This window comes from Saccharothrix tamanrassetensis (assembly GCF_014203665.1).
Taxonomy (GTDB): Bacteria; Actinomycetota; Actinomycetes; order Mycobacteriales; family Pseudonocardiaceae; genus Actinosynnema; species Actinosynnema tamanrassetense.
The window spans coordinates 230,116-271,987 of the sequence record NZ_JACHJN010000012.1 but is presented as its reverse complement, the minus strand read 5'-3'; the positions used below and the strand labels follow the sequence as shown (position 1 = coordinate 271,987).

35 protein-coding genes (1 of these 35 cut by a window edge) are annotated in these 41,872 nt (G+C 70.6%); 18 read left to right on the top strand and 17 right to left on the bottom strand.

Features of this window, described 5'->3' with window-relative positions; all coding sequences use genetic code 11:
* Positions 1 to 268 precede the first annotated feature (268 nt).
* On the bottom strand, positions 269 to 2,536 hold the full coding sequence (locus FHS29_RS31705) for a DUF8189 domain-containing protein (protein ID WP_184697149.1): 2,268 nt from the start codon (positions 2,534 to 2,536) through the stop codon (positions 269 to 271).
* A gap of 348 nt (positions 2,537 to 2,884) precedes the next feature.
* On the opposite strand from FHS29_RS31705, the gene FHS29_RS31700 reads away from it, so the two are divergent.
* Together FHS29_RS31700 and FHS29_RS31695 are read left to right on the top strand one after the other, a co-directional pair.
* The gene (locus FHS29_RS31700) at positions 2,885 to 3,481 is read left to right on the top strand and encodes an SMI1/KNR4 family protein (RefSeq protein ID WP_221456925.1); all 597 of its coding nucleotides are present in this window, start codon (positions 2,885 to 2,887) and stop codon (positions 3,479 to 3,481) included.
* 10 nt (positions 3,482 to 3,491) lie between these two features.
* Positions 3,492 to 4,097, top strand: a complete 606-nt coding sequence (locus tag FHS29_RS31695) for a hypothetical protein (protein WP_184697143.1) — start codon at positions 3,492 to 3,494, stop codon at positions 4,095 to 4,097.
* 127 nt (positions 4,098 to 4,224) lie between these two features.
* Here the strand turns inward: FHS29_RS31695 and FHS29_RS31690 are convergent, their stop codons facing one another.
* Positions 4,225 to 5,409: an MFS transporter gene (locus tag FHS29_RS31690; RefSeq protein WP_184697140.1), complete on the bottom strand. Its 1,185-nt coding sequence runs from the start codon at positions 5,407 to 5,409 to the stop codon at positions 4,225 to 4,227.
* Between the two features lie 160 nt (positions 5,410 to 5,569).
* Positions 5,570 to 6,355 (bottom strand): nucleoside phosphorylase, encoded by a 786-nt coding sequence (locus tag FHS29_RS31685; protein ID WP_184697137.1) that lies wholly within the window; start codon positions 6,353 to 6,355, stop codon positions 5,570 to 5,572.
* A 127-nt stretch (positions 6,356 to 6,482) separates the two neighbouring features.
* Between FHS29_RS31685 and FHS29_RS31680 the strand changes: the two genes are divergently transcribed.
* The 6 genes from FHS29_RS31680 (at position 6,483) to FHS29_RS31655 (ending at position 13,525) form a co-directional block, all read left to right on the top strand.
* Entirely contained in the window at positions 6,483 to 7,229 is a 747-nt protein-coding gene (locus FHS29_RS31680; RefSeq protein WP_184697134.1) for an FCD domain-containing protein, read from the top strand.
* Between the two features lie 54 nt (positions 7,230 to 7,283).
* The gene (locus tag FHS29_RS31675; RefSeq protein ID WP_184697131.1) at positions 7,284 to 8,318 is read left to right on the top strand and encodes an ABC transporter substrate-binding protein; all 1,035 of its coding nucleotides are present in this window, start codon (positions 7,284 to 7,286) and stop codon (positions 8,316 to 8,318) included.
* A 25-nt stretch (positions 8,319 to 8,343) separates the two neighbouring features.
* The gene (locus FHS29_RS31670; protein ID WP_184697128.1) at positions 8,344 to 9,171 is read left to right on the top strand and encodes an ABC transporter ATP-binding protein; all 828 of its coding nucleotides are present in this window, start codon (positions 8,344 to 8,346) and stop codon (positions 9,169 to 9,171) included.
* Positions 9,168 to 10,775 carry an ABC transporter permease gene (locus FHS29_RS31665; protein ID WP_184697124.1) on the top strand — a complete coding sequence of 536 codons (1,608 nt, stop codon included), beginning with the start codon at positions 9,168 to 9,170 and terminating at the stop codon, positions 10,773 to 10,775. Before FHS29_RS31670 ends, FHS29_RS31665 begins: the two co-directional genes overlap by 4 nt.
* Before the next feature lie 82 nt (positions 10,776 to 10,857).
* Positions 10,858 to 12,063, top strand: a complete 1,206-nt coding sequence (locus FHS29_RS31660) for an amidohydrolase (RefSeq protein WP_184697121.1) — start codon at positions 10,858 to 10,860, stop codon at positions 12,061 to 12,063.
* A gap of 310 nt (positions 12,064 to 12,373) precedes the next feature.
* Positions 12,374 to 13,525 carry a S8 family peptidase gene (locus tag FHS29_RS31655; RefSeq protein ID WP_184697118.1) on the top strand — a complete coding sequence of 384 codons (1,152 nt, stop codon included), beginning with the start codon at positions 12,374 to 12,376 and terminating at the stop codon, positions 13,523 to 13,525.
* A 116-nt stretch (positions 13,526 to 13,641) separates the two neighbouring features.
* Here FHS29_RS31655 and FHS29_RS31650 read toward each other — a convergent pair whose 3' ends face one another.
* Both FHS29_RS31650 and FHS29_RS31645 read right to left on the bottom strand, forming a co-directional pair.
* On the bottom strand, positions 13,642 to 14,304 hold the full coding sequence (locus FHS29_RS31650; RefSeq protein WP_184697115.1) for a response regulator: 663 nt from the start codon (positions 14,302 to 14,304) through the stop codon (positions 13,642 to 13,644).
* Complete coding sequence (locus FHS29_RS31645; protein ID WP_184697112.1) at positions 14,301 to 15,425, bottom strand: sensor histidine kinase; 1,125 nt, start codon at positions 15,423 to 15,425, stop codon at positions 14,301 to 14,303. Before FHS29_RS31645 ends, FHS29_RS31650 begins: the two co-directional genes overlap by 4 nt.
* A 215-nt stretch (positions 15,426 to 15,640) precedes the next feature.
* Between FHS29_RS31645 and FHS29_RS31640 the strand changes: the two genes are divergently transcribed.
* The gene (locus tag FHS29_RS31640; protein ID WP_184697109.1) at positions 15,641 to 16,099 is read left to right on the top strand and encodes a DUF6223 family protein; all 459 of its coding nucleotides are present in this window, start codon (positions 15,641 to 15,643) and stop codon (positions 16,097 to 16,099) included.
* Between the two features lie 268 nt (positions 16,100 to 16,367).
* Here the strand turns inward: FHS29_RS31640 and FHS29_RS31635 are convergent, their stop codons facing one another.
* From FHS29_RS31635 to FHS29_RS31620, 4 genes are read right to left on the bottom strand one after another with little or no spacing between them, the layout of a single operon-like run.
* Positions 16,368 to 18,143 (bottom strand): dipeptide ABC transporter ATP-binding protein, encoded by a 1,776-nt coding sequence (locus FHS29_RS31635; protein ID WP_184697106.1) that lies wholly within the window; start codon positions 18,141 to 18,143, stop codon positions 16,368 to 16,370.
* A gap of 1 nt (position 18,144) precedes the next feature.
* A complete protein-coding gene (locus tag FHS29_RS31630; RefSeq protein ID WP_312865188.1) occupies positions 18,145 to 19,095 on the bottom strand; it encodes an ABC transporter permease in 951 nt (316 codons plus the stop codon).
* A gap of 11 nt (positions 19,096 to 19,106) precedes the next feature.
* On the bottom strand, positions 19,107 to 20,108 hold the full coding sequence (locus FHS29_RS31625) for an ABC transporter permease (protein WP_184697101.1): 1,002 nt from the start codon (positions 20,106 to 20,108) through the stop codon (positions 19,107 to 19,109).
* A 5-nt stretch (positions 20,109 to 20,113) separates the two neighbouring features.
* Positions 20,114 to 21,646, bottom strand: coding sequence for an ABC transporter substrate-binding protein (locus FHS29_RS31620; RefSeq protein WP_184697098.1), 1,533 nt, complete (start codon positions 21,644 to 21,646; stop codon positions 20,114 to 20,116).
* Positions 21,647 to 21,888: 242 nt separating this feature from the next.
* On the opposite strand from FHS29_RS31620, the gene FHS29_RS31615 reads away from it, so the two are divergent.
* Complete coding sequence (locus FHS29_RS31615) at positions 21,889 to 22,353, top strand: cupin domain-containing protein (RefSeq protein WP_184697095.1); 465 nt, start codon at positions 21,889 to 21,891, stop codon at positions 22,351 to 22,353.
* 160 nt (positions 22,354 to 22,513) lie between these two features.
* On the opposite strand, the gene FHS29_RS31610 is transcribed toward FHS29_RS31615, so the two are convergent.
* Positions 22,514 to 23,518, bottom strand: a complete 1,005-nt coding sequence (locus tag FHS29_RS31610; protein ID WP_312865187.1) for a LacI family DNA-binding transcriptional regulator — start codon at positions 23,516 to 23,518, stop codon at positions 22,514 to 22,516.
* Positions 23,519 to 24,131: 613 nt separating this feature from the next.
* Here FHS29_RS31610 and FHS29_RS37900 point away from each other — a divergent pair.
* Positions 24,132 to 24,512, top strand: a complete 381-nt coding sequence (locus FHS29_RS37900) for an RNHCP domain-containing protein (protein ID WP_184697089.1) — start codon at positions 24,132 to 24,134, stop codon at positions 24,510 to 24,512.
* Between the two features lie 24 nt (positions 24,513 to 24,536).
* Entirely contained in the window at positions 24,537 to 24,953 is a 417-nt protein-coding gene (locus FHS29_RS31600; protein ID WP_184697086.1) for an RNHCP domain-containing protein, read from the top strand.
* A 97-nt stretch (positions 24,954 to 25,050) separates the two neighbouring features.
* On the opposite strand, the gene FHS29_RS31595 is transcribed toward FHS29_RS31600, so the two are convergent.
* Positions 25,051 to 26,232 (bottom strand): PucR family transcriptional regulator, encoded by a 1,182-nt coding sequence (locus tag FHS29_RS31595; protein ID WP_184697083.1) that lies wholly within the window; start codon positions 26,230 to 26,232, stop codon positions 25,051 to 25,053.
* A gap of 257 nt (positions 26,233 to 26,489) precedes the next feature.
* On the opposite strand from FHS29_RS31595, the gene FHS29_RS37895 reads away from it, so the two are divergent.
* A complete protein-coding gene (locus FHS29_RS37895; protein WP_184697080.1) occupies positions 26,490 to 26,999 on the top strand; it encodes a calcium-binding protein in 510 nt (169 codons plus the stop codon).
* Positions 27,000 to 27,061: 62 nt separating this feature from the next.
* On the opposite strand, the gene FHS29_RS31585 is transcribed toward FHS29_RS37895, so the two are convergent.
* The gene (locus tag FHS29_RS31585; protein ID WP_184697077.1) at positions 27,062 to 28,435 is read right to left on the bottom strand and encodes a permease prefix domain 1-containing protein; all 1,374 of its coding nucleotides are present in this window, start codon (positions 28,433 to 28,435) and stop codon (positions 27,062 to 27,064) included.
* Complete coding sequence (locus FHS29_RS31580; RefSeq protein ID WP_184697072.1) at positions 28,432 to 28,800, bottom strand: PadR family transcriptional regulator; 369 nt, start codon at positions 28,798 to 28,800, stop codon at positions 28,432 to 28,434. Before FHS29_RS31580 ends, FHS29_RS31585 begins: the two co-directional genes overlap by 4 nt.
* Positions 28,801 to 28,990: 190 nt before the next feature.
* Here FHS29_RS31580 and FHS29_RS31575 point away from each other — a divergent pair, with 190 nt between their 5' ends.
* The gene (locus FHS29_RS31575) at positions 28,991 to 29,866 is read left to right on the top strand and encodes a class I SAM-dependent methyltransferase (RefSeq protein WP_184697068.1); all 876 of its coding nucleotides are present in this window, start codon (positions 28,991 to 28,993) and stop codon (positions 29,864 to 29,866) included.
* A 69-nt stretch (positions 29,867 to 29,935) separates the two neighbouring features.
* On the opposite strand, the gene FHS29_RS31570 is transcribed toward FHS29_RS31575, so the two are convergent.
* Genes FHS29_RS31570 through FHS29_RS31560 form a run of 3 tightly spaced genes read right to left on the bottom strand, consistent with a single transcriptional unit; the run spans position 29,936 to position 34,407 of the window.
* Complete coding sequence (locus FHS29_RS31570; RefSeq protein WP_246441038.1) at positions 29,936 to 31,591, bottom strand: ABC transporter ATP-binding protein; 1,656 nt, start codon at positions 31,589 to 31,591, stop codon at positions 29,936 to 29,938.
* Positions 31,592 to 31,635: 44 nt separating this feature from the next.
* Positions 31,636 to 33,471: an ABC transporter ATP-binding protein gene (locus tag FHS29_RS31565; protein ID WP_184697062.1), complete on the bottom strand. Its 1,836-nt coding sequence runs from the start codon at positions 33,469 to 33,471 to the stop codon at positions 31,636 to 31,638.
* Positions 33,472 to 33,510: 39 nt separating this feature from the next.
* Entirely contained in the window at positions 33,511 to 34,407 is an 897-nt protein-coding gene (locus tag FHS29_RS31560) for an alpha/beta hydrolase (RefSeq protein ID WP_184697059.1), read from the bottom strand.
* Between the two features lie 95 nt (positions 34,408 to 34,502).
* On the opposite strand from FHS29_RS31560, the gene FHS29_RS31555 reads away from it, so the two are divergent.
* Positions 34,503 to 35,537 (top strand): PucR family transcriptional regulator, encoded by a 1,035-nt coding sequence (locus FHS29_RS31555; RefSeq protein ID WP_184697056.1) that lies wholly within the window; start codon positions 34,503 to 34,505, stop codon positions 35,535 to 35,537.
* Positions 35,538 to 35,576: 39 nt separating this feature from the next.
* Here the strand turns inward: FHS29_RS31555 and FHS29_RS31550 are convergent, their stop codons facing one another.
* The gene (locus FHS29_RS31550; protein WP_184697053.1) at positions 35,577 to 36,596 is read right to left on the bottom strand and encodes an aldo/keto reductase; all 1,020 of its coding nucleotides are present in this window, start codon (positions 36,594 to 36,596) and stop codon (positions 35,577 to 35,579) included.
* Between the two features lie 155 nt (positions 36,597 to 36,751).
* On the opposite strand from FHS29_RS31550, the gene FHS29_RS31545 reads away from it, so the two are divergent.
* From FHS29_RS31545 to FHS29_RS31535, 3 genes are all read left to right on the top strand, one after another.
* The gene (locus tag FHS29_RS31545) at positions 36,752 to 37,342 is read left to right on the top strand and encodes a TetR/AcrR family transcriptional regulator (protein ID WP_184697050.1); all 591 of its coding nucleotides are present in this window, start codon (positions 36,752 to 36,754) and stop codon (positions 37,340 to 37,342) included.
* 289 nt (positions 37,343 to 37,631) lie between these two features.
* The gene (locus FHS29_RS31540; RefSeq protein ID WP_312865186.1) at positions 37,632 to 40,439 is read left to right on the top strand and encodes an AfsR/SARP family transcriptional regulator; all 2,808 of its coding nucleotides are present in this window, start codon (positions 37,632 to 37,634) and stop codon (positions 40,437 to 40,439) included.
* Between the two features lie 945 nt (positions 40,440 to 41,384).
* On the top strand, positions 41,385 to 41,872 hold the 5' portion of the coding sequence (locus FHS29_RS31535; RefSeq protein WP_184697047.1) for a hypothetical protein. Its footprint extends 175 nt past the window's final position; 488 of the gene's 663 nt are visible here — the first part of the coding sequence; it begins with the start codon at positions 41,385 to 41,387; the stop codon falls past the right edge of the window.

Sequence of the window (41,872 nt, the reverse complement as noted above, 5' to 3'; positions counted from 1 at the left end):
CCGCCCACAACTCATCCGGCACCAACCGCAACGCCAACCGATCGACCACAGCACAGATCATGACAGCAACACGATCACCACGTGAGACCAGCTCTTACTGCGGTCGTCCCTACACATAGGGAAGGCACGTTGCGCGGTGGCGGTCGGGCGACATGCCAGCGGTGGTGGGTTCGGCACGAAGCTGCGGAAGGTGATGAACGCCGGGTGTGACGAGATTTCGCCACACCCGGCGAAGCGGGGGTTCGGTCGGTAAGGCCGTGTACGGGTGTTACTCGATCACACGCACGTAGAATTGGTCGCCATCGATGATACGGTCGTACGAATACCAAGTACCGATCCAGATCCCCGACGCGCTGTTGTCGTCCGCTGGGATCGACTTGACGGAGAAGTTCCGTAGCGGGTTGTACGTGCGGGAGGCCCCTTCACGCGTGCTAGCGAAGGGGTACTCATCACACTGGTACCCGTCCTTCGGGTATTCGCCCGGCGGCATGTCACTGCTCTTACAGGTGCGCACTGCTTCGTCGCGGTTCTCCTTGCGCCATTCGTCATCGTGTTTCAGCCGGTGCAGGGGCGTTCCGCCGATGGCACCGGGGATGGACTTGCCGGCCACAGCAGGGATCGTCTGTTCCGGATGTTCCATGGCCTGCTTGTAGTGCAGACCGGATTGCTTCATGGCAACGAACTCCGGGGTGTTGATCGGGAAGTTCATCACCGGATTGACATCCGGGAAGACCGTTCCACTGCTGCCATTGACCGACATGTACCCGGCCGAGTCGAACCGGAGGCGTACTCCCGGCGAGTCGACCTGTCTGACGCTTCCGTCCTGCCGCTGCACCCGTACTCGCACCCAGGCCTTGCCGTAGCCGAGCTTCTCCGGGTTCACTGCAGGGTTGGGTTGGGGTTCGGCGCCGATTACGTCACCCCTAGCGTCTTTGTTGTTCATCCACTCGGCGATCGTGCGCTGCGCCGGCGGCGTGTCGCGGTCCGGTTCGCAATCGGTGGTTTCGGCCAGAGGGAGGCACCTTGCCTCGACGCTGACCTTGATCCCCTCATCGACGGGAAGGACGTGCTGGAACCGTGAAACGGAGATGGCGAACCGCCCCTGCCGGTAGTAGTCCGACCCAAGCCCGATCACTGTCACCGTAAAAGTGATGCGGCGCCCGAAGCACACATCTTCACCCCGCAAGCGCTGACAGACCATCTTGATATGGACAGTGTTGTCCGCAGCCCAGCAGGAAGAGTAGCGATTCTTTATCGAGAAGTCCTCGCGGACCACGTCCGCCGTTTTGGTGCACTCGTCGTATGTGAAGTGCTCATAGTGGAAGGCTGGCGGCGACCACCCGGCCGCGCCGACCGGCCGTACCCCATAGACCCCCTGGGCATACTGTCCGCTGCGGCCGTCATCCGCACGTACCGACGCCAGGTCTCGCAAGGCCGGCTGTACGGGTTCGGGCTGGTCCTGCGCCGACTCGGAGTAGTTGCCGACGATCTCTGCGAAATTCTCGGTGCCGTCGTTGTAGGCGGCGACCCAAGAACCATCCGACCGTCCCGTTCCCGAAAGGGCCTGGTCTGCCAACACGCGCGGCGCACCGTGGTCGGCGAGGTCCTCCCACTGTTCCGCCACGGTGCGCCCAACGGTCGGGTCGAACCCGAACCGACCGGAGAACAGGCGGCCATCCGCCGAGCCGGCTACGATGGTAAGCCGCCCATCCGGGCGAAGGATCACCGCAGGTTTCCCGGTCCCGACTGGGCCGGTGAGCGTCGACCAAGGCGCCCACGAACCGCCGGGAGAGGTCTGGCGCTTGGTGGCCACCTGCCCACCCTGTGTGCGCACCACGAGTTCCATGCTTCGGTCCGCGTGGGTGATCAGTTGCGAATGCCGGTGGAAACCGGGGTCGCTGAACTGCTGCCATGTCGAGAACGGACCGTCAGCGACGGCCTGTGATGCCTTCCAGACGGTTTTGGTCTTCCACGAGGTGGCGATGACTTCAAAGGCGTCGCCGACGCCCCGGCCCACCGTAACCGGGTTGGCCAAACCGCTGCCGCCCAGCGATTTCCAAGTTCCCCACGGGCCGTCTTTCGTTTGCTGGCGCAGCGTCCAAACCGCGCCGTCGGCGGCTGCGACAAACACCGAGATCGCGTCACTCCTACCGCGGATGATCGTTGCCGCGTCGGTCTGTACTCGAGGACCGCCCAGATTCGTCCAGTTTGCCCATGGTCCGTTACGTCCTTGCTGTGCGGTGGTCCACAGCGAGCCGTTGTTTCCCGTGGCGACGATACGCAGGGAACCGTCATGGGCTTCGACCGGCACGCTTGTGGAGAACAACACATTGTTATTGGGCGGCAACTGCTGCCGGAAGCCCTGGCCGTTCGGCGCGTCGAGCGCGATGTGCTCTCCACGGTCCCACCACAGGCCGAGGTAGTGCACGCGACCGTCCGAAGTGGCCAGTACCTGTGGTGGCTGGGATGGTGCCGGAGGAACCTTCGGGTCCGCCGACGAGTTGCCGGTCATGCCAGCCGTGAGCAGGAGGAGCACAGTGAGAGTACCGATGGACCGCCTTCGCCATCGGAGGCCGCAGAACGGCATCGAGGCTTTTCTGGCATGGGAAAACAAAACAACCCCCCTCGGGTTGTGGATCAAACCCCCATCAGCATCATTTCGTTGGCACACAAGCCTGTCTAGGCCTACTCGGATCAACCCCGATTGCACCCGCACCTACCGCGGCAGCAAGCTGGAGCCGACACAGTCGGCTCAACCGCTGCAATACACCGGCATGAGGACCACGACACACGCCGGTCCGGAGTAGTGCAGAATGGTGCCGTGGACAAATTAGTAGTGGACTCCTGGCGTGGAATCACGTCCTGGTTGGAGATCCACGCCCCCTTGACGTTCGCGGCGCTCGCGCCACCCGCCGGTGACGAAGACCTGCGTGCGGTGCGGGACGACGTCGGGCAGGACCTTCCGGACGACCTGGTCACGTGGTGGCGGCTGTGCAACGGCACAGGACTGCCCGACGGCAACGGGCTGCTGTTGCCCCCGTTCTTCGAACCCTGCTCCCTGCGCGACGTTCTGGTCCAGAGGTCGATCTGGGTCGGCTCCGGCGCGCCCACCGCCATCCGCAACGCCACAGTCGGTGAGGCCGGCAGCCCTGCGGGGGCGTTCCTCACCTCGTTCATCCCCATCGCTGCCGACGGCGGCGGCGATATGCTGTTCGTCGACCTCCGCTCCGGACCCCGACACGGGTGCGTCCAACACTGGAGCGGCGAGGACGGCACCTATAACGGTCCGTGGTGGACCGGTGTCGCCGACATGCTCGCCGATGTCGCCAACGCCCTGCACACCGGCTCCGAAGCCCGCCGTCGGTACGTGGATGCCGCGCGCGAGCGGCACATCCACACCTCCACGGACCAGGCAGTCGTCAGTGACGGGCGCCTGTTCTGGGAATCCGCGCCCGATGATCTCCCACGCTGCGACCGGTGAGGTGGCAACCTTGTCCCACAACGAGGACGGCTCAGTCTTCGCAACCAGCTCGCGTCCGGTGCGCGCGCGGTGGCATCTCGTTGCGGTTGTGGCTGGGCTCGTCGCACTCGGGCTGGTCGCAACGATCCTGTTGACCGGTCCGCCTGACGGCTCCGGCACTGCCGGAGGGCACCTCTGCTCGATATGGGGCACACAAGCGGAGGTCTCTCGTGACTTTTGCGATCGCGTGTCGGCCGACGCCGGTCGGCGCGGCAGGATCACCGAGGCTCAACGCGCCGACGCCGAAGCCGCGTTCACGCGGATCGAACACGTGCCCATGCTGCTCGGCAGCTGCTTCACCGAGCGAGGCATGCCCTGCGCACGCGAACACGAGCGACGGCCGCCTACTCAGGCCGATGTCGACCGCTTGAGCCAAGACACGGCCAGAGAAGGCTTCAGCCGCAGCAGCGCTCGCATCGCGGACGACGATGACCCTGCCCCGGAGGGAAGCCTGCTGTACGCGATCCAGGTCGACGACCAGACCTGCGTTATCGGCTACCTGCGGCAGGTGCCCTCGGGCCTGAGTGGACACGACGTCGTGGGAACTCTGCCCCACGGCGGCTGCCTCGACAGCTGAACCCAGATGACCGCAGCGCGTACGCCCCTGGGAACGCGTCAGGCCGGACTGCACCACCGGCGCGGCCGAACAGGAGTCGCGGCGGTGACCTCGCTGTCCACCCCGATTCGCATCACCGGTGGTGGGATCACGGTGGTTCTGCTGTTGTCGTGAACCGCCGCTTCCCGGCAGCGAAGGAAAGCCCCACCTGGAGAAGGCAGATCACGATCATGAACAGGATCGGGACCGACCAGGAGCCGGTCGCGTCCCGCAGCACACCCACCAGGAACGGGCCGCCGGCCGCGACGAGGTAGCCGCCGCTCTGGGCCAGTGCCGACAGCGCGGCGGTACCGGCGGTGGAGCGGGTCCGCAGGCTGAACAGCGCCAGAGTCAGCGGGAACACGCCGCCGCCCACGCCGATCAGCAGCGCCCACAGCCACGGCACCGTCGCGGGGCTGGCCAGGAGTCCGGTGAGGCCGACGAGCTGGCACGCGGTCAGGCCCGCGCCGAGGCAGCCCTGCGTCCGGAGCCGGGACGCGAGGACGGGGACCACGAAGTACACCGGCACACCGGCGAGGACGCTGACCGAGAGCAGCGCACCGGCCTCGCTGAACGAGAAGCCCGCATCGTGGTACACCGTGGGCAGCCAGGCCATCACGGCGAACGCGAGCAAGGACTGGGTCGCGAACAGCAGAGTGACCACCCACGCGACCGGACTGCGCATCAAGACCCGCACCGACATCGCGGCCTCGGCAGGGGCGGTGCGCCGACGTGCCAGGGGCAGCCAGGCGAGCAGGGCTGCGGCGGCGAGCACCGACCAGGCGGCGAGGCCACCCCGCCAGCCACCGGTGATCGTGCCGACGGGCACCGTCGCCACAGCGCCGACCGCCGCACCGAGGGACAGTACGGCGCTGTACGCGCCCGTGACCTCGCCGACGCGGTGCGGGAACTCCGCCTTGACGACCACCGGGACGAGAACGTTCGCGGTGGCGATGCCCGCGCAGGCGAGGAACGTCCCGACGAGCAGCGTGCCTTCGCCACCGGAGACGCGGACCAGCAGCCCGACCAGCAGGGCGGCGATCGCGATCCCCAACCCGGCCGGGGCACCGACACGTCGCACCACCCAGGGCGTCGCGGCGGCCACGACGCCGAAGCACAGCACGGGCAGCGTCGCGGCGGTCGACACGGTCACGGTGGACATCCCCAGGTCGTCGCGCACCTGGTCGAGCACGGCGCCCAGGCTCGTGACCGCCACCCGGAGGTTCGCCGCGATCAGCACGACGCCGGCCAGGACGGCCAAGCCCCGGGCCGGTGGGCGGCGCGGCAACCTCATCGCCCACCCTGTCGCCCGCCCACTGCTGCGGCTGTGCCAGGCGATGACGGCTTGCCGGCGGGTCGGCGCGTAGGCAGCTCATCGGCCGTTCCGGGCGGTGGCGGCTCGTCGACTGTTCCGGGCGATGGCGGCTCGCCGGCGGGTCGGTGCGGAGGCGCCGTCAAGCCACACCGACCGATCGCCCGGCGACCCCGGCTGCACCGCGAGCGGACACCAGGTGCCGCATGGCCTCCACCGCGGTGGCGAACAGCGGCTCCACGGCCGGTGCGGGCCCACCGTCGCGGACGGCGTCCCCGCTCCACATCATCACCACGCTGCCGGTCCGCACGTTCAGCACGGACCCGACGATGAACACCGCGGCCGTCTCCATCTCGGAGCAGACGGCCCCGCCCCTGCGCCAGATGTCGAGGCGCTCCACCAACGCCGAGGCGAGTGGCATCCGTTCGGGCTCCGTCTCGCCGTAGTACGAGTCCTTGGTGTGCGCGAGCCCGCACCGGTACGGCACTCCCCCGGCGTCCGCCGCCTCCTGGAGCGCCCGCACCACCTCGATCGTCGCCACGGCGGGGAACTCCACGGGCAGGTACTGCTTCGTCGTCCCCTCGTCCCTGATGGCCCCGGTGACGATGGCGAGCTCGCCGTTGCGGGTGTCGGGCTGCATCGAGCCGGACACCCCTACGCGGATCATCGTGTCGACGCCGAGGGCGGCCAGCTCCTCCACCGCCAGCGCCGTCGACGGTCCGCCGACGCCGGTCGACGTGACGACGACTGTTTCCCCGGCCAGCGACCCGCGCCAGGTCTCGAACTCGCGGTTGCGGGCCACGAACACCGGTTCGTCGAGGAGCGCGGCGATGTCGGCCACGTGGTCGGGGTTGCCGGGCAGCAGCGCGTAGCCGCCGACGTCCGACTCGTCCAGGTGGAGGTGGTGGGCGCGTCCGTTCGCGGTCATGCCGGTCTCCTCGGTTCGTCACGATCAACAGGGGAAGGTCAGAAATCACGCACGTCCGTCACTATTGACGGACACAGTAAGCGGCTATTACCTTCCCCACAACAACTTGACGAAGAGGAGACGGAGCGTGCTCCACACGCCACCGATCGAGTCCGCCCTGCTCGCGGCCATGAGTTCGCAGGCAGGCCCGATGGGAGCGCGCGCCGCGCTGGTCCACCTCCGGGAACAGGGTTTCGCGGTCAGCGAGTCGACGGTCAGCCGGCTGCTGCGGGAACTGGACGAGCGGGCGCTGACCCAGTCGGTCGGCAAGAAGGGCAGGGTGCTCACCGAGGAGGGGCGCCGGGCCGCCGCCAACCTGCTGCTGGACAGCCGGCGGGCGTCCAACTTCGCCGACGCCCTCAACCTGCGGGACGTCCACGACCTGGTGGACCACCTCGTGGGCCGGCGCGGGATCGAGCGGGAAGCCGCCCGGGCCGCCGCGCTGCGGGCCCGGCCCGAGGAACTGGCCCAGCTCCGGAAGATGGTCGAGACCACCGGCTCGGGGCGCTGGCAGGAACGGCTCGGCTTCCACCGGACGATCGGCCAGGCGTCGCACAACAGGCAGATCCAGGCCATCACCACCACGCTGTTCGACGAACGCCTCGACCCGCTGGAACACCTGCTGGTGCTGATCGGCATCAAGCAGGAAGCGCTGGTGCGGTGGGACGAGGAGCACCGCGGCATCGTGGCGGGCATCTCGGACCGGGATCCGGAGCGCGCCGAGCGCCTGATGGTCGTGCACCTCGACGGGATGATCCGGGAGACCGAGCAGTTCGCGAACAGCGGCAACGCCCACGTCATCCACGCGGTGCTGGCAGAGATCGAGTCCAAGTGAAAACTCCGTCCTGCGCACGCGAGTGACCAGGATGCACATCGTTCGGGAGCGCGAATGACCCAGATCCTTTTGCAGCAGCGCGGGATGAGCCGCCGCTCGTTCCTGCGGACCACCGGGCGGGGCGCGTCCGTCGCGGCCGCCGGGCTGTGGCTGGCGGGCTGCGGTGCCACCGGCGACGGGGCCGCCGGCGAGGGTCGGGTGTCGGTGAAGCTCGGCTGGATCCCGAACGTGGAGTACTCCGGCATCTTCGTCGGCGTCGCGGACGGGTTCTACGCCAAGCAGGGCTTGGAGGTCGAAGTCGTCCCGGGTGGACCCAACTCACCGGTCACCCCGCTGGTCACCACGAACCGGGTCAACGCCGGCATCGAGGCGATCCCGGAGAACGTCGCCACCGCCGTCGCCGGCGGCGCGAAGCTGAAGATCGTCGGTGCCGGGTTGCAGAAGAGCCCGGAGTGTTGGATCTCCCTGGCGGACAACCCGGTGCGGACGCCGAAGGACATCGAGGGCAGGAAGCTCGGCATCACGTTGGCGGGCAAGAACACCGCGCTGGTGTTCATGAAGAAGAACGGCGTCGACCCGGACAAGGTGACGCTCGTGCCCATCCAGTTCGACCCGGCACCGCTGGCGGCCCGCGAGGTCGACGCGATCTGGGGGTTCGCGTCCAACCAGCCCGTGGCGCTGGGCCTGCGCGGCATCCAGACCCACGTGATGCCGATGGCCGACTACGGCTTCAACCGGATGCAGAGCGTGTTCTTCGTGTCACAGGCCACTCTGGACGATCCGACCGCGCGGGAGAACGCGCGGAAGTTCCTGGCGGGCAGCAGGCAGGGCTGGGACGCCGCGCTGGCGAGCCACCAGCGCGCGGCCGAGGTGACGATCCAGAAGTACGGCAAGGACCTCGGCCTCAAGCTCGACGAACAGGTCAAGACGCTGTCCGCGATGGCCCCCTACGTCAGCGGCGCGGACGCCGCCTCGAAGGGACTGCTCTGGATGCCCGACACGTTGATCGAGGAGACCATCGCCAGCCTGGGCAGCATCGGCATCACCGCCGACAGGTCCTTGTTCACCAACGAACTGCTCGAAGGCTGACGCGGTGCCGGATCGGAGGAAAGCGATGCTCGAAGCCGCTGCACGGACCGGTGCCGAACCGGCAGGTGGCCCACCACCCGGCGACGGGATCGCCATCCACGGCCTGAGCAAGACCTTTCTCGGTGGCGGCTCGGCGATCGAAGCGCTGCGCGAGTTCTCCTACGAGTCCCGCCGCGGCGAGTTCGTGGGGCTGCTCGGCCCCTCGGGCTGCGGCAAGTCCACGGTGCTGCGCGTGCTGGCCGACCTGGAGACACCGACCGGCGGCACGGTCTCCGTCCACGGGCACACCCCGAGGCAGCTGCGCGAGCGCCACGGCATCGGGGTCGCCTTCCAGGACGCCGGCCTGCTGCCGTGGCGCACGGTGGAGGCGAACATCCGCCTCCCCCTCGAAGTCGCCGGCCGCCGCGACGACCCGGAGGTGGCCGACCTCATCCGGCTGGTCGGCCTCACCGGTTTCGAGAAAGCCCGCCCGTCGCAGCTGTCCGGCGGGATGCGGCAGCGGGTCTCGCTGGCGCGGTCCCTGGTCACCCGGCCGGAACTGCTGCTGCTCGACGAACCGTTCGGGGCGCTGGACGACCTGACCCGCCAGCGCCTCAACTTCGAACTCCAGCGGATCTGGTCCGAGCGCGGCACCACCACCGTGCTCGTCACGCACGGCATCGCCGAGGCGGTGCTGCTGTCCGACACGGTCATCCTGATGTCGCCGCGCCCCGGCACCGTGGTCGAGGTCGTCCCCATCGACCTGCCCAGGCCGCGGACCGCGGAGATCCTGCTGGACAGCGCGTTCCACGCGCTGTGCGACGAGTTGGCCCGGAAGCTGTTCGCCGGTGGCGAAGACGGGAGTCCCCGGTGAACGGCCCGCCGCCCCTCGGCCGACTGCGCCGCGCGGTCGCGCCCGGCCTGACCGTCCTGGCGCTGCTCCTGATCTGGCAGGCGGCCTCGTCGTTCGGCGACCTCGGGGCCGTGGTGCCGTCACCGCTGGACGTGCTGCGGCAGATGGGCAGCGACGCGCACTACTACCCGCAGAACGCAGCCGCCACGATGTCCTCGGCGGGGCAGGGGTACCTGTGGGGCAACGGCATCGCGATCGTGCTGGCGTTGGGCACGCTGCCCTTCCCACGGGTCCAGGCGCTGCTGGAGCGGCTCGCGGTCGGGGCCATCGCCCTGCCGCTCATCGCCATCGCCCCGCTGCTCGCGATCGCGTTCCCCGGTGACACGCCCAGCGTCATCCTGGCCGCGCAGGCGGTGGTCTTCACGACGCTCGTCGCGACCGTCCTCGGCCTCAACAGCGTGGACAAGACGTCGGTCGAGGTGATCCGCGCGTGCGGCGGTTCGGAGTGGACGGTCATCCGCAAGGTGCGGCTCCCGGCGGCGATCCCGAGCTGCGTGGCCGGCCTCCAGGTCGCCGCGCCGAGCGCCATCCTCGGGGCGATCATCGGTGAGTACATGGGCGGCACGCGGGGGCTCGGGGTCGCGATGGTCCAGGCGCAGGGCGCTTTCGACGTGCCCAGGGCGTGGGGGTTGGCGATCGTCACCTCGCTGCTCGCGGCCGTGGCCTTCCTCGTGCTGCCGGCGGCGACCAGGCTGGCCTTCCCGTGGACCCGTTCGACGGACACCGTCCTGGGCGCCCGCGCGGAACGGCGCAGGCCCCGGGGCGGCGGAGGTCTCGCCGGCCTGCGACGTGCCGTCCTGGCCGTGGTGTCCACCGTGGTCGGGGTCGTGCTGGGCTGGTGGCTGCTCGTCCTCGTCGTTCCCGGCGGCGATGCCGTCGCGCGGGGTCCGGTGCAGGTCCTGTCCTACTTCGCCGACGGCGACACGCAGCTGGTCACCTCCGACGGTGAGACCCAGGACGCCCTGTCGTACCTGCTGTCGTCCCTGGGACGAACCCTCGTGGACGCCGGCGTCGGGTTCGCCGCCGGCCTCGTCCTGGCCGTGCTGACGGCCGTGCTCGCGCACGAGTTCGCGGTCGTCGAGCGCATCCTGATGCCGATCTCGATCGCCCTCCGGTCGGTCCCGATCGTCGCGGCGATGCCCCTGCTGGCGCTCGTGTTCGGCCGCGGCGTGGTCGCCGTCACCGTCCTCATCGCGGTGATGACGTTCTTCCCCGTGCTCGTCAACCTCCTGCTCGCCATGAAGGCCGTGCCCCGCAGCGCCACGGACCTCTTCAGCGCGGTCGGGGCCGGCCGCCGGCAGCGGATCACCAAGCTGCTGATGCCGTACTCGCTGCAGGCCCTGCTGGCCTCCGTGAAGGTCGCGCTGCCGCTGTCGGTGGGCGCGGCCATGGTGGCCGAATGGCTCGCCACCGGGCACGGCCTGGGCGCGTCGATGACCGTCGCCGCCACGCTGTCCGACTACAACTTCGTGTGGGGCGGGGTCGCCGCCGTCCTGCTCGCCTCCCTTGCGGCGTACCACATCGCCAACGCGCTGGAGGACTCCGCGCTGCGCCGACTCGAATGACGGCGCCAGATCGAATGACGGCGCCGACCACACCCGACCACACGACCGTGACCCGACGACGGAGAAGAGTGAGAGACAGCCCATGAGCAGAACCATCCTGTCCAACGGACGCATCAACGGTGTCGGCGACCCACGGACCATCACCGTCGCGGACGGGAAGATCACCTCCATCGGTCCCGGTGCCCCGGCCGACCTCGGACCGGCCGACCACGTCGAGGAGTTGAACGGTCAGATCGTCCTGCCGGGCTTCGTCGACGGCCACGCGCACGCCGACAAGAGCCTCTGGGGTGAGCCGTGGGTCCGGCGTGATTCCGAGCCCATCACCATGGACCAGATGTTCGACGACACGGTGCGGCAGTGGGCGGAGACCACCACACCGGTCGCCCGGCGGGCGGGTGCCTTCCTCAGGAACTGCGTCTCGTACGGGTCGACGTCCATCAGGACGTTCGTGGACGTCGCCCCGGAGGTGGGGCTGGACGGGATCCACGGGCTGTTCGAGGTGCGCGAGGAACTGGCCGAGCTGACCGACCTGAAGATCGTGGCGTTCCCCCAGCTCGGGCTGCTGCGCAAGCCGGGCACCGCCGAACTGCTCGAACAGGCCCTGCGCGAAGGGGCGGACGCCGTCGGAGGCCTGGACCCGGCGGGGGTGGACGGTGACGCGGCACGCCAGCTGGACACCGTTTTCGGGCTGGCGGAGAAGTACCAGGTCCCGGTGGACTTCCACCTGCACGAGTCCGGCGAACTCGGCATCTGGCTCATCGGGCAGATCTCCGCGCGCGTCAAGGCACTCGGTATGCAGGGCAAGGTCAGCCTCTGCGACGTGTTCAGCCTCGCCGAGCCCACCCCGGCGCAGCTGGAGCACCTCGGCACCCTGCTCTCCGACGCCGGGATCGCGGTCGCCGTCGGTGTGCACGGACTCCTCCCGGTGCCGGACGTGAAGACGTTGCACGCCATGGGTGTCCGCATGTGCCTCGGGTCCGACTCGTCGCGGAGCCTGTGGTCGCCGTGGGGCGAGGGCGACATCCTGTCCCGGGCGATGTTCATGGCCTACAAGTGCTACTGGCGCCGCGACGAGGACCTGGAGTTCGCGGTGACCATGGCCACCCGGCTGGGTCGCGACGCACTCGGCTTCGAACGGTGCGACCTCGACGTCGGCGACCCGGCGGACCTGGTGGTGCTCCCCGGTGACGCGATCGGGGAGATCGTCGTGGCGCCGCCCCAGCGGACCCTGGTCATGAAGCGAGGGAAGATCGTGGCCCGCGCCGGGAAGATCACCCTCCCGGCCTGACGAGCACCACGACAGCCACCCTGTCCGCACTGTCCACATCGGACTGACCCGCTGCCGCTCGACCGGATCGCCCGCTCCCACGGGGCGCGGGAAGGCCGTCGCGGACCCGGTGACGGGATTGCGGTGACGAGGACCGCGTCGTGCCTGTCCGAGGGCACGGGTCCGCCATTCGACCCGATCACCGAACGATGGTAGCGCGACCGTTCAGGGTCTTTTCCGGTCGGCACGGAGCAATTGTCGCGTCGGCCCGGTCACGGTGCGACCGATCCGCCCTAGCCTGCCGATGTGCGGAGGACGCACAGGAGGTGCGATGAGGACAGGATCCTGGTTGGCCGCCACGGCGGTGATAGCCGGTGGGCTGGTGGGTGTCACACCGGTCGCCGTGGCCGATGTGCTGGGCGCGGGCACGCCCGGCGCCATCGAGGGCAGTTATGTGGTGGTGCTCAAGGGAGAACGCGCGCCGGATGACCTGGCTGCCCGGTACTCGGGTACGGTCGTCCACGAGTTCTCCCATGTGTTCCAAGGGTTCTCGGTGCGCATGACGGCACGCGACGCACGGCGGCTCGCCGCCGATCCGGCGGTGTCCTACGTGCAGCAGAACCAGCGGGTGAGAGTCGCCGGCGAACAACCCGACCCGCCGTCGTGGGGACTGGACCGGGTCGACCAGCGGCGCCTGCCGTTGGACGACTACTACCGGTACCCCAACACGGCGTCGAACGTCACCGTGTACGTGGTCGACACCGGAGTCCGGGTCAGCCACCGCGACTTCGGCGGACGTGCGGTGTGGGGCACGAACACCGTGGACGACCAGAACGAGGACTGCCACGGGCACGGCACGCACGTCGCCGGCACCGTCGGCGGGTCGACCTACGGCGTGGCGAAAGGCGTCCGGCTGGTCTCGGCGAAGGTGTTCGACTGCTACGGCAACGGCAGCAGCGAGGACGTCGCGGAGGCGTTGGACTGGGTGGTGGCGAACCACGCGTCCGGTCCGGCCGTGGCGAACATGAGCCTCGGCGGCGACGCCCCGGACCGGGTGATCGAGGACGCCGTGCGGCGGACCATCGCCGATGGCGTGGTGGCGGTGGTGGCGGCGGGCAACGAGTCCGACGACTCGTGCCGGCACTCGCCGTCACGGGTGCGGGAGGCGTTGACCATCGCGTCGTCCGACTGGACCGACCGGCGGTCGTACTTCTCCAACTACGGCAGCTGTGTCGACCTGTTCGCACCGGGTGAGAGCATCGCCTCGGCGTACAACGGCAGCGACACGGACTGGGGCGAGCTGTCCGGGACGTCCATGGCGACGCCGCACGTGGCCGGCGCGGCGGCGCTGCTGCTGTCCGGGAACCCCGCGCTGACGCCCGCTCAGGTGGCGACCACGTTGGTGAACAACTCCACCAAGAGCGTGGTGTCCGACCCGAGGGGCTCGCCGAACCGGCTCCTGACGGTCAACCCCGCGTACTGATCGACCCGCATCACCCCGCCCGCCTCCTCCGGACCCGCCATCGGCCGCGGTCACGCCCGCGTCCCGGTCGACCGGCCGGTCATCGTGTCGGAGGAGGCGGGCGGGGTTCGTCGATGTCACCGGCCGCGCGGGGTGACCAGCCCGGACTCGTAGGCGAGGACCACGAGCTGGGCGCGGTCACGGGCGTGGAGTTTCGTCATGGCGCGGTTGATGTGGGTCTTGGCGGTCAGTGGGCTGATCACCATGCGGTCGGCGATCTGGTCGTTGGACAGGCCGTGGGCGACCAGGGCGACGGCCTCCCGCTCGCGGTTGGTCAGCCCGTTCAGGTCCGTGTCGGCACGCGGGTGGAGCGGCTCGCTGACGTACCGGTCGATCAGCTTGCGGGTGATCGACGGCGCGAGCAGCGCGTCGCCGCGCGCGGCGACCCGTACGGCGTGCAGGAAGTCCTCCGGCTCGATGTCCTTGACGAGGAATCCGGCGGCACCGGCGCGCAGCGCGTTGAAGACGTGCTCGTCCAAGCCGTAGTTGGTCAGGATGACGACGTGCACCCGCGCCAGGGCCGGGTCGGCGGCGATGCGCCGGGTGGCCTCGATGCCGTCCATGACGGGCATCCGGATGTCGATGAGCGCGATGTCCGGCAGGTGTTCCCCGGCGAGCGCCAGGCCTTCCTCCCCGTCGCCGGCCTCGGCCACCACCTCGATGTCGTCCTCCACGTCGAGCAGCGCGCGGAAGCCGCTGCGGAGGAGCGGCTGGTCGTCGACCAGCAGGACGCGGATCACGACGCCCGGTCCACGGGTAGTTCGGCGTGGACGGTGAAGCCGCCCTCGCTGCGCGGTTCCGCGCGCAGGCGACCACCGAGGGCTGCGACCCGTTCGCGCATCCCGAGCAGCCCGACACCGGGCGTCGCGGCGGTGCCCGGCGTGGCCTTGCCGTCGTCGTCGACCCGGATGGCGAGGGCGTCCGGGCGGTAGTCGATCCGGACCGACGCCGTGGCGGCGGCGGCGTGCCGGGCGATGTTGGTCAGCGACTCCTGGACGATCCGGTAGGCGGTCCGGTCCACCGCGGCCGGCACGTCGTGCCGCTGCCCGCCGATCGTCAGCGTCGCGTCCAGGCCGGTCGTGCGGGCCCGTTCCACCAGTTCCGGGACATGGGCGAGGCCGTGCGGCGGGGACTTGCCGTCATCGCGCAGCGCCTCCAGGGTCGCCCGCAGTTCCCGGGCCGCCTCACGACCGGCCTCGTCGATCGCCAGCAGGGCCTCCGGCACCTGTTCGCCCCGCTTGCGGGCCAGGTGGACGGCGACCCCGGCCTGCACCTTGATGATCGAGATCTGGTGGGTGAGGGAATCGTGCAGCTCCCGCGCGATGTGCAGCCGCTCCTCGTCGGCGCGGCGGCGCGCGGTCTCCTCCCGGGTGCGCTCGGCTTCGTCCGCCCGCCGCTCGGCCTGCCGCAGCGCTTCGCCGGCGGCGCCGGCGGCGACCAGCCAAGCCAGTTCGAGGGCACCCCGGGACCGTGCGAGCGCCTCGCCCACGGACATGGCCTGTGCCAGGGCGACGAGCGGGAGAGCGGCCAGCATCACCACCGCCGCCACGACCGTGGCGACGCGGTGGCCCGCCCGCACGGCGGCGTACACCGCGAACAGGAACGCGACGGCGGGCACGTCGAAACCGACCGCCTGATGACCCACCGCGCACAGCCCGGTGACGATCAGGACGGGAACCGGAGCGCGGCGACGCGCCACCAGCGCCAGACCGCCGACCGCCAACAGCGCGTAGCCGAGGAAATCGATACCGGTGGCGGCGTGGTTCTCGGACAGCCCGGCGACCACCAGCGTCGCTGCCACGCAGACGGCGATCGCCCAATCCTTGACAGCGGCCGGAACGCCGGACCGTCCTGTGCTCATGCGCGCACGTTAGCCGGATCCTGTCGCGGACGACTCCTCCCCGCAGACGACCGGCCGGCTACCGCGCACGCAGTACTTCTCCGGCGCCTGCCGCGTCCGCGGCAGCGGGATGCGTCCCTTGTGGCAGCGCGAATTGCATCCGTCCGCACAACGACCGGCGGTGCGTCCGGCGGACATGATCAGGCGACATCCGAATCCCGGAAACGGAGAGGGACATGAGTTCATCAAAAGCCCTGCTGTCAGTCCGCCTGGTGCTCGCCGTGGCCGGAGCCGCCCTGATCGGAGGTTCCGGGCTCGCCACGCCCGCAGCCGCGCACGCTTCGGTCGACCGGTCGGTCGCCGCCGGCGTTCTCACCATGAGCGCCGGGCGACTCGGGGCCACCACCGCCGCCGTGCTGGGTCTGATCGGCGTGGTCGTCGGCGGGCTGGCGCTGGCCCGTCCCACCAGTCGCGTCGGCACCGGCTCGGGGCGACTCGGGGCCGTCGTGGCCTTGGCGGCGGGGCTGGTCGGGATGGCCCTCGGCGGGCTGGTCGTGGCCACCTCCGACAGTGGTATCGGCACGGGCAACGGGCGCGGCGGGGCCTACGTGGCCCTGGTGGTGGGGCTGGTCGGCGTGGTCCTCGGCGGGCTGGCCCTGGCCCGCTCCCGCCGCACCGGCAGGCTCACCGGCTGACCCGTCTTCGCCACCACGGTCGCGACGAGGGCTCCGCGTTCTCGACCAGGCGGACTGTCCGATCAGCGCGACGGCTCGTTCGAGTTCGTTCCGGGCTCTGTCCCGCGCGGGGTAGTCGCCGGTGCTGTCCAGGTCGTGCGGTGGAACGCCCCTGTACGACTGGGGCAGCCGCGTGCTCTGCCGAGCAGATGACCGACGACCGTCCCGGCTGCCCCGGACCCGAACCGGGGCAGCCGGGAGGCGGTTGCCGACACCGCCCGCCGACCGTCTAAACCGCGGGTTCGATCGCCTCGGGCACGTCGAGCGTCGCGGCGATGAGGCTCTGCGTGTAGGGGTGCGAGGGCGCCGTCAGTACGGCATCGGTCGCGCCCGACTCCACGACCCGTCCCTGGCTCAGCACGACGACGCGGTCCGCGATACTGCGCACCACCGCCAGGTTGTGCGTGACGAAGACCATCGACAGCCCATCGGCCAGGAGCGAACGCAGCAGTTCCACCACGGACGCCTGCACCGACACGTCCAGCGCGGACGTCACCTCATCGCAGATCAGGAGCTTCGGCTCACACACCAGGGCGCGCGCGATCGCGACGCGCTGGCGCTGTCCTCCCGACAGTTGAGCGGGATAGCGGTCGGCGAGCCGCGAAGGTATCTCCACGCGCTCAAGCGCCTCCCGCACACGCTTCCTGCCCTCGCGCGCGCTCATTCCGAAGTAGTGCTGCAGGGGCACCACCAGACTGCTTTCCACGCTGCGATGGGGATTGAGCGATCCGTAGGGATTCTGGAAGACGTACTGCACCCCGCGGCGGGTCTCTTTGCTGCGTTCGCCCGCCGGGGCCGGAATGGGCCGGCCCTCGAACGTCAGAACCCCCTCTTGCTCCTCGTGCAGGCCCACGAGGCACCGCGACATCGTGGTCTTGCCACTGCCCGACTCGCCGACGAGGGCCAAGCACTCCCCTCGATCGAGGCCGAAGGACACGTCGAAGATGATCTGCCTGCCGCCGTACCCGGCGTTCAGCCCGGAGACCGAGAACAGGTCCTGGCCGCCGGCGGCGACCACGTGCGTCTCGTGCGGGCGCGGCAGGACGCGGGGTGTCCGCGCCACCTCGTCCGTGCGCAGGCACCTTGCCGACGTCCCGGACGGCCCGGGCACGAGTTCCGGGCGGGTCGTCCCGCACTCGGCCACGGCGTAGTCGCAGCGCGGCGCGAAGACGCATCCGTGTCGGCTCTCATCCGCACCGGGCGCACGCCCGGGAATCGGGACGAGTCGGTGCCGGTGGGTCGCCGACGGCACCGCGGCCAGCAGGGCGCGGGTGTAGGGGTGGGCGGCGCGGATGAGCACGTCCCGGTCGGTGCCGCTCTCGACCACCTCGCCGCCGTACATGACGGTGACGTAGTCGGCGACGTCGGCCACGACGGCGAGGTCGTGGGAGACGTAGATCGCCGCCATGTCGTGTTCGCGGCACAGGTCCCGCACCATCTCCAGCACGCGGGCCTGGGTGGACACGTCCAACCCGGTCGTCGGCTCGTCGAGCACGATCAGTCGCGGTCCGGCCGCGATCGCCATCGCGATCGCCACGCGCTGCTGCTGACCGCCGGAGAGCTGTCGCGGATGGCGCTTGAGGAACGCGTCGTCGCTCGGCAGCCCCACGGTCTCCAGCAGCCCCCGGACGCGTGCCAGCGCCTCGCGCTTGGGCAACCGCAGCCCTTCGGTCAGCTGGGTCGCGAGGCTCAGGCTGGGGTTGAGCGCAGTCGCCGGGTCCTGCGGGACGAAGGCGACCTTGCTGCCCCGCGCGCGGCGCAACTGCCCTTCCGGCAGGGCGAGCAGGTCGACACCGTCGATGACCACCCGTCCGCCGGTGATCGTCGCACCCTTCCGCGCGTACCCCAGCAGGGCCAGCGCGAGCGTGCTCTTGCCGGAGCCCGACTCGCCGACCACGCCCATGACCTCGCCCCGGCCGAGCTCGAAACAGATGTCCTGGACGATGTCGTTGCCGGTGGCGTCCACCGTCACGGTGACGCCTGAGACCTCCACCTCTTTCCCCACTTCAGCGCTTCCCTTCCGTGCGGCCGACCGTCCTGGCAACGGACTCGGCGACGAGGTTGCCCCCGAGCGCCATCATGAGGATCAGCACGATCGGCGCCAGCACCGGCAGGGGCGCGATCGACAGGCCGTCCTGGTTCTCGCCGACCATCAGGCCCCAGTCCGCCGCCGGCGGCGCGATGCCGAACCCGAGGTAGCTCAGCGAGGCGATCGCCGAGACCGCCCAGACGAGCCGCATCCCGGTCTCCACCATCAGCGGCGAGGTCACGCCGGGCAGGACCTCCCGGACCAGGATCTGCTTCGGTGGCAGGCCGTTCGCCTTCGCCCAGAGCACGTACTCGCTGCCGATCACCGGAAGTGCCGCACCGCGCATCACCCGGGACACACCGGGCACGAACGCCACACCGACGAGCACCGCGGTCAGCAGCGTGCTACGACCGAGCATGGACACGAACAGCAGCACGAAGATGATCTCCGGGAAGCTCAGCAGGACGTCCATGGCGCGCATGAGCAGCGCGTCGACGGCTCCACCCTTGTAGGCGGCGGTGAGGCCGACGAGACAGCCGAGGAACACGCCGAGACCCGCCGCGAGGATCGCCATCCACGAGAGGTTGAGGCCTCCGTGGAGCAGCCGGCTCAGGACGTCGCGGCCGAGGATGTCGGTTCCCAGCAGGAACTTCCCGCCCGGACCCTCCAGAGGCTGCCCGATGATGGCGTCGGGAGCGTAGGGGGCGAAGAAGGGGCCGAGCACCACCAGGAGCCCGACCGCCGCGAGCAGCGCGAGGCCGAGCCGCGCCTGTCCGGTGCGGACGGCACGGCTGAGCACCGAGAGGTTGCTTCTCCCGCCTGCCGCTGTGCCGGTGTCCAACGGCGCTGCGACGGTGTCCAACGGCGCCGGGCCGCCGATCACCGGGTTCTCCGACGGCGGGAGGCCGGCTGTCTGATCCGTTGTCACGGCTTGCTCCTTCATCGCGACCTGCCCAAGGCGGCGAAGACGTCCGCGAGGAGGTTGAAGAGGTAGTACGCGGTCGCGAGGATGAGGATGCACGCCTGCATCACCGGCAGGTCATGGGAGTTCACGGCACTGACGACCGCCGTCCCGAGACCCGGGTAGGAGTAGACGTACTCGACCACGACGACGCCCGTGATGGTGACCGCGGCGACCAGGCTGGCGGCCGGAAGGCTTGCCGCGACCGCGTTCGGCAGGGCGTGCCGGAACAGGATGCGGCGACTGCCGAGCCCCTTCAGGATCGCCGTCTGGACGTACTCGCTGTTCATCGCGTCGATGAACGAGGCCCGCACCAGACGTCCGAGGTACATGACGCCCATGAGCGTCAGGGTGGTGACCGGGAGGACGAGTTCGGCCGGGTGCCACCAGGGCAGGTCCCCCGGCGGGATGTTCGAGACCCCCGGCAGCACACCGAGCACCGACGTGGCGAAGAACGCGATCAGCAGCATTCCCACGACGAAGGCGGGGAGTGCCGTGAACAGCGAGGACACCGCGACGAAAGCCTTGTCCAGCGCGCTGTCGCGCTTGTAGGCGCTGAACACGCCGACGATCACGGCGAGCGGGAGGATCAGCACCAGCGACATGAAGCCCAGGGTGAACGAGTTGAACATCCTCGGGCCGACGATGTCGCCCACCGGCTCGCCGTTCTCCAGGGAGGTCCCCATCTGCCCGGAGAGCACGCCGCTTAGCCAGTGCCAGTACTGGCCGAGCAGCGGCTGGTCGAGCCCGAGCTGCTGGCGGAGACCCGCCACCTGCTCGGCCGTCGCGTCCTTGCCGAGGATGATCCGGGCCACGTCCCCCGGCAGCGCCTGGGTGACCAGGAACAGCAGCACCGAGACCAGGAACAGCACGAGCACACCGACGAGGAGCCGACGTACCAGCCACGGGATCGTCGCGTTCTTCGGTCCCGGTGGCGAACCGCGATGGCGGATGCGCATCCGCGTCGTCAGTTGAGACATGGAGTTCAGCTTTCGACTGTCACGTTCGTCAGGAAGGAGAGCGGGCGGCCGTTCACGTCCGGCACCAGTCCGCGGACGTTGCTGCGGTGCGGCATGAGCACGTTGACGAACGCGGGCGTGATCGTCGTGCCCTGTTCGTGCTCGATCTTGTGCATCTGGTTCATGATCGCGCACTGCTCGTGCTCGGGTGCCAGGAACAGCTGGTCGGCGAGCCCGACGAAGGCCGGGTTGTCCCAGTGCGTGGCGTTGCCGACACGTCCGGGCAGGAGCCCGCCGATCACGGTCGGCAGGTAGGGGATCGGGTTGAAGTCGATGAACACCGGCCACTGGCCCCACTTGGACAGCAGCTCGGGAACCGTGACCACGTTGACGGCGACCTTCACCCCGGCCTTCGCGGCGTTCTCGGAGAACACCTGGGCCAGTTCCTGCATACCGGGCAGGAGTCCGTCGGTCGTCACCGAGAACGACAGGTCGCTCTGCCCCGCCTCGGCGAGGAGCCTCTTCGCCTGCTCGATGTCCTGCTTGCGCTGGGGGATGTCCGGGGCGACGCACTGCGGCGTGCCACCCTCGTGGTCGTTCGCCACCCGCGCGTACCCGCCGAAGGCGTTGGACACGACCTGCTCCCGGTCGATCAGGAGCCGCAGCGCCTGCCGCACGCGCAGGTCGTCGAAGGGCGCCACGGTCGTGTTGAGGCCGATCCGCAGCGTGAAGTCACCCTTGCTGTCGAGGAGTGCGATGCCGTTCTTGCCCGCGAACGACTTCGCGATGGTCGGAGTCGCACCCGAGGCGATGTCGACCTGGTTGGACAGCAGGGCGTTCGCCTGCGCCTGCTGGCTGGGGAACTCGATGATGTCGACCCCGCCGAGCTGGGGCTTGTCACCCCAGTAGCCGTCGAACCGCTCCAGTTTGGACTGCCGCCCGGCGGCGAAGTCCTTGACGCTGAACGGTCCGGTGCCGATCGGCTTCTCCGGCACCGAGCCCGCCTTGGTCATGGGCAGCAGGACGTTCGCCCAGATCTCCTTGAACGGGGCGAAGGGCTCGCTCAGGCCGACCCGGACGGTCAGCCCGTCCACCGCTTCGACGGCCTTCGGGTCGATCTTCTCGATGAACGCCAGCCCTTGGACGGCGTGCGCCGGGTCGCGCAGGTACTTGATGCTCGCCACCACGTCGGCGGAGGTGAAGTCGCTGCCGTCGGTGAACTTGACGCCGGGGCGGAGCTTGATCGTCCACTCGCTGAAGTCGGCGTTCGCGGTCATGTCCGTGGCGAGGCGCCACTCGCGCCGCCCCGTGTGGTCCAGGCGGGTGAGGCCCTCGTACAGCAGAGCGCTGCGGAGCTGCTGGGTGGGGCTCTGGTTGCTGGCGTAGGGGTTCAGGCTCTCGCCCGGGTCGGTGGCGGCGGCGATGCGGAGCGTGCCGCCCCCGCTGTTCCCGGCCCGTTCCGGAGGAGCGCAGCCCGCGAGCGCGGCGGCGATGAGAACGGCACCGGTCGCGATACCGAGCAGCCTGGACGAGGGACGTCGGGCCGGCGTGGCTGACACGACGACAGGCCCGGGGCGTGGGGGTCTGCGCAACACTGGGCAACTCCAGTTCCGAGTGGGCGGACGGACTCGGTTCTAACCCGTTAGATCAGCTCCCCCTCGCCTGATCCCGGATGAACTTCGCCACACAGTACGTCGCGTCACGGCCTGACGGAAGAGGTTCCGGAGCAGTTTCTAAACGCTTAGAACGTGTTAGCCTCGGCGCCGACCGCCAGGGGGAAGCACATGGAGGAAGAGGCCCGATGACCAGTCAGTACGAGCGCCTGTTCGTCAGGAAGATGCCCAACTGCATCGACGACCTCGTGAACGAGGGAGCCGCCGCCGGCGTCGTCGAACCGGACAACGTGGGCGAGGCGCTCGCGCTCATGCGCTCGCAGGAAGTCCCGGAGAGCAAGATCCACTTGACCTACACCTGGATCAGGGAGTGCGACTCCCCCGTGCAGTGGGTGAAGGAGCACGAGCACGACTACGACGAAGTCCTGATCTGGCACGGCAACGACCCGGACAACGTGGACGACCTCGGCGCGGAGATCTACCTCGACATCGAGGGCGTCCGGCACACGATCACGACCAGTGGTTCGGTCTACATCCCCGCGGGCGTCCGCCACTGCCCGCTCGGCTTCAACCGAGTCGACCGCCCGTTCCGCTTCAGCGCCCTGTCGTTGAGCCCGAACTACGGGTCGGACGAGCACGAGCCCGCGAAGTAGGGCGTGTCCGAAGGCGTCAGCTCCGCCGTGTGCTCGCGCGGCGGGGCCGACGCGACACGCCGTGCCCGACCGCGAAGGTCGAAGGCCGGCGAAGAACGAGCTGCCGCACGACCCCGGCGGGCACGCGCACTTCCACGCCTCGGTGACTACCCGCCCGGGGCTACCCGCCTGTGGCTACGCCGAGCCGCGAAGCATCCGAACCCTGCTCGCACCCGCACGTCACGCCGATGCTGAGCGTGCCGTCCAGGACCACCGACGCCCCTGAACCTCCACCTTCGTAGAAGGTCTCGTCCAAGGCGTCGAACGCGCGGACCGCGAGCTGCTCGAACGGGAGGCTGATGGTGGTGAGCGGGAAGCTCCCCAGCCGCGCCTCCCGTATGCCGTCGAAGCCCACGACCGCCAGGTCGTCGGGTACGCGCAACCCGAGGTTGGTCGCCGTGCGGATCGTCACCAGCGCCTGCTCATCGGTCGTCGCGTAGATCGCGCGGGGTCGGTTCCCGCTCTCCAGGACCTGCCTCACCGCACGCTCCGCTTCGACCCGGTCGAAGGAGGACCGGATGAGCCTGCCCTCCGTGGGCAGGCCCGCACTCCGCATCGCCTGGCGCCAACCACCCTCCCGGCCTTTCGCCGGGCCCGCCTCGAGCTCACCGGCCACGCAGACGATGTCCTCGTAGCCGTGCCGGATCAAGTGCTCGACGACGAGCGCGGCGCCCTGGAGGTCGTTGAAGGTCACGCTCGGCGAGGTGCTGTCGGGGCTGGCCCACTGCACGTAGACCCGAGGGGTCTCGTCTTCCTGGCGCGGCTCTTCGCCGGTCGTCACGAAGATCCCGCGCGGGCGCAGCTCGGAGAACGCCTTGCCGTAGTCGTCCCCGAGCGACGAGTGGTAGCCGGTGTTGCCGAGCAGCGTGAGCAGGCCCCGGCGACGCCCCTCCGCCTCGATGCAGCGCGAGAGTTCGCCGAAGAAGGCGTTCGCGGTGTCGGGCACCAGCAGGCCGATGAGGTTGGACCGGCCGCCGCTCAACGCGCCGGCGAGCGGGTTGCGCCGGTAGCCGAGCATCCGGATGGCCTCTTCGACCTTGATCCGCGTCTTGTCGGAAACCGGACGGGGTCCGCCGTTGAGCACGTAGCTGACGACAGCCGTCGAAGTCCCCGCGAGGCGCCCCACGTCGTGGAGGGTGGGCCTACGCGCCGGACGCGCCGTGCGCTTGCTTCCCACGCTCCTGCTCCCTGTCACTTCCCTGGTCGCCCCGGGCTTCCGGCCACCGTTCGCGCCGCCGCCTGTGACGTGGTCACAGCTTTATTCTAGAGCACATGGGGCGACTCACCGCCGCACGCCGATGCCGCCGCCGGCGACCTCGACGACGAGCCCGGCGCCCACACCGACGCCCACTCCGCGGCCCCATCCCCGGCACGGGCTTCCACCCGACCAGCCGAGCGGGACGGCACCCGGATCGCCGCTCCCGGTGCCGCTTGAAAAATCGGTTGGCGGGCGTGGGCGGCTCCCGGATAGCCTCCGACCCGTCCTACCGTGAACTCGTGGGCGTCCCGCCCTGGAAAGCAGCTGATCTATGCCCCGGCATGGGCCGAGTGTGCCTCGCCACCGCACCTCGGCCGGGTCCTGTAGCTGACCGCTTCGGCGCGTCGGCATTCCCGGCATCGTCCGGTGCGGCTTCGGGCTGCCCGTTCTGCCAACACGGCCCGCCCCACGGGGTGAGGACCGCTCGGCCCCTCCGGCCTTCGACCGTACAACGTACGAGATCCGGCTAGGAGCGTTCCGGGTGTCCAACACCAACGAAAGATCCAACCCGTCCGACTTCGGTTCGCGCACGGAAACCTTCGCCTGCGTGTGGTGCGGGCTGACGGTCACCGCGCGGGCCCCTGACGGCGGGCGGCGCAACCACTGCCCGAGCTGCCTGCAGTCCCGGCACGTCCACGACCACGTCGCGGGCGGGCCGTCCGAGTGCCAGGCACGGATGTCACCCATCTCGATCGCGGTGCCGCGCAACGGGGACTGGAAGATCGTCCACCGCTGCACGCGCTGCGACGAGCTGACCGCGCACGGGGTGCACGGCGACGACAACCAGCTCATCCTGATGCGGCTGGCCGTCCGCCCGCTCGCCCAGCCGCCCTTCCCACTGGAGGTGTTCGGCAACCTGTGAGGTCGTCGGAGACGGGAGGCAACCATGCCACGACGCAACCCACGGCACCCCGACCGGCGCACCCAGCGGCGGAAGGACGTCACGCACCGGGCCGACCAACGGCCGGGCGGGGCGTTCCGCTGCGCGGGCTGCCGGCTCGACGTGCCGCTCGGCGCGCCCGGCACGGCACACCGCAACCACTGCCCGCAGTGCCTGATCAGTCTGCACGTGGACGGCCGGGTTCCCGGCGACCGCGCCGCCGACTGCGGCGGGCGGATGGAGGCGCTGAGCCTGTTCGCCCGGCCGGACGGTGAGTGGATGCTCATCCACCACTGCCTGGTCTGCGGGGAGCTCAGCGCCAACCGCATCGCCGGCGACGACAACCCGCTGGCGCTGCTGAGGATGGCGGTCCGACCGCTGTCCGACAGCCGGGTTCCGGTGCGGGCGTTGCTCGCGCTGTGAGCCGGAGCCCCGGCGTCGACCCTCGTCGACGCCGGGGCCCCGGTCCCACCCGCCGGCCGACGTGCCACCGCCGCCGGGACTGCGTGCTCCGCGCCGGTCAGTCCCAGGCGTCGGCGAGGGTGCGGGCGACGGCAGTGCCGAGGATCCGGACTCCCCGGGGTGAGCCGGGGTCGATGCCGGTCAGCTCCCTGGCCCGGTGCAGCCGGTAGTCCAGGGTCCGCGGGTGGATGCACAGCGACTCCGCGGTGCGCCGCCGGTCGAAGCCGTTGTGGTAGTAGGAATCCAGGGTGGACACCAGGTCCGGCCCGGCGGCGAGGCGGCGTGCGACCTCGCGCAGCCACCGGTCGACCCGGGGCAGCCGGGCCACGGCGAGTTCCACGAAGACGTCGGCGACGCCGTGCATCCGACGCGGCGTGGTCCGCATCGGCGCGACCCCCGCGGCCTGCCGCGCCAAGTCCACGGCTTCGGCCAGCCCGCGCACCCGTCCGCCGGCACAGCCGACCGCGCAGGGCCCGCCGAGCAACTCGGCGAAGTCCCGGACCACCGCGGGCGCCGCGTCGTCGGACGCGGACGGCAGCCACGGCGGCACGAGCCCGCTGCTCGGCACCAGGGCGATGAACTCCGATGGCCGCGCCCAGCTCATCGGCAGCTGGTGCTGCTTGAACAGGTGCTCGACGACGTCACCGCGCGACGGCAAGGCACCGGCCGGGTCTGGTACGCGGACCACCACCACGGTGTAGTGGTCCGACAGCCGCAGGCCGAGGGAGCACGACACGTGGCGCGCCATCACGTCGTCGTCGAGCAGCATCCCGGTGAGCAGCGCAACCCGATCGGCCACCGGCAGGCAACGCTTCTGCCCCTCCAGGAAGCCCTCGAAGTAGGCACCGGTGCCGATCACGCCCTGCGCGCCGAACCAGCCGGTGAGGCCGAGCAGGTCGGCCAGGTCGTTCGGGCCGGTCGCGTCGTGGATCTCGTGCAGCATCAGCGTGCCGTGCAGCACCACGGCCCGCCTCACCGACGCCAGCGAGACTCCTTGCGCGCCCCGCTGCGTCCCGATCGAGGCGATGTGGGCGCGGTCGTCCTCGGACAGCGGCCGTTCGTCCGACGCCAGGGACACCGTGCTGCGCCGGAACCACACCGCGTAGTCCAGCATGGCGGCCTCGGCGCGCGGGTCTGCCGCCACGGCGCCGTACTCGAACAGCTCGCGCCCGTAGACGACGACCTCGTTGCGGGCGTTCGCCTCCGCCCGTCTGTCCAAGGCGACGAAAAGACCTCTCATCACGACTCCCGGCCCGTGGCGGCGACGCCACCGGGCAGGGAGATGCTAGTGAGTCATCCGGGGTCCGGCGCGAAAACCGGCCTGGTGGCGGCACAAGATCGGCCGCCCGGCGGTACTCGGGCTCCCCGTTTGCGCAGAGTGACAAAGTGGCGGGCACCCGGGCCGCGCGGACGTCGCTGTTTCACGAGGCGCGGTCCGCCGGGGGCTTGACACGCTGGCGACCCGAAGTCCCCGCCATCCACCCCCGGGAGATGCACATGATCCGCTCGCGATCCAACCGCGTGGCCGCGCTGCTGGCCGGCGCCCTCACCACGGTCGGCGCGACGCTCGTCGCCGCCGGCCCGGCCACCGCCGCGCCGACGACGACCTACACCTGCAAAGACCCGCTCAGCGGCGTGGACTTCCTCGCCTCGTGGACGGGCACCAAGGACACCGACGTCATCTGGGCCCAGCCCGGCAGCGTGCTGGTCGCGCTCGGCGGCGACGACTCGGTGTTCTCCGAGATCGCCGGTCCCGCCTCGATCGCCTGCCTCGGCAGCGGGGCCGACACCTTCGGCCACAGCGACCTGCAGCAGACCTCGGTCGGCGCCTTCCGGGTGCGCGGCGAGGACGGCAACGACACCATCACGGGCGGCACCGGCAACGACGTCCTGATCGGCGGCAACGGCAACGACACCCTGGTCGGCGGCCCCGGGCAGGACCGGGTCGACGGCGGGCCCGGCGTGGACCGGTGCGACGCCGAGACCGAGGTCAACTGCGAGTTCTGACCCCGCAGGGCTGGGCCACCCCCGCGCGGACGTGGCCCAGCCGTTCGCGGGTCCGCGTCCGGTCAGAGGAAGTCGAACAACGGCGGGAAGATCAGCACCACGATCCACGCCCAGACGGCGTACACCGGGAGGTAGCCGATCTGCCAGCGCTCCAACGCCGCGAACGGTGTGCGCCGGCCGACCAGGCGCAGCAGCAGCCAAGCCGACCAGACGAGATTGGCCAGCAGGATGGCGTTCTCCCCGAGTGCCGCCGCCTTGTTGGGTGTGGTGCCGTACTCGGTGATGCGCCCGATGATCTCCAACAGCACCAGCACGTCGATGGCCAGTGCGCTGACCACGAGGGCGAGCTGGAGCTTGTCGAACAGCACGGGCGGGGCGAGCGGATCGCGGGCCGAGATCGAGTAGAGCAGCAACCCCAGCACCACCACCAGCAGCAGGTCGAACAGGATCAGCGCTTCCCGCTCGACGTCGATGCCGGCGTCGGCCAGGCCGAAGGTGACCAGGAAGGCCAGCAGCACCGCGGTGAACAGCGGGGTGAACAGCCGCGTGAGCACCGGGGCGATGTTCTCGACGACACCCTGCTTGTACTCGACGAGCCACCCGGCCACCGTGACCGCGGCGGCGGCGCCACAGGGGATGAGCCACTGCGTCACGAAGCCTTCCGGGGAGATCCCGATGGCCTCGAAGGTCCCGAACGTGAAGGCGATCAGCACACCTCCACCCAGGGCGATCAGGACGTAGTAGACGAACCACTCGCCGGTGAAGCGGACGAAGTCCATGCGTCGGCGTGGCGCGCGCACGTCGTCGGACACATAGGCCAGACCGACCACGAACCACAGGGCGATGGGAAGGTGGATGCTGGTCAAGGCCAACGACTGGGACTCGTCGGTGAGCTGGTAGGCGTTGGCCGCCACCGCACCGAGGGCGAACAGCGCGCACAGCACACCGATCAGCCCCCGCCCGGCACGACGGCGCCACGCCAGGAATGCCGCCAACCAGGGCAGTGCGAACAGCCCGAGGTTGGGCGCGTAGAACGCGACATCCTCCTCGAACCCGAGGCCGAACAGTTCCGGCACCTTGATGGACACCGCCGCGCCCACCGCGCAGGCCACCATCGCGACCAGGTCCCGCCGCGACCGGGTGTCGGCTGCGGGACTGCCGGACTCGCCGGTCAGCACCAGCTGCTTCCACAGCCGTTCCGAGTGCTCCCGGGCGAACTCGCGGGACAGGTCGTCCAGGCTGCCCATGCGCTTGACCGCCACCAGGAACGCCTCGTCGGCGTGGAGGCCGGCGGCGACCAGCTCGTCGACCGAGCCCCGGAGGTGGTCCTCGAGCTCGTCGGCGTCGGACCGTCGCAGCTCCGGCCGGCGCTCCACGTAGTGGCGCCACTGGGCGAACTGGGGCTCCAGCTCCTCCCGCCCGTCCGGCTCGGTCATGCGTGGCCTCCCAACGGGAACGCGAGCAGCGGCCGACGGTCGCCGGGCCAGATCTCCTTGAGCGCGTCCACGACGGTGTCCCACTGGCGACGTTGCTCGGCGAGCTCGGCCAGGCCGCTGTCGGTGATGCGGTAGTACTTGCGCCGCCGCTCCCCCGCGACCGACTGCCAGCTCGCCTCCACGTGCCCGAGGCGCTCGAGCCGGTGCAGCAAGGGGTAGAGCAGTCCCTCGGTCCAGTCCAACTCCCCACCGGACAGCTCGTTGATCCGCCGGAGGATGGCGTAGCCGTAGCTGTCCCCCTCGGTCAGGATGCCCAGCACCATCGGTGTCGCCGAGGCGGCCACGAGATCCTTGGTGACTTTCACCAATCCCCTTCCCCTCATACCTAGAACGCTGATGCATAGTAGTTCTAGGTATCAACCGGTGGCAAGGCGGTCACTCAGGCCGAGCACGCGTCGGTCGGCGACGACGTGCGCCGGGTCGAGACCCCGTCATCGGCCGGGGGTTCGCGCGGCTGTGCGGTTTCGCACGCGGTGCGCGGGGTAGCGATTCGGTATGCGCTCACCGGATGACCGGCAGCCCGTACCGCGCGGTGGCAGTTCGTTCGCCGAACTGGCGCAGCGCTTCGCCGAACGGGTCGCCGCGGTGCGGCCGTGCGTGGACGCGCAGTACGTGCGCCCGGACTGGGTGCAGCGCAACGCCGAGCTCGAACGCGACTTGCTGCCCGTTCCGCCGGTGGACTTCCTGCGCCATCCGTCGATCGCGTTCCAGATGTTCGTCAACGAGCGGCTGCTTCCGCACGAACTGCCGTACGTGCGTGCACGACTGACCGACGAGAGCCTGCTCGCCGAACCGTCGGTGGGTGGGCCCCCAACGGTGCCGTTGCCGGGCACCGACCTCCGGACGTCGTCGAACACCGTGCACCAGCTGTTCCACCTGCTGCGTTACGAGGAGGCGACCGGGCGGCGGATCGACGACGCCGCCACGATCGTGGAATGGGGCGGCGGGTTCGGCGCCCTGATGCGCCTGATCGTCGCCAGGCACGGCGGCGAGCCGACCTGCGTCATCTTCGACACCCCGATCTTCAGCGCCGTGCAGTGGCTGTACCTGTGCGCGGTGTTCGGCGAGGAGCGGATCGTGCTGCACGACACCGCGCCGGTGCGACCGATCCGTGGGCGGGTCAACCTCGTGCCGATCGGCCTGGCGGGCGCGACGGAGGTCGACGCGGACCTGTTCATCTCGAACTGGGCGCTCAACGAGAGCATGCCGAAGGCGAAGCAGGACGTGGTGGACCGCCGCTGGTTCGGCGCCGACTCGCTGCTGCTGGCCATGCACGCCGAGGACCCGTTCACCGAAGCGGTGCGGGCCGCGGGAGCGAGGGCACTGCCCGTCGGCGACTTCTTGCCGGGCCAGCAGTACCTGGTCACCTGATGCGGTGACCAGGTACTGCCGGCCGGGCTCGGACGAGTCCCCCGATTGCGGAGCGGTCCGGTCGGCCCTCTACCCGGCCATCGAAATGTCCCAGAAGTCGGCGTAACGGCCGCCCCGGCGCAGCAGTTCGTCGTGGCTGCCCTGCTCCACGATCCGACCGCCGTCCAGGAAGGCGACCCGATCGGCGCGTTGGACGGTCCGCAGCCGGTGCGCCACCATCACCACCGTCCGACCCCTCATCAGCCGCTCGATGCCCTCGTGGACCGCCGTCTCGTTCACCGGGTCCAGTGCGGAGGTCACCTCGTCCAGCAGCACGATGGGCGCGTTCTTCAGCAGCGCTCGCGCGATCGAGACACGCTGGCGCTCACCACCTGACAGCAGTGCGCCGCCCTCGCCGACCTTGGTCGACCACCCTCCGGGCAGCCGTTCGACCACCTCGTCCAGCTGAGCCGCAGCCGCAGCCGCCCGTACCTCGGCGTCGGCCGCGTCGGGACGGCCCAGGCGCACGTTCTCCTCGATCGTGCCGTCGAAGAGGTACACCTCCTGGAAGACGATGGCGATCTGCGCCATCAACACCTCGCCGTCGATGTCCCGCACGTCCACGCCGCCCACGCGCACCGCGCCCGCGTCCACGTCGTAGAACCGCGCGAGCAGTTGGAGAAGGGTGCTCTTGCCCGCACCCGACGGCCCGACCACGGCAAGCCGCTGTCCCTCCGGCACGGACAACGACACGTCGTCGACCACCGTGCGGTCGCCGTGCCGGAAGGAGACGGAGTCGAACTCGACGTCATGGCCTTCCGGCCGGATCGGTTCACGGGCTTCCGGCAGTGGCTCGGTGCCCAGCACCGTGTCGAGCCTCGCCAGCACCGAACGTGCGCTGCGCAGCCTGCCGCCGAGATCCGACAGTGACAGCAGCGGATCCGCGCAGCGTGCGGCGAGCACCAAAAACGTCAATACCTCTGCCGCACCGATATTTCCGCCGAGCGCGAGGTGCGCACCCAGGACCAGCAACACGGTGAACATCGCCTGCACCGCGAGCGTCAAGGCCACCGCACCGGGCAGCGCCGACAGGATGGTCCGGTGGGATGCGCGTTCGACTGCGAGCAGCGAGTCGTCGAGCAACCGGAAGCGTTCGGCGGTCCGGCCGCCGGCTCGCAGTACCGGTTGTGCCTGGAGGTATTCGACGACTCGCGCGGTGGCCTCGTGGTCGCGTTCGGCGCGCTCCGCGTCGACGGCGGCCATCGAGCGCCCCGTCCGGTGCTGGATCGCCGCCACGACCGGTACCGCGACCGACGCGGCCAGCCCCATCCGCCAGTCGAAGGCGAGCATCACGACGACGATCGTCAGCGGAGTCACGCAGGCGGAGATGAACGGTGCCAGCAGATGCGCCGCCACGCCCATCGCCTGGAGGAGGCCGCGGCCGGCCATGACGGACACCTCCCCGACCCGGCCGGCGCTGTACCGGCCGATCGGCAGGCGGGCCAGGTGGTTGCCGAACCGGTGGTACAGACCCCGCAACAGCGTGGCGCCGACGCGGAAACCGGACAGGTCGCTGCGGTAGCGCAGCACCGCGTAGACCGCGACCGCAGCCCCGAACGCGGCGAGCCAGGGCCGGGCATCCCCGGGATTGCTCCCGAACAGTGCCCGCAGCACCGGCACGAGCAGCGCGTAGGACAGACCTTCGGCGATCGCGGTCACCGCCATCAGGGCCACGGTGCGTCGCATCGGTCGGGTGTACTCACGTCCGAGCACTCGCAGCAGCATTCGGATCATCGCAGCTCGTCTCCTCGCGGTACGCCACGGGTTCCGGTCCCATCGGCGATCGCGGATCGGCGGGAGCGCCAGAACGCGGCGAACTTCCCGTCCTGTGCCAGCAGCTCGGCGGGCTTGCCGCGCTCGGCGATCCGCCCGTTCTCCAGCACCACGACGGTGTCGGCGTCGGCGACCGTCTCCAGGCGGTGGGCGATGACCAGGATCGTCCGCTCGCCCGCCTGCGTCGCCAGTGCCCGGCGCACCGCCTGCTCGGTCCGCGGGTCGGCGAAGGCGGTCGCCTCGTCCAGCACCAGGACGGGCGCGTCGGCGAGGAGTGCGCGGGCGAGCGAGATCCGCTGTGCCTCGCCACCCGACAGCCCGGCCTCGTCACCGAGCACCGTCTCGTATCCGCGCGGCAGTGCGAGGATCCGATCGTGGATGTCCGCCAGCCGGGCAGCGCGTACCACGTCGTCCAGGTCGGCATCCGGCACCGCCAGCGCGATGTTGTCCGCGACGGACGCGCGCAGCAGGCGAACGTCCTGGAAGACGAAGGACACCGTCCGGTAGAGCTCCCGGCTGTCGAGTTCGCGCAGGTCGACACCGCCCAGGGCGACCGAACCGCGGGTCGGGTCGAAGAACCGCGGCAGCAGCCGGACCAGCGTGGACTTCCCGCTGCCCGACGGCCCGACGATCGCGGTGACCGTCCCGGGGTCCAGCACGAGGTCGATCCCGCGCAGCACCTCGTGGTCGTCGGAGTAGCCGAAACGGACGTCACGCAGCTCCACCCGGTGACCCCGTGGTGCGACCGGGTGCGCCGGCTCCGGCAGCGGCGGCACCTGGAGCACGTCCCGGATCCGGCCGACCGCGCGCCGGGCGGCCTGCAGGTCGTCGAAGCCGTGCCCGAGGGCCGCCACCGGGGCGGTCAGGCCCAGCCCGAGCAGCAGGAAGGGCAGCAGGTCGGCCGGGGCCAGACCGCCGTCGGTGATCAGGGCCGCACCGCCGATCAGCACGACCAGCAGCACGAACGGCGGCGACAGCGCCAGCTGCATCCCGGCGGCGATGCCGGAGACACCGCGCACCCACCGGAAGAAGACGCCCACGAAGTCGTCCGCGGCCGTGAGGAACCTGCGGTGGGCGCGCCCGGATCCGCCGAACGCCTTGACCACCGCGATGCCCTGTACGAACTCGACGACGGAACTCGAGATCCGCCCCATGGCCCCGTCGAACTCCTCTTGCTCGCGCCGCCGGGTCGGGGTCGTCATCAGCGGGACCAGCGCCACCGCCAGCACCACCGGTACCAGCGTGATCAGCGTGAGCCGCCAGTCGACGGTGAACAGGTAGACCAGCGACACCAGCGGCACCACGAACGCGGAGACCAGCTCGGCGGGGGCGTGGGCGATGAACGGGTGCACGGCGCCGACGTCCTCCCCCACCACCTTCGCCAACTCGCCGGTCCGACGCCGGGAGAACCAGCCGATCGGTACGCGCCCCAGCCGCGCGGCCAGTTGCCGGCGGAACGTCAGTTGCACCCGGCTGTCGAGGACATGCCCGATCCCCGACGACGCGGCCGTGAACAGCAGTCGGACGAACAGGCCGACCGCACCCGCGACCACGACGAACCAGACATGACCGTGGTCGACCGGACCGGACGACAACAGCACACGACCCAGTTCGACGACCGCCAGCAGCGGCGCCAACCCCGCGATGGCGCCGATGACCTGGAAAACCACAACGGTCGCGAAACCCGGGAGGTACGGGCGCAGCAGCCCTGCCGCGCTCCGTCCCGTCGCAGGACCGGCGTCCGGTGGTGGTGTGGACCGCACGCTCGCCCCGGCAAGGTCAGTGGTGGTCAACGCTCCCCCTCTTCGACACCACGGTCGGCCGTGAGGACCTCATCCGGCCAGGGCGCGGCGCAGTGCTCCGCCGAGTTCGGCGTTCTGCCGCTGCGACACGTCGGCGGACAGGATCGCCTGCGATCCGTGGAACGTGCCGGGCCACTGGTGCAGCTCGACCGGCACGCCGGCCTGGAGCAGGCGCAGCGCGTAGGCGATGTCCTCGTCGCGGTTCGGGCAGAACTCCGCGGTGGAGACGTAGGCGGGTGGCAGGCCGGACAGGTCGGCGGCCCGCGCCGGGGCGGCGTACGGCGTGGCGGGCGCGGAGCCCAGGTAGTGCCGCCACGCAGCGGTGACCTTGTCGCGGGTCATCCACGGCGTATCGGTGAAGTTCCGCGCCGACCACGTTTCCTGGCGGTCGTCCAGCCCGGGCTGGCTGAGCAGCTGGAAACGGATCGGCGGCCCCTGCTCGTCGCGGGCCCGCAACGCCACCCCGGCCGCGAGACCGCCGCCGGCGCTGTGGCCTCCGACCGCGATCCGCTCCGGATCGACGCCCAGTTCGGCCGCGTGCCCGACCGTCCACGCCAGCACGGCCCAGGCGTCGTCCAACGCGGCCGGGAACGGGTGTTCGGGCGCCAGGCGGTACCCCACCGAGATCACCACCGCGCCGGAGCTCTCCGCGATCCGGGCGGCCCACGGGTGCTCGGTGTCCACGGTGCCCATGACGAACCCGCCGCCGTGCAGCCAGACGACGGCCCCCTGCGCCCGGTGCGGGCGATAGATCCGCACCGGCACGTCCGGCTCCGCGGGCACCGTGCGGTCCTCGATCTCCATGCCGGAGGTGTCCGGTGCGGGCACCGCAGCGGCCAACTCGGCGAACTTCGTGCGCGCGGCCACCGGATCGGACAGCTCGGCCCGGGGGAACAACGGGAGGAATGCTTCCAGTTCGGGATCCATGTCGACCATCCTCACGGTCGACCCCCCGGAGATCATCCGCCGCGCGTCGCGCAAACCGCCCGCATCACGCACCGGTCGTCGCCTAGCCTCGCGTCATGGAGGCACTGGCCGAACGGTTGTCGCACCTGGACCCGGAAGCCGGGGGCGCGCTCCGGGTCGTGATGTTCTACGACACGCTGATGCGCCGGCGGGTGGACATCCCGGCGCTCGCCCGCGCCTCGGCGAACCTCGCGGAGTGCGTGGTCGGGGTCCGGCTGCACGGCACGGGACGGGTGATCCGCATGGGGCCCGACGGCCGCCAGGCGCCCGCTCCGGAGCCGCCCGCGTCCACCACGGCACCGATCACCCTCGACGAGGAGGAGATCGGCACGGCGTGGCTGGAACGCCCCGGTCCGCCCCTGCCGCTCGACGACCTGGTGCTGGACCGGCTCGCCATCGCCGCCGCGGCGGTCGTCGAGCGGTACGGCCCGGCCCGCACCACCATGGCCGACCCCGCCCTCATCGAACTGGTGATCAGCGCCGACAGCGACGAGGCGGCCAGGGCACGCGCGCTGCGGCTGCTCGGTTTCGCCGCCGACCTGCCGATCCGCGTCATCGCCGTGCGGTCGCCACTCCCGCTCGACCGGGTCGGAGCCCTGGTCTGCCCGGCCCGCCCGGTGAAGGCGGCTCCGGTCGCCGACGTGGGCGTCATCCTGGCCACCACCGTGGACCCGGCCCGGTTCCCGACCGGGGTGCGGGCGGGCATCGGCGCCGGCGGAAGCCCGGACCGGTCCTGGTGGGAAGCCCGCACCGCCCTCCGCTTCACCACCCCGAACCAGCCCGTCGTCCACTACCACGACCTCGGGGCGTTGGCGCTGCTCGCGCAGGTGCCCCGGGACGCCGCGCGGGACAACGCCGACGTGACCGCGATCGCCCGGGTCGGCGGCAACCCGGAGGACCTGGACACCCTGGACGCCTACTGCGCCACCGGCTCCCTGCGCCGGGCCGCCGACCTCCTCCACCTGCACCACAGCAGCGTCGCCCGCCGGCTCGACCAGCTCGGCCGGACGCTGGGCATCGAGCTGACCGAGCCGACCGGGCTGATCAGGGCCAGGCTCGCCCTCACCGCCTGGCGGCTGCTCGACGCCTGAGGAAGCTCCGCGCTGACGGAACGGCCGTCCACCGCACCGTCAGCGGCGCCGCAGTGACGGGTCGAGCAGCGCGGGTGGCGTGTCGTGCTTCTCGTGCGGGGCCAGGTCGACACCGGGAGGGACGATCGCGTCGATCGCGTCCAGCACGTCGGCGGAGAGCACGGTGTCGGCGGCGGCGAGTTGCGAGTGCAGGTGGTCCAGCGTGCGGGGGCCGACGATCGCACTGGTCACGGCGGGGTGCGCGGTGACGAATCCGAGCGCGAGCTGGATCATGGTCAGGTCGGCCTCGGCCGCGACCACGGCCAACTGCTCGACGGCGTCGAGCCTGGCCCGGTTGGCGGGGATGGTGGTGTCGAAGCGTTGCGGCATGAACGTCGAGCGGTTGGTGGTGATCTCCCGGCCGGCGCGGACGGCACCCGACAGCCAGCCCGACGCCAGCGGGCTCCACACCAGCACACCGAGCCCGTACTGCTCGGTCACCGGCAGCACGTGGGTCTCGACGCCGCGTTGCAGGATCGAGTAGCTGGGCTGTTCGGTGACATAGCGGCTCAGGTGGTGCTCGCGGGCGGCCCACTGGGCTTGCACGAGGCGGTACGCGGGGAAGGTCGAGGAACCGAAGTACCGGATCTTCCCCGCGCGCTGCAGGTCGGTCAACGCCGACAGCGTCTCCTCGTCGCTGGTGCTCGGATCCCACCGGTGGATCTGGTAGAGATCGACGTGGTCGACCCCGAGCCGGCGCAGGCTGTCGTCCAACGCGGTGACCAGCCAGCGCCGGGAGCTGCCCCGGTGGTTGCGCTCGTCGCCCATGGGCATGTTCGCCTTCGTGGCCAGCACGACGTCGTCGCGGCGGCCGGCGATGGCTTTGCCCACCAGCCGTTCCGACTCGCCGCCGCCGTACGCGTCGGCGGTGTCGATGACGTTGATCCCGCCGGCGAGAGCGGCATCGACGACAGCGGTGACCTCGTCCGGGGTGGTGCGCCCGGTCCGGCCGAAGTTCATCGCGCCGAGCGCGAGGGAGCTGACCTGCACACCGGTGCGGCCCAAAGTGCGGTACTGCATGACCGTGTCTCCTCCGTGGCGGGTGACGCGTGGTGGCGGTGCGTGGCTTGGCCGCCGGCTCCGGCTCTGTCATCATGAGCAAACGGAACGTTGTCCCGTTTGACCATACGGAACATTGTCCCGGTTAGCAAAGTCGGCAGCGGAGGGACGGTGCGGTGGACGACGGCGACTGCGGCGCGGGGAACGTGGCCAAGCCCAAGCGGGCGGATGCCAGGCGCAACAAGGAGTCCCTGCTCGACGCGGCGGGCGCGATCTTCGTGACGTCGGGCGTCGAGGCGCCGGTGCGCGACATCGCGGCCAAGGCCGGTGTCGGGACGGCCACCATCTACCGGCACTTCCCGACGCGGGCGGACCTCGTCATCGCCGTCTACCGGCACCAGGTCGAAGCGTGCGCCGAGGCCGGCCCCGCCCTGCTGGAGACCGAACCGACCCCGCACGCCGCACTGGGGCGGTGGATCGACCTCTTCGTCGACTTCCTGGTCACCAAGCACGGGCTCGCCGAGGCGTTGCGGTCCGACCACGCCGGTTTCGACACGCTGCACGCCTACTTCCTCGACCGCCTCGTGCCCGTGTGCGCGCGACTGCTCGACGCTGCCGCTCGTGCCGGCGAGATCCGGGCGGACCTGGACGCCTACGAACTCATGCGCGGCGTCGGGAACCTCTGCATCGGTGCCGCCCAGGATCCCCGCTACGACGCACGTCGACTGGTCGGACTCCTCATCGCGGGTCTACGCCGACCGGACTGACCTCCCGAAACTCCGCCGGATGGTTTTGGCCAAATGCATCAACCATTGCCATCGGTTTCGCACGGGCGTCCGGTGCAACAACCGCGGATTCTCGCCGGCGCACACGATGACGACCTCCCCAGTCAGCGCGCAGTGGAATAATCTTCCGTCCGACTTCCACGCTCCCATTTCCGGTGAAAGTGTTGGCACATCCGGAGCAGGGCGGCGGGCCGAACGTCCGAAGTTTCCGGGGCGCCCTTGAAACGGTCGGTCGGACTGGCTAGACAGCGCTGTGCGAGGAGGAATCGGGATGGACAGGATGACGGTGGAGTTCTGCCTGCTCGACGACGTCCAGGCGCTGGTCGCAGGCGAAACCGTCGACATCGGTCACACCCGTCAACGGGCGGTGCTGGCCGCGCTGCTGGTCGACGCGAACCGCGTGGTGCCGGTCGACCACCTCGTCGACCGGGTGTGGGGCGAACAGCGGCTGCCGGTCCGGCCGTCCAGCGCGGTGCAGACCTACATCAGCCTCCTGCGGCGTGCCCTGGCCAAAGCCGAGGGCGCGACGATCGACCGGCGGTCGGACGGCTACCGGATGTCGGTGGACACCGCCTCGGTCGACCTGCACGTGTTCCGCCACCTGATCGACCGGGCGCGCGACGCCGAGGACGACGCTCGCGCCGTGGACCTGTTCAAGCAGGCTTTCAAGTTGTGGCGGGGGCAGCCGTTCGGCGCACTCGACACGTCATGGCTCGCCTCGATCCGCACCGCGCTGGAAGAGGAGCGGTACACCGCGCAGCTCGATCTCACCGACGTCCTGCTCCGCCGGGGGCAACACGCGGAGCTGCTCACCGACCTGTCCGACCGGGTCGCCCTGCGCCCGCTCGACGAACGCCTGGCCGGGCAGTTGATGCTCGCCCTCTACCGCAGCGGACGCCAAGCCGACGCGCTGCGGCACTACGAGAGGACCCGACGGCGACTGGCCGAAGAGCTGGGCGCCGATCCCAGCCAACCGCTCCGGTCGCTGCACCAACGCATCCTCGCCGCCCACCCGGACCTCACCGCACCGACGCGGCGGTCGACCCCATCCTCCGCCGCACCGGCTCCGCTCCCCCGCCAACTGCCGGCTCCACCCGGGACCTTCACCGGCCGGGCGCACGAACTGGCCGAGCTGACCGCCGCCCTGGACGCCGGTGTCGCCCGGGGCGGCACGGTGGCGATCTCGGCGATCGGCGGTGCGGGCGGGGTCGGCAAGACCTGGCTGGCCCTGCACTGGGCGCACCGGAACACCGACCGGTTCCCGGACGGCCAGCTCTTCGTCAACCTGCGCGGCTTCGACCCCACGGCGGCACCGCTGCCGGCGGCGGTGGCGCTGCGCGGTTTCCTGGATGCCTTCCAGGTCGACCCCCACACCATTCCGGCCGACCCGGAAGCCCAGGCGGCGCTGTACCGGAGCCTGGTCGCCGGCAAGCGCATGCTCGTCGTGCTGGACAACGCCCACGACACCGCCCAAGCCGTGCCGCTGCTGCCCGGGAGTCCGCTGTGCACCGTCCTGGTCACCAGCCGGCACCAGCTCCCCGGCCTGATCACCGGGCACGACGCGCGACCGCTCACGCTCGACGTGCTCGACCCGCCCGACGCGCGGGAGCTGCTCGTCCGCCACCTCGGGCACGACCGCGTGGCGGCCGAACCGGACGCCGTGGACGAGCTGCTCGCCTGCTGCGCGGGCCTCCCGCTGGCGTTGAGCATCCTGGCCGCGCGAGCCGCCGCCCATCCCGACTTCCCGCTCGCCGTGCTGGCCGAGGAACTCCGCCAGGACCGCGACCGGCTGGACGCGTTGGACGCCGGCGAGCTGTCCGCCAACCTGCGAGCGGTGTTCTCCAGCTCCTACCGCGCGCTCGACACGGCGGCCGAGCTGTTCGGGCTGCTCGGCTCGGCACCGGGACCGGACATCGGCCTGTGCGCGGCGGCATCCCTGGTCGGCCGGCCGCTCGCGGCCACCGCCGACCTCTTCAGACAGCTGGAACGGGCCCACCTGGTCCAACAGCACCAGCCGGGCCGCTACCGGATGCACGACCTCATCCGGCTGTACGCCACCGAACAGGCGCAGCGCCACCCCGACGCCGACCGCGACGCGGCCTACCGGCGGTTGATCGACTTCTACGTGCACACCGCCGCCGGCGGCGACCACCTCCTGGAGCCCCACCGCGCACGGATCGAACTGGATCGACCGGAACCCGGCTGCGCCCCGCAGCCGCTCGCCGACCCGGCCGCCGCGACGCAGTGGTTCGCCGCCGAACACGCCTGCCTGCTCGCCGCGCAGGAGTGGGCCGCGGACCGCGACCGGCACGAGCAGGTGTGGCAACTCGCTTGGACGCTGCACACCTTCCAACGCAGGCAAGGCCACCTGCACAACGAGATCACCACGTGGCGGACCGGGCTCGAAGCGGCCCGGCGGCTCGGTGATCCGACCATCGCCATCCAGGCGCACCGCTGGCTCGGCGACGCGTTCACCAGGGCGCAGCGGCACGACGAAGCCCACGACCACCTCCGGCAGGCCCTCACGCTGGCCGAGCAGTCCCAGGACGTCCGAGGCCAAGCGCACACCCACCACGCCTTCGCGTGGGCGTGGGAACTGCGGGGGGACCACCGCAACGCCTTGGTCCACGCGACCCGCGCGCTGCGGCTGTACCAGGTCCTGGGCGACCAGGTGGGCGAAGCCAGGGCGTTCAACCAGGCGGGCTGGCACCACGCCCGACTCGGCGACTACGCCGACGCCCGCGCGTTCTGCGAACGGGCCCTGGTCCTCAACCGCCGGCAGCAGGACATCGACGGCGAGGCGGCCACCGGGGACAGCCTGGGCTACATCGCCCACCAGACCGGCCGGCACGCCGACGCGCTGCGCCACTACCTCCACACCCTCACCCTGTTCCGCCGCGTGGGCAACACCTACCAGACGGCCGACACCCTGGAACGGCTCGGGCAGACCCACCTCGCCCTCGGCCGGCCCGCCGAAGCCCGGCTCGCCTGGTCGCAGGCGTCGGACCTGTACCGCGCCCACCGGCGCACCGCCGACCTCGACCGCGTCCGGCAGTGCCTGGCGGATCTCGACGGCTGAGGCCGCGCACGCTCCTCTGCCGCGAGTCGGCCCGCAGGCGGCCGGTACAGGGCGTGAGCCGTGCCTCGCCGCCGCGCCGTGCGCGTACGAGACGACGGCGAGGGCACGGATCACGTCAGCGGCACTGCCGGTGGCTGCCGAACGGGTCGTCGAGCGCCCGGCCGACAGACCTCCACCCGGTGAGTTCCTCGACCGGTCCCGACGACGTGGCGGCCGCGTCCTGTGGAACGACTTCGAGGTTCTCATGACTCCCCTGCCGCCGAGGTGCCCCGCCGATGGCGCGACACCCGCACCTGAACACCGGTCAGCGTGGACCACGGCGCTCCGGCACCTCTTTGGGACGGCTTTGGTGGCCGGGTCGGACCGGGTTCGCGGGACGACACGGCGCTCGTCGCCGGCGGTCCGGAGAATCGTCCCTCGTCGGCAAGCACCCGGGCGCCCGGCGCGCGATACCACAGCTCGAACAAGGTCGTCGCCGTGATCGGCACTTGCGCGCGTGATTACTCCGCTGCCTTCGGCGGAACAAGGTCCGCGGAAGAAAGCTCCCTGAACGGGCGCTGGCCGTACGGGTCGGCCAGTGAAATGCAGTCGTGGGACGAAAGGCGCAGGATGTGGCACGGCTACCCGGACGGCCGCTTGTCTCCGGCGACGAACGGCAATAAATTCATCATGAATCTTCTCCCATCGCCATCCATCGCCAAGCTTCGTTCAACGCGCGGTCCAGCCGTGGCTTTGTCGCCATGAGGAGTCCCACCGCGCGGACACGTGAGAAATCGCAGCGGCGTGTACACCCGGAGCAGGTCCGGGGGCCGGAACAAAGCGGCCACGGAACATCCTCGGAACGCTCCCGTACACGGGTTGTTCGTCGAGCAGGCTCGCGCGAATCCATGGCGGCCCCGCGACCCCGCGGCAACGGAGAAACACACCACCGGCCGAGGAGGCACCATGACACCACAGAGCCAGGCAACCGATCTCGTGGGACGGCTCGGCACGCTGCGCGCGGAACAACCGGTCGGCAACGCCGTTCTGGACAAGGTGAACGACGGCACCGTCACCGAGGGCGACCTGCGCGGGATGGTCCTGACCGAACTGCAGGCCCACCAAGCGGAGCTGGTGGCCTACGGCGTGGGGCTGGCGAAGTACCCGCACTCACCGGCGACGCCGTTCTTCACGCAGATCACCGAGCTGGTCGCGAACGCGACGCCCAAGCTCGTCGCGTGTGCCCGTGCACTCGGGCTCGGGGACGCCGACCTGCGGCGCAGGGAGCCCGACCCGACGATCTACGCGTTCAGCGGCTGCTTGTCGTGGATCGCGGTGACCGGCCGCCAGGCGTCGCTCGCCCTGGCCCTGCACACCGACATGACCGTCTACTTCCCGGACTGCCTCGCGATCGCCACCGGGGTGCGGAAGTCGGCGCTCGCCGCGCCGGACGA

Coding starts and splice junctions, on each gene's coding strand:
- FHS29_RS31585 (WP_184697077.1), bottom strand. CDS start 28,435: ATGACCGAGCCGGACGGGCGGGAGGAGCTGGAGCCCCAGTTCGCCCAG.
- FHS29_RS31560 (WP_184697059.1), bottom strand. CDS start 34,407: ATGGATCCCGAACTGGAAGCATTCCTCCCGTTGTTCCCCCGGGCCGAG.
- FHS29_RS31550 (WP_184697053.1), bottom strand. CDS start 36,596: ATGCAGTACCGCACTTTGGGCCGCACCGGTGTGCAGGTCAGCTCCCTC.
- FHS29_RS31555 (WP_184697056.1), top strand. CDS start 34,503: ATGGAGGCACTGGCCGAACGGTTGTCGCACCTGGACCCGGAAGCCGGG.
- FHS29_RS31595 (WP_184697083.1), bottom strand. CDS start 26,232: ATGAGAGGTCTTTTCGTCGCCTTGGACAGACGGGCGGAGGCGAACGCC.
- FHS29_RS31640 (WP_184697109.1), top strand. CDS start 15,641: ATGAGTTCATCAAAAGCCCTGCTGTCAGTCCGCCTGGTGCTCGCCGTG.
- FHS29_RS31655 (WP_184697118.1), top strand. CDS start 12,374: ATGAGGACAGGATCCTGGTTGGCCGCCACGGCGGTGATAGCCGGTGGG.
- FHS29_RS31600 (WP_184697086.1), top strand. CDS start 24,537: ATGCCACGACGCAACCCACGGCACCCCGACCGGCGCACCCAGCGGCGG.
- FHS29_RS37895 (WP_184697080.1), top strand. CDS start 26,490: ATGATCCGCTCGCGATCCAACCGCGTGGCCGCGCTGCTGGCCGGCGCC.
- FHS29_RS31570 (WP_246441038.1), bottom strand. CDS start 31,591: ATGCGACGCACCGTGGCCCTGATGGCGGTGACCGCGATCGCCGAAGGT.
- FHS29_RS31625 (WP_184697101.1), bottom strand. CDS start 20,108: ATGTCTCAACTGACGACGCGGATGCGCATCCGCCATCGCGGTTCGCCA.
- FHS29_RS31675 (WP_184697131.1), top strand. CDS start 7,284: ATGACCCAGATCCTTTTGCAGCAGCGCGGGATGAGCCGCCGCTCGTTC.
- FHS29_RS31540 (WP_312865186.1), top strand. CDS start 37,632: ATGGACAGGATGACGGTGGAGTTCTGCCTGCTCGACGACGTCCAGGCG.
- FHS29_RS31615 (WP_184697095.1), top strand. CDS start 21,889: ATGACCAGTCAGTACGAGCGCCTGTTCGTCAGGAAGATGCCCAACTGC.
- FHS29_RS31670 (WP_184697128.1), top strand. CDS start 8,344: ATGCTCGAAGCCGCTGCACGGACCGGTGCCGAACCGGCAGGTGGCCCA.
- FHS29_RS31645 (WP_184697112.1), bottom strand. CDS start 15,425: ATGAGCACAGGACGGTCCGGCGTTCCGGCCGCTGTCAAGGATTGGGCG.
- FHS29_RS31575 (WP_184697068.1), top strand. CDS start 28,991: ATGCGCTCACCGGATGACCGGCAGCCCGTACCGCGCGGTGGCAGTTCG.
- FHS29_RS31685 (WP_184697137.1), bottom strand. CDS start 6,355: ATGACCGCGAACGGACGCGCCCACCACCTCCACCTGGACGAGTCGGAC.
- FHS29_RS31690 (WP_184697140.1), bottom strand. CDS start 5,409: ATGAGGTTGCCGCGCCGCCCACCGGCCCGGGGCTTGGCCGTCCTGGCC.
- FHS29_RS31660 (WP_184697121.1), top strand. CDS start 10,858: ATGAGCAGAACCATCCTGTCCAACGGACGCATCAACGGTGTCGGCGAC.